We start from the raw sequence: 56638 nt of genomic DNA, 5'->3' as shown, positions 1-56638 counted from the left end.
CGTCGGCGTCATCCTCGACGGGCCCCAGGCGGAGGCAATTCTCGAGGAGGGCCGGGCCGATCTCATCGCCATCGGCCGGGAAGCACTGCTCGACCCCAACTGGGCGACGCACGCAGCGCAGGCGCTCGGCTGCGACCCCAATTTCCAGACCATCAACTTCCGCCACGGCCACTGGCTCGCCAAGCGCGAAAGCCTGATGCGCCAGATTCGCGAAGGCCGTCTCTGACGCGCCGCCAGACTTGCACAGGGATCACGCCATGCAGTTCCGCACTCTCGGCCGTTCCGGCCTCAGCGTCTCGGCCATCGGCCTCGGCTGCAACAATTTCGGTCTCCGGCTCGACCGGGAGGAATCGCGCGCCGTCATCCACGCCGCGCTCGACGCCGGCATCACCCTGTTCGATACGGCCGACGTCTATGGCAACCAGGGCGGCTCCGAGACGCTGATGGGCGAGATTTTCGGCGAACGGCGCAAGGACATCGTGCTCGCCACCAAATTCGGCATGCCCATGGGCGCGGGCGACCGGATGAAGGGCGCGAGCCGCGACTATATCGTCCGCGCCGCCGAGGCGAGCCTGAAGCGGCTGAAGACCGACTGGATCGACCTCTACCAGTTGCACAAGGCCGATCCCGCGACGCCCACCGACGAGACGCTGCGCGCGCTCGAAGACCTCCAGCGCAGCGGCAAGGTGCGCTATATCGGCTCGTCAAACATGACGCCCGCAGAGACGGTCGAGGCTCACTGGTCCGCGCGGACGCTCGGCATCGAGGGCTTCGTGTCGATCCAGGCCGAATATTCGCTGATGACCCGCGGCATCGAGGCGGAGCACCAGCGCTATCTCGAACGCTACGGTGTCGGCCTGTTGCCCTTCTTCCCGCTGGCCAATGGCTTCCTGAGCGGAAAATACAAGCGCGGCATGGACCTGCCGGCCGGCTCGCGGCTCGCAACCCCCAACGCACCGTGGCTGGAGCGGGAATCGAAGCGCCTGCTCAGCGATGACTATTTCGACCGGGTGGAGGCGCTGGAGATCTTTGCCAGGGAGCGCGGCCGCACGATCCTCGAACTCGCCTTCGGCTGGCTGCTGTCGCGCGGTTTCGTGTCCAGCGTCATCGCCGGCGCGTCACGGCCGGAGCAGGTGACGGCCAACGTTGCCGCTGCCGGCTGGAAGCTGACGGCGGAGGACCTCGCGGCGATCGACGCGATCCGCTGATCCGGCCAGTCAGACGAAGACGTGCTGCTCCGCGAACAGGCGGGGCGGCCCGCCGGCGATGAAGTGCCGGGTGTCCTGAGCGATCTCGTCGCGCCCGCGCGCCGAGTCGAAGAAGCCCTCGACCATGTCCTTCGTCGTCGGGAAGTGCAGCTCGGCGACGCCGCCGATGCCCGGCGAGCCCTCGGTCAGAATTTCCTCGACGTACCACTGCGTGTAGCGCGACACGCCGACATGGACCTTGATCGCCAGCGGCGCATGCAGGGTCCATGAACGCTCCCATGCCGAGCGCGGCAGGTCGCCGTGGAAATGGATGCCGCGCATGTAGGTCATGCCGTTTGACGGCCGACCGGGCGTGATGCGTCCCTTGTCGACCATCACCCGCTCGCTGACCCGATAGACGTGCCGCAGATCCGTCCGGGCCGCCATCTCGCCGGCCCAGCACGCGGCGACGGCCTCGTCCGGGCCCTCCAGCGTCAGAGCCGCGTCATAGCCCGGCCACGGCTGGGTATTGCTGCCGTTCAGCCGCATCGACGCCGGCAGGTCGAGGCCCTCCGGTCCGTCGGGCGATGCCGCGCAGACCGTCACGACGGCGCGCGTCAGGCCGGTGGCGGGATCAGCAAGACGCGACCCGAAATCCGATACGATCCAGCGGCGGAAATCAGCGCGGGCTGCTTCGCCCGGCGCGCGCAGGAAAGCGAGTACGGTCATCGGCGGCCCTCCGGAAGCTGCGGCAGACGGACACGTCGCGATCCACCCGGCCCGCATCCAAAAGCGTAACATGATAATTTAATGCCGCCACCAGCTCACTGGGACGCAGGCACGCACCAGCCGCTTGGCCAGATATATTTTAACTTGTTAATCTATCCGAGAAACGGATGGGCTTGCATCATGATCAAGCGGATCACCATCTTCGCGCGCCGGGACGGCCTGGACCGGCGCGCCTTCTCGGCGCACTGGAGCGGCCCGCATCGGGCTATCGCCGCAGGCATGCCGAACATCCTCGGCTATCGGCAAAACCATGCTCTCGACGCCTGGACGATCGCGGGCGAGGGACTTGTCATCGACGGCATGGCCGAGCTCTGGTTCGCCGACGACGTGGCCATGGCGGCGGCACTCGCCTCGCCCGCGGCCGCCGCCCTTCCCGCCGATGAACTCGACTTCATGCGCGCCATCACGCTCTGCCGGATCGCGGAAGGCCTGCGGCCGCCGGCCGGTCAATGCAAACTCATCCTTCTGGCTGGCTCCGGCTCTCGCGGCGCATCCACCGCGCAGCTGGCCGATTGGCTGGGTGCGTGTACCGATCTCGATCCCCGCCGCATCGGCATTGACCGCGTGCTGGCGACCGCGACGCGCGAGGCGCTGCCCGGCGCGGGCAAGCCCGACGTCATTGCCAGTCTCCTCTTCGACGACATGACCGACGCGCAGGACTGCGCCGCCCGCATCATCAAGGCGGCCCGCAGTGCCTCGCCGCCATTCGCCTCAGCCAGCCTGATGCTCGCTGACGTCCTGACCGTCGTGCCGCCACCCTGCTCATGATCGGAACCGCCATGCTGTCCCTGTCGCTGCCCCACATCTGCATGCTGCACCTGACGCCGCCCGAACTGGTCAGCGTCGCTGCAGAAGCCGGGTTCCAGAATGTTGGCGTCCGACTGCAGCCAGCCCTGCCGGGCGAGGAGCGGTTTCCGATGATCGGCGATACGCCGATGATGCGCGAAACGCTGTCGCGGCTTGCCGATACCGGCCTAGGCGTTCTCGACATCGAGGTGTTCCGCCTGCGGTCCGGCACGAGTTTCGCGCCGTTTCGTCCGGTGCTCGAAGCTGCCGCGCGGCTCGGCGCCGAGCATCTCCTGACAACAGGGGACATCGCCGACGAGACGGAAGCCATCGATCTGTTCGGCGCGGCCTGCGACGTGGCCGCCGAATTCGGCCTCGCCATCAACCTCGAATTCCTGCCCATGCTGTCGGTGAACAGCTTCGCCATGGCCGAGCGCATCGTTGCCGGCGCCGGCCGCGCGAACGGCGCGATCATGATCGACACGCTGCACGTTCATCGCGGCGGCGAGACAGTTGAGGCTTTGCGCGCGGCGGACCGCCGCTTCATCCGCTACCTTCAGGTCTGCGATGCCACCGCGCCGCCGCCCGACCATGAGACCATGTTCCACCAGGCCCGCTATGACCGGCGCATGCCGGGCGACGGCGTCATTCCCAATGCGGATTATCTTGCGGCTCTGCCTGAGGGCCTGCCCATTTCTGTCGAGGTGCCGAACAGCCGGCTGCTCGACGAGCTTGGCCCGCTCGCCTTCGCGAAACTGGCGCGGCGCACGACGCTCGACCTGCTGGACGGAATAACGGCACGGACGAAGGGCTAGGATTCGCCGGCGGGCTCGTCGTCCTTGTCTTCCATCGCCATGGCGCGCTCCAGTTCGATCAGCAGCGCCTGCAACTGGGCAAGCCGCTCCGGACCAAAGCGCGCGGTGATCTCCGCATAGATCGACTCGGACTGCGGCGACACCGTCTCGATCAGCTCCATGCCGCGCGGCCCGATGCGAACCAGGCCGACCCGCATGTCGTCGGCATCAAGCCGCCGCACGATCAGCCCGCGCGCGTCGAGGTCCTTCAGGATGCGCGAGAGGCTGGGCGCGAGCAGGTAGGTGGCGCGTGCCAGTTGCGAGACCTCGATCTCGCCGACCGCCGAGAGGGCGCGCAGCACCCGCCACTGTTGCTCGGTCAGGTCGTGGCTGCGCAACGACGTACGGAAATGGCGCATCACCGATTCCCGGGCCCGGAGCAGCATCATCGGCAGCGAGCTTGAGAAACTGCGCAGGCGGACGCGTGTATGCCCCGGCGACCGAGGTGCCGACGCACCTTCCGCCGCTTTGCCCTGTCCATCCGTCGGACGGTCTTCCACGCTATCGTTCCCCTGCTTCTGGCGTCCCCGCTCAGTGGCCGCGTGCCGCCGCCAGGATCATATCGGACGCCTTCTCGGCGATCATAATGGTCGGTGCGTTGGTATTGCCAGTGGTGACGCGTGGCATGACCGAGGCATCGACCACGCGCAAGGCCTCGATCCCGTGCACGCGAAGCTGCGGATCGACCACGCAGGTCTCGTCATGTCCCATCCGGCAGGTACCCACCGGATGCAGGTTGGAATAGGACTTGGCGCGCAGAAAGGTCTCGAAATCGGCGTCGGAGGCGACATCCAGCCCCGGCTGAATCTCCTCCGTGACATAGGGCTTCAGCGCCGGCTGCTGCGAGATCTTCCGTACCAGCCGCATGCCGGCGACCATCGCGTCGATGTCATGGCGCGTCCTGAGGAAGTTGAAGCGGATATCGGGCGCCGCTTTCGGGTCGGCGCTCGTCAGCCGAACCGTTCCGCGCGCATCAGGCTTGAGGTGCACCGGGCTCATCGTGAAGCCGGAGAAGGGATGCGGCACCATGCCCGCCGCCGTGCGCTCGGCCACCGACCAGATATTCATGTTGATTTGCAGATCGGGCCTGTCGAGGCGCGGATCGGTGCGCGCGAAGGCACCTGCATAGATGCCGTTGCCGGCGAGGATTCCCTTGCCCGCGAGGAGGTATTGCGCCCCCGCCCACAGCTTCTTCGGCCAGCTCATCGCGAGGTCGTTGAGCGTGATCGGCTTCGGGCAGCGAAACATGAACTGGATGTAGAAATGATCCTGCAGGTTGGCGCCGACCGCCGGACGGTCGAGGACCGGCGCGATCCCCATCTGCTTCAGATGGTCGGCTGGGCCGATGCCGGACAATTGCAGCAGCTGCGGCGAGCCGAACACGCCGCCGGAGATGATCACCTCGCCGGAAGCACGCGCCACATGCGTTCCCTTGGGCGTGGTGAATTCGATGCCGGTCGCGCGCGTCCCCTCGAGGATCAGCCGGGTCGCATGGGCGCCGGTGACGACGTGCAGGTTCGGCCGGCTGCGGACGGGGTGCAGATAGGCATTCGCCGTGCTCCAGCGCCGCGAACGATGCGTGGTCGTCTGGTAGTAGCCGATGCCTTCCTGCACCGCGCCGTTGAAGTCGTTGTTGGCGGGCAGGCCCGCCTCGACCCCGGCAGCGATGATGGCGTCGGAAATCTCGTCGCGCTTCGGGTGATCGGATACGTGCAGCGGCCCGCCGACGCCGTGATAGGTATCCTCGCCGCGCGCCTGATTCTCCGCCTTGCGGAAATAGGGCAGCACGTCGTCATAGGACCAGCCCTCGCAGCCGGCCTGCCGCCAGTCGTCATAGTCGCGCGAATTACCGCGGATATAGACCATGCCGTTGATCGACGACGTGCCGCCCAGCACCTTGCCGCGCGGCTGGTACATGGTGCGATTGCCGAGTTCAGGTTCCGGCGCGCTCTCGAACATCCAGTTGATCTTGGGGTTCGCGAACAGCATCGGGTAGCCCATCGGCACCCGCATCCAGAACAGATTGTCCTCGCCGCCCGCTTCGAGCAGCAGCACCCTGTGTCGCCCGCTCTCGGTCAGGCGGTTGGCGAGCACGCAGCCCGCCGATCCCGCGCCCGTAATGATGAAATCGTACGTCCCCTCGTCGATCGTCATGATCGCCCGCTTGTCCCGCGCGCCGCCGCCTCACTATTATTTGTCATGTTAATTATATGTCCGGTCCTGTCAAACACGGGACGCGTCGGACCGGTCCCGTTTCCGGTGCATCAGGCATGCGGTGCCTGCCCGGCGGGTGGGCGCTACCGCATGATGGTGCGACTCTGCTCGCGCATGAACTGCGGCAGATACCAGGCACCGAGGCCGCCCTTCGATCCGGTGCCGGACCCCTTCCAGCCGCAGAAGGTCTGGATACCCGGCCAGGCGCCGGTCGTCGCCCCGCTGGCGCGGTTGGCGTAGAGAACGCCCGCTTCCGCCGTATCGAGGAACAGGTCGAGCTCGGCTTCATCCTGCGTGTAGATGCCGGCGGTGAGGCCGTAGGGGACGGCATTGCCACGCCGGATGGCATCGTCCAGCGACGAGAACGTGCGGACAGTCAGGAACGGCAGGAACAGTTCGTCCCGATGCAGCGCATGGTCGTCCGGCAGCCCCGCGACGATGGTCGGCTCGACATAGTCGCCATGATCGTAGAGATCGCCGGACAGAACCCGGCCGCCGGTGATCGCGGAGCCCGCGGCCCTGGCTGCCGCGACCGCCATCTCGAAGCGGCCGCGCGCTGCGCGGTTGATCACCGGACCCATGAACACGTCCCGCCCGGCGGGATCGCCTATGCGGAAGGAGGCGGCCGTCGCCGCGAGGCGCTCAAGGAACTCATCGCGCATGGCTTCGTGGACGAAGACCACGGAGCCCGCCGAGCATTTCTGCCCTTGCAGCCCGAAGGCCGAGCGCGCCATGCCGGCGGCGGCAGTCGCGAGATCCGCCGACGCGGTCACATAGGTCGGGTTCTTGCCGCCCATCTCGGCGAGCACGGGCCTGGCGTGGCGACCGCCGACGCCGAAGCCGCGCATGATCGCCATGCCGACCGCATGCGAACCGGTGAAGGCGATACCGTCAATGCCGGCATGGCCGACCAGCGCCGCGCCGGTTTCCGCGCCGCCGCAGACGAGGTTGAAGACGCCGTCCGGCAGCCCGGCCGCCGTCACGCAGTCCATCAGCATGCGGCCGGTGAGGCCGGCCATCGGACTTGGCTTGAACACGACCGCATTCCCGGCGATCAGCGCGGAGATCGACATGCCGATGGACAGGGCGACGGGGAAATTGAACGGCGCGATGACGGCGAAAACACCGAAGGGGCGAAGGACGTCGCGCGTCTCCTCCTTCGGGTTGGCCCGCAGCAGCGGCTTCTCGTAGCCGCCATTCGCCTCCATCTCGCCGGCATAGAAACGGACGAGGTCGATCGCTTCCTCCACCTCGCCCAGTGCCTCCATGCGCGACTTGCCGACTTCCAGCAGGCATGCCGCCGCCATCTCGAACTTCATGGCCTCCATGGCATCGGCGACCTTGCGCGCGAGGGCGACGCGCCGCTCCCAGCCGAGACGCCGCCAGTCGTCCGCGGCGCGTCGCGCGGCACTCACGGCGGCATCGACGGCTGCCGGCGAGGCCGCGACGAAACGGCCGAGGCTGATGCGCCGGTCGATCGGACAGGGCGCGTCGAAGGCCTCGCCGTCCCGGCTGTCGGCACCGCCTATCCGGTTGGGCCGGTCGAGCCCGAGGAGCCGCGACCGCACGTCGGGGATCACGGTGTCGAGATGGGCGTGAACGCCCGAGAAGTCCTCGCCGATGTTGGAATAGGTCACGCGCGGCAGGGCGCCCGGAGCGATGCTTGTCATGGTCATGTCCTGAACGATCTCAACCCGGCCAGCACTGGCTGCCGCCATCGACGCGCAGCACCTGGCCCGAAACGAAGGCGCCGAGCGGCCCGGCAAAGACCTCCACCACCCGCGCCACCTCGTCAACGGTGGCGATGCGGTCGAGCGTACCGCCCTCGGCAAGCCGCGCCTCGTCCACCGCGCGGGTGCCGAGGTAGCGTCCGGTGCGCGTGTCGCCCGGCGCGATGCAGTTCACGGTGATGTCGTAGGGCCTGAGCTGATCGGCGAGGCAGCGCGTATAGTGGGTGACGCCCGCCTTGGCGACCGCATAGACCGCCCCGTTCGTCCGTCCTTTGAAGGCGGCGACCGAGCCAAGCGTGACGATCCGCCCCTGCCGTCGCTCCATCATGCCTTTCGCAACGGTCTGGCAGGTGAGGATGGTGGACAGGAGATTTCGATCGAGCACGGCGGACACGTCCTCGGCCCGGATGCCGACCGCATCGTTCGGGTCCGGCTTGCCGCCCTTCGCCGCGATATCGCCGCCGGCATTGTGGACGAGGATGTCAATGGGCCCAAGCACGGCCTCCGCCTCGTCCACGACCCGCGCAATGTCCCCGGGATTGGTCAGGTCGCCGAGCAGGCGCACGGTCCGGACGCCAAAGGCCGCCGCGACCTCATCCGCCACGGCGGTCAGCGTGGTCCCTTCGCCATATTCCGCAGGACCGTTCTCGCGCATCCCGTGGATCGCGACAGCCGCGCCGAGCCGCGCCAGCCGCTCGGCGAAGGCACGGCCAAGCCCCCTGCCCGCGCCGGTGACGAGCGCGACCTTGCCGGCGAGCGGACGGGCCGATTGTTGATTGTTCATGCAAGGCCTCCCCGGCCGAAGTGGGAACCGGGTTCTCCATGTTTGGCAAGCGCGGGAAAGGATGGCTGCTCATGACGGTTCCGCCGACCGGCGGTCTCGACGGCACGCGCGCCGCGCCCTATCACTTCACAGCAATTCCATTCTGCAGGAAGCCGGTGCCGTGAAACTGTTCTTTTCTCCCGCCTCTCCCTTCGTCCGCAAGGTCATGGTCTGCGCCATCGAGCGGGGCATCGGCGGCCTGATCGAGAAGCTGCCTTCCGCGGCGCACCCGATCAACCAGGACGCGTCGATCAAGGCGCACAATCCCACCGGCAAGGTGCCGACGCTGATCACCGAGGATGGCAAGCCGGTCTATGACAGCCGCGTCATCTGCGAATATCTCGACGCCATCGGCGCCGCGCCGAAACTGTTCCCGGCCGTCGGCAAGGAGCGCTGGCCGGCTCTCGTGCTGCATTCGGCGGCCGACGAACTGCTCGATGCCGCCCTGCTCGCCCGCTACGAGAGTGTTGCCCGTCCCGAGGCGCTGCGCTGGGAGGACTGGCACAAGGGTCAGCTCACCAAGATCAACACCACGGTCGCGAGCTTCTCCGCGACCTGGATCGAGCATCTCGAGAACAAGGTGGACATCGGCACTATCGCGGTCGGCTGCGCGCTCGGCTACCTCGACTTCCGTTTCCCCGATATCGGCTGGCGCAACGGCAATGACCGCCTCGCCGCCTGGTACGCGAAGTTCTCCGAGCGGCCCTCGATGAAGCAGACCGCTCCCACCGCGTGAGGGAGCGCGCCTCAGGCCTGCTGGTAGTTGAGTAGCAGGCCGGAATTCTCCCAGGGGCAGGAGACCAGCCGCCCGGTCGAGGATAGCGTCAGATAAGCTGTCCTCAGTTCCGGTCCGCCAAAGGCGATATTGGTGACCCAGCGCTCGCCGGGAACCGGAATGTGACGCCATTCGCCCGTATCCGGCGCGATCACCGTGATGCCGCCATTGACCAACGTCGCGACGCAGATGTTGCCGTCGGCATCGACCGCCAGCGAGTCGAAGCGGTTGTAGCCGCCGATGCCGGCGACGATCCGCCCGCCATGCGGCGAGGGAAACGGCTGCCGGCTGAACTCTCCGGGCGCGGTCAGGTCGAAGGCCCAGAGCCGCGCCGTTTCCGTCTCCGCGACATAGAGCACCGATCCGTCCGGCGACAGGCCGATGCCGTTCGGCGTCACCATCGGGTGGATCATTTCCTTGATGAAGCTGCCGTCGGCCTTGGCGTAGTACACGCCGCCGCGATCCATGTCGCGCGGCCGCGCCTTGCCGAGATCGGTGAAATAGAAGCCGCCCTGATCGTCGAAGACAATGTCGTTCGGCCCCTTGAACGGGCATGCCTCGCTGGAAGCGTAGAGAACCTCGACCTGCCCGGTCACAAGGTCCAGCCGCTCGATCCGCCCGCCCGAATAATCGTCCGCCTGTCCGATCGGCAGGAGCCCGCGCTCGCTGCCGGGCGGCGTCCACTTGAAGCCGCCATTGTTGCAGATGTAGAGCCGGCCATCCGGCCCGAGCGCGAGGCCGTTCGGCCCGCCGCCCTGGCTTGACAGGTAGGTGACCGAACCGTCCGGCGCGACCTTCGTCACCGTTCCACGGGCGATCTCCACGAGCAGCACCGATCCATCCGCGAGGATCACAGGCCCCTCCGGAAACCGCAGGCCGGAGGCAAGTTCGGTTAGGGCGAGTTCCATGGCGTTTCCCTGCATCGTTCTTTGTCTTGGCGTCGAGGCTAGAATGGCGCGGTGGCGAAGGGAACAGCATGATGCGGCATCGCCCGCGCGGCAGCTTGCACGGCAGGCTTGCGCGGGCGCCGCACGACGGGCTTCATGCCGGCACGAACGGGAGGCGGATGCGTGGCGCTGGAGATCGAACGCAAATTCCTCGTCGCCCATGACGGCTGGCGCCCCGCGACGCGCGTGCGCAATATCGAGCAGGGCTATCTGTCGGCGAGCGGTCCTGTTTCGATCCGCGTCCGGCTTCAGGACGGCCGCGGCACCCTGACCGTCAAGGGCGAGCGGGGTGGGCTGGCGCGCGACGAGTTCGAATATGCGATACCGGCCGACGAGGCCGCCGGCATGCTGCGCCTCGCCAGCCTGCCGCCCATCGTCAAGAAGCGCCACGAACTGACGGTCGCCGGCAAGCTCTGGCAGATCGACGTTTTCGAGGGCCGCCTCGCCGGCCTCATCCTCGCGGAGATCGAGCTCGCCGACGAGCACGAGGATTTCATGCGGCCTGACTGGCTCGGCCGCGAGGTGACGCATGACCTGCGCTACCGCAACTCCGCGCTGGCCGAGGGGGGCGAGGAGGTTCTGCGCGAACTGTTTCCGGGCCGCGCCGTATCCGTCTAGGCGCGATCAGGCCGCGCACGGCCTCCGTGCGCCGGCGCTTGTGGCTCGCCGCCCGCTGGCCGTGCTAGAGACGACTGGTAACCTGCCCGAGGCTTTTCCCGCATCAGCGATCCCGAAAGAAGGTTCGGATGTCCAACGTCATCACCTGCATCGAAGACCTGCGCGTCCTCGCGGAGCGCCGCGTGCCCCGCATGTTCTACGACTACGCCGATTCCGGCTCCTGGACGGAAAGCACCTACCGGGCCAACACCACCGATTTCGCGAAGATCAAGTTCCGCCAGCGCGTGGCGGTGAACATGGACAACCGCACGCTGGCGACGACCATGATCGGCCAGCCGGTCTCCATGCCCATGGCGATCGCACCCACCGGCATGACCGGCATGCAGCATGCCGACGGCGAAATCCTCGCGGCGCGCGCCGCGGCCAAGGCGGGCATTCCCTTCACGCTCTCGACCATGAGCATCTGCTCGCTGGAGGATGTCGCCGAGCACGCCGGAAGCTCCTTCTGGTTCCAGCTCTACGTGATGCGCGACCGCGAATTCACCGGCAACCTGATCGATCGCGCCAAGAAGGTCGGTTGCTCAGCCCTCGTCCTCACCCTCGACCTGCAGATCCTCGGCCAGCGCCACAAGGACCTGAAGAACGGCTTGTCGGCGCCGCCCAAGCCGACGCTCGCCAACCTCATCAACCTCGCCACCAAGCTGCGCTGGTGCAAGGCGATGCTCGGCACCAAGCGCCGCACCTTCGGCAACATTGTCGGCCACGCCAAGGGCGTCGACGACATGTCCTCGCTGTCCTCGTGGACAGCCGACCAGTTCGATGCCTCGCTGAGCTGGGACGACGTCGCCTGGATCAAGGACCGCTGGGGCGGCAAGCTGATCCTGAAGGGCATCATCGACCCGGTGGACGCGGAGCTTGCCGTCAAGTCTGGCGCCGACGCGCTGATCGTCTCCAACCATGGCGGCCGCCAGCTGGACGGCGCGCTGACCGCGATCGAGGCCCTGCCGCCCATCGTCGAGGCGGTCGGTAGCCGTATCGAGGTCCACATGGACAGTGGCATCCGTTCAGGTCAGGACGTACTGAAGGCCATCGCGCTGGGGGCCAAGGGCACCTATATCGGCCGCGCCTTCCTCTATGGTCTCGGCGCCATGGGCGAGGAGGGTGTCACCGCCGCCATCGAGATCATCCGCAAGGAGCTCGACCTGACCATGGCGTTCTGCGGCCTGCGCGACATCAAGCTGGTCGACGGCAAGATCCTCGCGCGGTGACGCGGCAGCGGCACGTCATCGGCTGCCCCATGCCAGGGTGAGGCGCGCCACCCGCGTCCACCTTGTGCCGTCGAAGGTGCATGTCTCGACCGAGACGCCCTCCCCGCAGACGCCCAGCCGGTTCCAGCTATTGGCCTCGCCACGCAGCCGGTCGGAACAGGCAGTACCCGCATGGACGATCAGCACGTCGCCCGGCCGCGCGGTCATATGGCCGCGCGCCTCGCGCTCGCCGCCCTCGGCGTTCCACAGGCTCGCATGGCTGCGATGACGGTGACCGAGCAGCATGATGCTGCGCGGTTGGCGGGCGAGAACGGCAAGCATCGCCTCGCCACGCGTTACGAGGTCATAGTCGCGGTCGGTATCATTGCCCCAGACGACCGGATGATGGGCGACCACGACCAGCGAGCGCCGGGCCGCCCCGGTCCGGTCTATGGCAGCGATCTGGGCGGGGCTGAACTGCCCCCGCGACCAGTTGAGATAGGGTCCGAAAGGCCGGGCCGAATTGACTCCGCGGATCACCACATTGTCGTCCGACCATTCCGGCTCCAGCCCTTCCGCGACGAAGCGCCGCCAGCGCTCGTAGGGCCGCGTGAAGCGCTCGATCAGCCGATGGCCGACGATGTCGTGGTTGCCGGGCACGATGAGACAGGGTTGCCGCAGCCGGTCGAGAAAGGCCCGCCCGTCCACGAACTCGCGATGCGTGGCGTTCTGGGTGAGGTCGCCGCTGATCGCGATGACATCGGGCGGCTCCATCGTCAGCACGTGCAGCAGCGCCTCCCGGACCACTGGTTTCTGCGCGCCGAAATGGAGGTCGGACAGGTGAGCGATCACCGTCATGCGAAATCACGCCGCCACGGCGACGGCCGGCAACGGGGCGACCACCGTCAACGCGCCCGGCTTCACTTCCAGTCTGAGCGGCGTGGCAAGACGGCGGATCTCGCCGTCGTTGAGCACGGTGATGAACCGCCTCTTCGCATCGAGCGTCAGTTCGGCGCATTCATGATAGGCGATATCGGGATGATGGCGGGCCCGGCCGGCCAGGATCGCCGCTGCCATGCGGAACAGCGTGAAATAGCCGCTCTCGCGCGCCGCATAGACGGCGAGCAGGCCGCCATCGAGCCGCTCGCGCAAGGGCACGCGCGAGACGATCTCCGCCAGGGGATTGACCGAGACGATGACGCCGCGCGTCTCCTCCTGCCAGGTCGCCGATCCCGCACGTATCGACAGTTTCGCCGGCCTGAGCGTCGTCGCCTTGAAGCCCGTCATCACGAACGAGCCGAGCGTCGCCCACAGCCGCCCCCGCGCCTCCTCCCGGTAGCGCTGGAGCTTGGCGAGCGGGCCCGTGACCGCGGTGCAGAGGAAGGCGCGCCCGTTGACCACGCCCACATCGATGGCGCGCAGCGCGCCGGCCGCAAGGGCGCTGACGGCCGCGGCCGGATCGAGCGGAATGCCGAGATCGCGCGCCAGTTGATTGACCGTCCCCCCAGGGATGATGGCGAGCGCCGTCTTCGTGCCGAGGAAGGCCTCCGCCGCCGCTAGGATCGTACCGTCGCCGCCAATGACGAAGAGCAGGTCGGGTTCCTCTCGCCGGCAGGCGGCAATCGCCTCCTCCATATGTCCCGCCGCGGCCATGAAAACGCGCGGATAGATGGCGCGGTGCGACAGCGCTTCCGTCAGGAGTTCGATCACCGGCAGGGACCGCCTCGTCAGGCCTGAGCGCGCATTGACGAGAATGGCCGCGGAACATTCGCGTTTCACGCCGAAAACGTGACCGACGCGGTCCATCGCATGCTGGTCCAAGATTGACCTCTCCTCGGCCGGGGCGCTGGTGACGCCATGTCCTCAAACCGAGCGGGAGGCCGGTCGGTTCCCGCTATTCCGCCGGGGCAGCTCTGGCATCCTGCCGGTCTGCCGGGAAGGCCAGCGCCGCAAGGCCGATGATGAGGCAGAGCAGCCCCAGCACCTGGAAGGTCAGCGCGAAACCGCCCGTGCGGTGCAGCCAGGCGACCAGGCCGACCGCCGCCGCGCCAACGCCGAAGGTGATCGTGTAACGGGCGGCGAAGGCCCGGGCCCGCCACTCGTCGCTGGTATATTTGCCGGTCATGGCGTCGTTGATCGTGACCTGGCTGTACATGGTGACGACAACGCCGGTCGCCGCCACCAGCATCGCCCATTCGCTGGCGACCGAAGCGATGAACAGGAATGGCGCGATGGCGAAACCGATAGGAATGATCAGGCTGCGCAGCGGGTGCCGGTCGATCAGGTTGCCGACGACATATTGCGAGATCGCGCCGCAAACATAGACAAGGAAGCCGATGGTCCCGATCACTGCCGGAGCGGACCCGAACACCGTCACCCGCTCCTCGATCAGCTTCGGCAGGGCGACCGTCACGGCATTGAAGGTCAGGCCCAGGGCGAAGGCGACCACCAGCAGGATCGAGAAGACGCGCATCATGTCAGCCTTGCCGATCCGCGCCTGATTGGACGCCTTGGAGCCGAGCCGCTTCTCGTCCTTCACCTGCGCCAGAAAGGCGAAGCCGATGGCGACGCTGACCAGCCCCGGCACGAAAAACGCCGCCCGCCAGCCGAACAACTGCATCAGGCCACCGGTGACCAGCGCCGAGAAGGCGACGCCGAGATTGCCCCAGACGCCGTTGATGCCGATCTCGCGGCCGAGCCTCTCGGCATGGGACACCAGCATGGCCGTGCCCACGGGATGATAGATCGCACCGAAGGCGCCGATTGCGGTGAGGCCGATGGCCAGTTCCGTCGGGTTGCGGGCAAAGCCGGTCGCGGCCACGGCCAGCCCCCCGCCGATGAAGAAGATCGCGATCATGTTGCGCCGGCTCCAGGCGTCGCCAAGCCAGCCGGCGGGCAGCGACAGCGCGCCGAAAGCGATGAACCCGCCCACCGACAGCGGCAGCAATTCCCCGAAGGGCACGCCGAACTCGGTCGCCATCGTCAGCACTGCCGTTGCGAAGATCAGCATGAACAGGTGATCCAGCGCGTGAGCGATGTTGATGTAGGCGATGACGGTCGAAGCGCGGTTCATGACGGGGCCCGTAGCGGAATCGGGCAGCCACGATAGAATGGCGCATGAGCGACGTAGCGCCAATTGTCATCGACAAAACGCCAGCAGCCGAGTTCCGCGACGGCGTGGGAGTTCTGGCTACCACCTATCCGCGCGGCACCCATCTGCCGTTGCACCGCCACGACACCGCGCAGTTGCTCTTCGCCGCATCCGGCACGATGCAGGTCGCGACACCAACCGGCCGCTGGCTGGTGCCGCAGCATCGCGCGGTATGGCTGCCACCGCGCTTTCCTCACGCTGTCGACATGCTCACCGATGTCGCCATGCGCTCCACCTACATGGAGCCGGATGCCCTGCGGCGCGGCTGGATCGCGCCGCCGCCAGAGGCAGACCGCGTCGTCGGCGTATCGCCGCTGCTGCGCGCCTTGATCCTCGCGCTGTTCGATCCGTCCATTTCATCGAGCCGCAGGCGCGCGCTCGTCGAACTCCTGCTCGACGAGGTCACGGCGAGCCCGCCAGCTCCGACTTTCGTGCCCATGCCGCGCAGCGCCGCCATGACGAGGGTTGCGGAGGTCGCCATCGCCGACATTGCCAGCCGGCGCGATCTGGCGGATCTGGCCAGCGAGGCGGGCACATCGGTGCGCACGGTCTCGCGCCTATTCCCGATGGAGACCTCGCTGACCTTCAAGGCCTGGCGCCAGCGCGTGCGCGTCATGGCCGCGCTGGAGCGGCTCGGCGCCGGCGCCACCGTCAAGGACGTGGCTGCGCGGCTCGGCTTCTCGTCCTCCGCCGCCTTCGCGGTGGCTTTCCGCTCGGTGATGGGCCACGCGCCCGGCAGCGTCCACCGCGCCGAAGACGGGCGTTCGAGCTGACCCGGCGAAAATCGCGCCCTGCCCTTGCCCGCCGGGTCGCCGCCATGCTGCAACAACGGCGCGGGGGCGGGGACGTGGCATGCAGCGGATTTGGATGGCAACGCCCTGGCAGGCATTCCTGCGCGGCATTCCCGCGCTCACCGGGCTGGCGGCTGCCGGACTGGCGGCTGCCCACCTCGATCTCGTCCTGATCTGGATGGTTCCGGCCTGCCTGATCGGGCTGGCGCTCGGGGCCTCGGTCGCCGGGGGCACAGGCACGGCATCACTCGCCAGCGCGCTCCTCTTCGCAGGTTTCGGCATGACCATCGGCCTCGTGCCGACGGCATCGCTCACGGCATCGCAGGTGGTCGGCCCCGTGATCGCCTCGGTGATTCCCGCTCATCCCTCGGCGCTCGGCTACAGGCTGGCGGGCGCGCGGATCATGACCGAGTTCGCGGCGGCGCGCGCCTTTCGCGGCACCCGGAACTATGGCGCGCCGGTGACCTGGCATGCGGCTCCGCTGGTCGATCCCGGCTGGGCGCACGGCGATCCGGTGCCCGTCTGGATCATCGCACAGGAGAATGCCGGCAGCGATCCTGCCTCGCCCGCCGCTCCGCGCCACTGGGGCACACCGCCAGAGACCGTGCTGCGCGTAGGCGCGCCCTCATCCGGTCGCGGCCCGGATGTCGCGGCGCTGGCGGCGGAGCGGCATGGCCTGCGCAGCGCATCCGGTGCGATCTACGTCACTGGTTCAGCCGACCCGGAAAGAGACCGCAGGACCGATATGCGCCTGGTGCTGGCCTTGCTCGGCCTCGCCATCGCAGCCCATGGCGCGATCGTCTCGCGCTTCTGGAAGCGCCTGCGCCGCCGCAAGGCCGGCTAATGAAAAAGGCCGCCTTGTGGGCGGCCTTTTCGATTTTGTTGAGGGCAGTAGGCCTCAGCGGCGTCCGCCACGGGCGGCAGCGCGGGCGCGGGCCTCGGCATAGGCCGCGATCTCGCGGTAAATCTGCTTCGGCCGCGCCTTGGCGCGGGCCTCTTCCTCCTCGAGCCGCTTCAGCTCGGCCTCTTCGGCGGCAATCCGCTCGGCTTCCTTGCGAACTGCTTCCTCGGCGGCGAGGCGCTCCTGCTCAGCCTTGCGGATCGCTTCCTTGGCGGCTTCGCGCTCGGCGCGGGCCTCGGCGATGGCGCGGCGCTCGGCCTGGCGCTTCAGAAATTCCGGATCATCCGCTCCCGGACGCGAACGGAACTTTTCCAGCAGGGCCTGCTTCGCCTTCTGCGAAGCCTCGAGACGGTCAGATAAGCCATTCTGGGACGTGAAAGACAAAGGCGACTGGTCCTTGGTTCTGTCTATCGGAAAGGTGGTTGTTACAACGTCGGCTTACGCGGGTCTGTTCCGGCTCGCGCCGAAAGCCTCGTGGCGACGGGTTTCGCGTACAGAAACCGTCACCGTACGTCAACGTCAAAGCACATGTGGGTGACATTCGGTTGACGCGCAACTGCCATTCGGCAGCGGAGCATCTCAGGCGCTGCGCCCGACAACCCGGATCAGATCGGCCCGAACCGACTCGATATGCCGCGCCAGGAAGCGACAGGCGCGGTCGACCTCACCCGCGCGGCAGAGCCGGATCAACTCGGCGTGTTCCTGCTCGGCGATCCCCATGGCCGAGGTGCCCGAGAGCTGGACGCGCGTATAGCGATCGCTGGTCTGCAGCAGCGCCGCGACGATGACGCGCGTGCGCGGCTGTGAGGCCCGCTCATAGAGCGCCATGTGGAACTCGGCGTTGAGCAGTCCCCACTGACCGACGTCGCGCCGTGCGATCGCCGCCTCGAACTTCGACTGGATGTCGTCAAGCCGCCCAAAATCCTCCGGGGTGAAGCGCGGCGCCGACTGGGCCAGCATGCGCGGTTCCAGCAGACAGCGCAGGTCGAACACGTCGTTGATCTCGTCCAGCGACAGTTCCGAGACGATGGCGCCCTTATGCGGAGCGATTCGGACGAGCCCCTCGGCCTCGAGTTGGAACAGCGCCTCGCGCACCGGGATACGGCTGACGCCGTAGGTATCGGCCAGCGCGTCCTGCCGCAGTTGCGCGCCCGCCGGGTGCGTGCCGTCGAGGATGGATTGCCGCAGTCGGTCGACGATAGCCGCGGACAGGGTTCGATGCTTCAGCGTTGCGGTCATTCTGGCCTGGTTCCCGCCTCGCCGCCTGCCTGAATGGCACGCCTGCGACTCGGCGCTGTCTGCATCATGACCCGCCTGCGACATTTACACGAATAGTCCGTGAAAATGTCGCAGGCGGGCATTGACTCTTAAATTGTATAAAATCTACATTTGAAAAAATCCAGAGCGACAGCACTCAACGAGGTGCGCCCGATGATCGACCAAACGATCACGACAGGTCCGACGATCGCGCCATGGCGGGCGATCATGAAGGCATCAGAGGCCCTGCTCGCGGCCGAGCGTCTGGCCATAACCGGCCTGATGTTCCTGCTCACCGCGCTCATCCTCGTGAACGTCGCGACCCGCTACACCGGCATGCCGATCTACTGGATCGACGAGTCCGCAGTTTATTCCGTGGTCTGGCTGACCTTCGTCGGTGCATCCGCCATGACGCGGCTGAGGCTCGACTTCGCGGTATCGATGCTGACGGAGCGGCTGCCGGAACGCGGCCAGTGGATCGCCAAGATCGCCGCCACCGGGCTTGTCGTCGTCTTCGGCGTCTCGCTGACCGCCATGTGCTGGCTGTGGATGGATCCGGTCGGCATCGCTCGGGCCGGCTTCGACGCGCGGGAATTCGCCGGCCAGACCTTCAACTTCCTCTATACGGAGCGCACCCAGACGCTGAACTGGCCGACCTGGGTGCTCTATCTCATCCTGCCGATCTTCGCCGTGTCGATGACGATCCACGGCCTCGCCAACCTGATCGAGGATATCGGCTTCGTCCCGCGCGCCCGGCTCAAGGGGTTCGTCCTCTCCGACGTCGACGGGGTGAACTGATGATCACCTCCGCCGCCTTCATGGTCATCATGCTGGTCGGCGTGCCGATCGGCCTGTGCCTCTGCCTCGCCGGCATCGTCTACATCATGGCCTCGGGCAATCCTCTGCTGTTCCAGAGCTACCCGCTCCAGCTCTTCGGCGGCGTCGACAGCTACGGCCTCATCGCCATTCCGCTGTTCATCCTGATCGGCGAGATCATGAACGGCGGCGGCATCACCCGGCGCATCGTCGACCTCGCCATGGCCTTCATCGGCTCGGTGCGCGGCGGCCTCGCCTACGTGAACATCCTCGCCAACATGTTCGTCTCCTCCATCCTCGGTTCGGCCACCGCCCAGGTCGCGATCATGGCGCAGATCATGGTCCCGGAAATGGAGAAGCAGGGCTACGACAAGACCTTCGCCGCCGGCCTCACCGCCTATGGCGGCATGCTCGGTCCGATCATCCCGCCCTCCGTCATGTTCGTGGTCTATTCGGTGCTGGCGCAGGTCTCGGTCTCGGACATGCTGATCGCCGGCATCCTGCCGGGCATCCTGCTCACCGGCCTGTTCTTCATCACCATCGCGGCCATGGGCTTCGTCTACAACTACCCGCGCGCCGAGAAGCGGACCCTGCGCCAGCGCACGGCCACGGTGCTGTCGGCGCTGCCAACCCTCGCCATCCCCGTCGTTATCGTCGGCTCGATCCTCGGCGGCCTCGCCAACGCCACCGAGGCGGCGGCCGTGGGCGCGGTCGCGGCGGCCCTAGTCGGGCGCTACTGGACGCAGGAATTCTCCTTCTCCCGCCTGCCCGAGATGATGCTGCGGGCCGGCGTCTACTCGGCCATCGTGCTGTTCCTGGTCGCCGCCGCCGCGGTGTTCTCGTGGGTTCTGATCTACGGGAAAGTGCCGCAGGAGACCGCCGCCTGGATCCAGGGCGTGGCGAAAGACCCGGTCTCCTTCATGCTGCTGGTCAACGTCATCCTGCTGGTCATCGGCACGGTGATCGACGGCATTCCCGGCCTGATCATGACGGTGCCGATCCTGCTGCCCATCGCCACCGAGATCTATGGCATCGATCCCCGCCATTTCGGCGTGGTCGTGGTGATCAACCTCGTGCTCGGCCTGCTCTCGCCGCCAGTCGGCCTCTGCTTCTTCGTCGCCGCCGCCGTCACCGGCGCCAAGCCCGGCAAGATGTTCCTCGTCACCATGCCGTTCTTCGGCGTGTCCTGCATCCTCCTCGTCCTGCTCTCGCTTTATCCGTTCCTGTCCCTCGCCCTGATCAAGTGAATGCCGACCCTCCAACCCGAAGGAGCATGTCCATGACCCTGTCCCGTCGCCATCTCATCGCCGCCGGCGCGACGCTGCCGCTCGCCGCTCCCTCTCTTGCGCTGGCGCAGGCCAAGGAGTTCCGCCTCGGCATCCTCACACCCAACGGCCATCCCTGGAACAAGGCCGCGCTGAAGGTCGGCGAGGATCTGAAGGCCGCCACCAACGGCCGCCTGACGCTGACGGTTTTCCATTCGGGCCAGCTCGGCAACGAAGCCGCCATGCTGCAGCAGATGCAGTCCGGCGCGCTCGACATGGGTTGGATCATGGCAGCCGAGCTCGGCTCGCGCGTGCCGACCATCGCCGCGATCACGGCCCCCTACATCGTCGATTCTACCCCGAAAATCGCCAAGCTCGTGCGCCATCCGGTGGCCGCCAAACTGTTCGAGGTGCTGCCGCGCGAGACCGGCACGATCGGCCTCGCCTGGGGCATCACCGGCATGCGCGCCGTCTTCGCCGCCCGCGACATCTCGAAGGTCGCCGACATCCGCGGCATGAAGCTGCGCATCAACCCGACCCCGGTCTATCGCGATTTCTATCAGGCCCTCGGCGCGGCCCCGACGCCGATCCCGACGCCGGCTGTGTTCGACGCCATGACCAACGGCCAGGTCGACGGTCTCGAGGCCGACCTCGAATTCTCGTGGAACCAGCGCTTCGACAAGGTGTCGAAGTCGATCCTGCAGATGAACGCCGTCTTCATGCCGGTGATCGCCCTCGTCTCGGGCCGCGTCTGGCAGACCGTCTCTGCCGCCGACCGCGAGCTGATCACGAAGACTGTCAAGGCCGCGCTCGACACCCAGATCGACGAACTCGCCGGTAACGAGCCGAAACTGGTCGAGCAGTTCAAGGCCACCGGTATTCCGTTCCGCAACGCCGACCCGAAGGAAGCCGAAGCCGTCGTCGCCGAGTTCGACAAGGTCTGGCTGCCGAAGGCCCCGATCCTCGCCGACCTGCGCAAGGCCGGCGCGACGCTCTGACCTACCTTCACATCTGAACATCCTGATGGGCCGGCACGCGCCGGCCCCGCCCGCCACTTCGGAGAATCCTCAATGGCACCCCGCATTTCCTGGGAAGGCGTCTTCCCGGCCGTGACCACGCAGTTCCGCGAGGACCTGTCCCTCGACATCGACGCCACCGCCAAAGTCATGGACGGCCTGATCCGCGACGGCGTTTCCGGCCTGATCATCTGCGGTTCGGTCGGCGAGAACACCTCGCTGGAACGCTCGGAGAAGATCCAGATCATGGAGGCCGCGAAGTCGGTCGCCGCCGGCCGCGTACCGGTGCTCTGCGGCATCGCCGAATTCACCACGGCCTTCGCGGTCGAGACGGCGAAGGAGGCCGCCCGTGTCGGCCTCGACGGCATCATGGTCATGCCGGCGCTCGTCTATTCGTCCAAGCCGCACGAAACCGCGCAGCATTTCCGCTCGGTCGCGAACGCCACCGACCTGCCGGTGATGCTGTACAACAACCCGCCGATCTACAAGAACGACGTGACCCCCGACATCCTCGTGTCGCTGGCCGATGTCGACACCGTCGTCTGCTTCAAGGACTCATCCGGCGACACCCGTCGCTTCATCGACACCCGCAATATGGTCGGCGACCGTTTCGTGCTGTTCGCCGGCCTCGACGACGTCATCGTCGAGAGCGTCGCCATGGGCGCCGTTGGCTGGGTCTCCGGCATGTCCAACGCCTTTCCGCGCGAGGGCGAGACGCTGTTCCGTCTCGCCAAGGCTGGCCGCTACGCCGAGGCCATGCCGCTCTACGAATGGTTCATGCCGCTGCTGCATCTCGATGCCCGCCCGGACCTCGTCCAGTGCATCAAGCTGTGCGAGCACATCATGGGCCGCGGCACCTGGCGGACCCGTCCGCCGCGCCTCGAACTGCTGCCGCACGAAAAGGCCGAGGTCGAGGCCATGATGGCGAAGGCGCTGAAGGTTCGCCCCAAGCTCCCCGAGGTGGGGCTGAAAGCCGCAGCCTGATCGGCGATCTCCTCGCCCGCGGGCCGTCGATGGCTCGCGGGCGGGTTCCCTATGGAAATGCCGTTACGGCAGCCATTTTGCGCGATTCTCTCGCCGTTAGGCATCGATCGCGCGCCGTTTCACCGATTCACCATCCGTTATTTGTCACTGTGCCACGTCTGCCTCCGAACCAACGGAGACGCGTGAATGCCGCCGGCCGAGGCCGTATACTCACCCCCGACATGGCGGTTGACGCGCTGGCTCGCGGGGGCACCAGCCGGCACGCCCGACGTGATCCGCCATCGCCTGATCGCCGAGATGTTCGGCAGCCTTCCGGTCTTCTTCGGCGGCCTGCTGGCAACCCTGATTTCTCCGGTCGTCGTCGCCTTCTACGACCCGCGCCCTGCCTTCCTCATCTGGCTCGGAATCGAACTGCTGGTCGGCGTCTCGCGTCTCGCGGTTCTGGTTCATTCCATGCGGGCCGCGCCGCGGGGCGAGCCAACCTTCACCAACCTCAACATCATGCTCGCACTCGCCTGGGGCGGCAGTCTCGGCTTCGGCGTGTTCTTCGCCATGACCTCCGGCGACTGGATCGTCGCGACGCTGGTTGCCGTCCCGACCGTCGCCATGGTCGGCGGCATGTGCTTCCGCAATTTCGCCGCTCCCCGCATCGCCACCGCCATGATGATGCTGTCGCTGCTGCCGACCAGCGCGGGCGCCATCCTGTCCGGGGAACCGGTCATGACGCTGATCGCCGTGCTGGTGCCGATGTATCTCCTCAGCATGACCATGGCGGCCTTCAAGCTGAACCGGATGCTGGTCTCCACCATGCTCGCCGAGCACGAGAACCGTCATCGCGCCTCGCACGACGAACTGACCGGCCTCGGCAACCGCGGCCGCCTCGTCACCGGCATGCAGGCACTGCTCGGGCGGCGGCGGCAGACAGGCTTTGCCGTGTTCTACCTCGACCTCGACGGATTCAAGCAGGTCAACGACACGCGCGGCCATGCCGCCGGCGACCGCATCCTGCAGCAGGTTGCCGAGGTCATCGACCGGTCGGTGCGGTCTGGCGACGTCACGGCGCGCATTGGCGGTGACGAATTCGTCGTGCTGGCGGACAGCCTGACGACCGAGGAGGCACTGGCCTTCGGACGCCGGCTTTCGACGCGCATTTCCGGGCTCTACGACCTGGACGGCGGCGCCTGCCGCATCGGGGTGAGCATCGGCATCGCCTGCGCGCCGCAGCACGGCGCCGACATCCCCTCGCTGCTCGCCGCCGCCGACGAGGCGCTCTATGCGGCCAAGGCCGAGGGCCGTTCGGCGGTGCGCATGGCCTCGATGCAGGACGCCGGAGAAGCTGCGCCACTGGTGCCGTCGGATGGCGTCTCCCCTCTCGGCAGCCCCGTCACCGGAGCGACGGCCTGACAGGATGGTTGCGCCGCGTTCCGGCGCGCCCCATACCGACGGGGCCTCGCGCGTCGGATATGATCCCCATGCCCCGATTCACCTTTTCCTGCATTGACGGCCACACCTGCGGCAATCCCGTCCGCGTGGTCATCGGCGGTTCGATCCCGCAGCTTGCCGGCGCCACCATGTTCGAGCGGCGGCAGGATTTCCTTGCGCGCCACGACTGGATCCGCACCAGCTTGATGTTCGAGCCGCGCGGCCACGACATGATGTCAGGCTCGATCCTCTATCCGCCAACCCGCCCCGACTGCGATGTCGGCATCCTGTTCATCGAGACGTCCGGCTGCCTGCCCATGTGCGGGCACGGCACCATCGGCACGGTCACGACCATCATCGAGCATGGCCTCGTCGCGCCGCGCACGCCCGGCATCCTGATGCTCGATACGCCGGCCGGCCTCGTCGAGGCGCGCTACGTCCAGAACGGTCCCTATGTCGAAAGCGTGCGCCTTACCAACGTGCCATCGTTCCTGTTCGGGCGCGGCTACGAGGTGGCGATCGAGGGCCTGGGAACATTGACCGTGGATGTCGCCTACGGCGGCAATTTCTACGCGATCGTGGAGCCGCAGCCGGGCTATGCCGACCTCGACGACCTGCAGCCTTCGGAGGTGATCCGCTTCTCCGGCCTGCTGCGCAGCGCCTTCAATGCCCGCCACCAGATCGTACATCCGGAGAACCCGGCGCTGGATCGTCTGACCCATCTCCTCTGGACCGGCGCGCCACGCCACGGCGGCTCGGCGCGCAACGCGGTCTTTTATGGCGACAAGGCCATCGACCGCTCGCCCTGCGGCACGGGCACCTCGGCCCGCATGGCGCAACTCGCCGCCACCGGCCGGCTGGCCGAGGGCGAGGCCTTCATCCATGAATCCATCATCGGCTCGCAGTTTACTGGCCGGATCGAGGGCCGCGCGACGGTCGGCGGTCTCGATGCGATCATTCCGTCCATCGAGGGCTGGGCGCGGGTGACCGGCCTCAACACGATCTATGTCGATGACCGCGACCCTTACTGGCGGGGCTTTCAGGTCGCGGATCGCTAGATCCGCCGGCCTCGCGCCGCTCAGTTCGGCGTGAGGACCTGATAGGACGTGGCGTAGGGCTCGATGCGCAGGACGCCGGCGGCGAAGACACCGACCTTCGCGACAGGCGCCATCACCAGCACCCCGCCGTCGCCGCGGCGGACGGAGTACTGCCAGACCGTCATCTGACCATCGGTCGCGACCTTCTTGGAGATCGCCTCGGCCGGCGAGCCGCCGCCAAGTGCTTCGAGCTCAGCCGTCAGCAGGCCGATAAAGATCTCGTCGCGCGGACCGACGACCTTGAACAGGGTGACCGGCGGCAGCGGTGTCAGGGCCCTGGCGCTGGCGGAGAACAGCGTCGCTGCGGCGAGAGCGCCGAAAAGAACGCTGCGACGGCGGGCGGTGGTCATGGTTCGGATCCTTGTCGTCGGTCGCGCCGCCATCGGCGCCGCAGGCTTGTGTTTGCTTGCCGCTGATATGACGCCCGCCTGTTTCAGCCGGTCGGTTCCGGGCGCGGCCCGCATTTCTGCGTGGCAATCGGTGTGAAGCATCGCGCTTCCGATCGCCGCTTCCCGCCATGCCGTCATCCAGCATGCTTCCGCCCGGTAGCGCCCGCGATCGCCAGGGACACCAAACGTTGCAAACCCTGATCCGGCGGGATTGCTCCACAACCCATCCCGAGCGTTCCCCGTCCGCCGCTTGACAGAGTACATCGTCGGCGCTCTATGTAATGTTGTAACATTACAAATTCGAGCATCGACGCCATGCGCATCCGGCCCCTCGCCATCTGGTCCTCCGCAAGTCTTGCGGCACTGGCGCTCGCGCCCGCCGCACGCGGCCAGACGGAACTGCCGGAGATCGTCATCGAGGCACGTCGAGTGTCGCCGCCAGCTCCGCTCGCGGGTCTCTCCGAAGGCCAGCTCCGCGTCATCGACCGCGCCTTCGTGCCTGTCACCGTCGTCGGCGAGGGCGAGATCCAGCGCAATGGCGGCCGCACGCTCGGCGACCAGCTTTTCACATTGCCCGGCATGACCGGTTCCGGCTTCGCGCCGAACGCCGCGAGCCGGCCCATCATCCGCGGCCTCGACAATGCGCGCGTGCGCGTTCAGGAGAACGGCGTCGGCGCACAGGATGTCTCGGACCTCTCCGAGGACCATGCCGTGCCGATCGATCCGCTCGCCGCCGAGCGCATCGAGGTCATCCGTGGTCCGGCCGCGCTGCGCTTCGGCTCGCAGGCCATCGGCGGCGTCGTCAACGTCACCAACGAGCGCATCCCGACCCGCCTCGGCCCCGACGGCATCGTCTCCGGCATGGTGCGCGGTGGTGTCTCGTCCGGCGATCGTGGCCTCGACGGCGCGGCGCAGATGCGCGGTTCCTCCGGCAACTGGGCGTGGTCGGCCGACGTCTTCGGCCGCAATGCCGGCGACTACGCGATCCCCCGCGGCCGGCAGGCGAACTCCTTCGCCAATTCGTTCGGCGGCTCGTTCGGCGCCTCCTATTTCTTCGATCAGGGCTATATCGGCGCGGCCATATCTCAATTCCGCTCGCTCTACGGCATTCCTGGCACGGAAGCCGCCGCGCATGGTGTCCGGATCGACATGATCCAGACCCGCCTGCAATCGAAAGGAGAAATCCGCTTCGACGGGTCCGTCGTCGACAATGTCCGCTTCTGGCTCGGCGGCTCGCTCTATCGCCACGACGAGCAGCACCTGCATGGCGGCCTGTTCGAGAATGCCGCGCGCTTCCGCAACCAGGAGGTGGAGGCGCGTGTCGAGACGGCCTTCCGGCCACTGACGACATCCATCGGCACCTGGAACTCGGTCTTCGGGGTCCAGCTCGGCGGGCAGAATCTTGGCACCTCCGGCGAGGCAGGCGGGCTGATTGCGCCGGCGGCGACGCGCAGCGCCGCCGCCTTCCTGTTCAACGAGCTGGCCCTGTCTCCGGCGACGCGCCTTCAGGGTTCGGTGCGCGTCGAACAGGTTCGCGTCGGCGGCACGGGTTCCACTTTCCCCGGCGATTTCGACGGCGGCTCGGGCGCGCCGGTCGAGTTCGCGGCGACCCGCAGCTTCACGCCCTTCAGCGCCAGCCTCGGCATCCTGCAGAACCTGCCGCTCGGCTTCGTGGGCAGCGTCACCGGCTCCTACGTGCAGCGCGCGCCGCGCGCGCAGGAACTGTTCTCGAGAGGTCCGCACGAGGCGTCCGGCACTTTCGAGATCGGCAATCCGAACCTCGCGAAGGAATCGGCGCAAACCATCGAGGTCGGCCTGCGCCGCGCGCAGGGTCCGTTCCGGCTCGACGCCACCGCCTACTACACGCGGTTCTCGGGCTTCATCTACAAGCGCCTGACCGGCCTCACCTGCGACGACGATTTCGCCAGCTGCGGCACGGGCGGCGGCACCGAATTGCGCCAGCTCGTCTTCGCCCAGCAGGACGCCACCTTCTACGGGGCGGAACTGCGCGGCCAGTACGATATCGGCGAGTTCGCCGGCGGCACGTTCGGCGTCGAGGGCCAGTATGATTTCGTGCGCGCCCGCTTCGCCGACGGCTCGAACGTGCCGCGCATCCCGCCGCACCGGCTGGGCGGCGGCCTCTACTGGCGCGACGCCAACTGGTTCGCCCGCGTGACGCTGCTCCATGCTTTCGGCCAGAACGAGACCGCGCCGGAGGAAACACGCACGCCGGGCTACAACCTGCTCAACGCCGAGCTCAGCTACCGCATGGCGATGCGGCCGGGCTCCGGTGCCAAGGACGTGACCTTCGGGCTCGTCGGCAGCAACCTGCTCGACGAGAACATCCGCAACGCCGTCTCGTTCAAGAAGGACGAGGTCCTGATGCCCGGCCGGAGCGTCAGGTTCTTCACGACGGTGCGGTTCTAGGGGAGGGGCGCCGGCCCGCGCTCTGTGCCGTGCACCGCACGTCGCTGATGCGAGGCCAAACTCCCTCTCACACCCCCAGATAGGCCCCCCGCACCTTCGGATCGTCGAGCAGTGCCCGCCCTTCCCCGCTATGCGTGATCGTGCCCGTCTCGATCACATAGCCCCGGTCGGCGATGGCGAGCGCCTGCATGGCGTTCTGCTCGACCAGCAGCACCGTGATGCCTCGCGTCTTCAGGCCCGCGATGGCCTCGAAGATCTGCTCCACCAGAATGGGCGCAAGGCCCATGGACGGCTCGTCGAGAAGGATCAGTTCGGGCTTCGCCATCAACGCGCGGCCGAGCGCCAGCATCTGCTGCTGGCCGCCGGACAGGCCGCCGGCCTGAAGGTCGCGTTTCTCCTTCAGCACCGGGAACTGGCGATAGATGTCCTCGATATCGGCGACGACACCCTCGTCCTTCCGCGACCAGGCGCCGAGCCTCAGATTGTCAGCCACCGAGAGCGGCGCGAAGATCTGCCGGCCCTCCGGCACCTGCGCGATGCCGAGCGCCACGCGCCTGTGCGCATCGATCCGGCTGATCGCTTCGCCCTTGAAGCGGATCGCGCCCGCCGTCACCGGCTGCACGCCCGATATCGCGCGCATCAGCGTCGTCTTGCCGGCGCCATTGCCGCCGACGAGCGTCACGATCTCGCCGCGCCGCACCTCGAGCGACACGCCGTGCAGCGCCTCGATGCGCCCGTAGGATGAGCGCAGGTTCTCCACCGCCAGCAACACGTCAGACACCGGCCGCCTCCCGCGCACCATGGCTGCCGAGATAGGCGCGGATCACGTCCGGATGCGCCCGCACCTCGGCTGGCGTCCCTTCCGCCAGCGGCTTGCCGTGATCGAGAACGAGGATGCGGCTCGAGATCTTCATGACCAGCTTCATGTCGTGCTCGACCAGCACCACGGCGACACCGGATTGCGCGATCTGCTGGATGACCTGGTCGAGCTCCTCGGTCTCGACGGGATTGCAGCCGGCAGCCGGTTCGTCGAGGAGCAGGACTCGCGGCTCCGTGGCCAGCGCCCGCGCAATCTCCAGCCGCTTCAGCGCGCCATAGGGCAGCGATCCCGCCGGTATGTCGGCCTGCTCACGCAGCCCCACGACATCCAGCAGTTCCAGCGCCTTCGCCCGCGTCGCGCGGTTCTGCCGCGCCACCGAAGGCAGGGCCAGCAGATGGGCGAGCACTCCCCGCGCCTCGTGGCGGTGCCGGCCCACCATGACATTCTCGGCAGCCGTCATGCGGAAGAAGATCTGCAGGTTCTGGAAGCTGCGCGAGAGCCCGCGCGCCGCGAGGGCATGCGGCTCCATGCCGGCGACGTCCTCTCCGCCGAGCCTGACGGCACCCGCCTTCGGCAGATAAACGCCCGAGACCATGTTGAACAGCGTCGTCTTGCCGGCGCCATTCGGCCCGATAATGGCGAGAATCCGCCCCGCCTCGGCGCGAAACGAGACGCCGTCCACGGCCTTCACGCCGCCGAAGGAAATGCCGAGGTTCTCCGCCTCCAGAATCACGCTCATCCACGCCTCCTGACGAGGGCGACGAGGCTCGGCACGATGCCGGCACGCAGGAAGATCATGAACAGCATGATGAAGGCGCCGACCATGATGTGCTTGTAGTCGGAGAGGAAGGTCAGCGTCTGCGGCAGGACCACGATGACCAGCGTGCCGATAACCGAGCCGACAACCGAGCCCATGCCGCCGATCACCACCATCGTCACCAGTTCGACGGAGCGGAGGAACCCCGCGGTATCCGGCGTGATATGGCCGTCGAAGAAGGCGAGCAGGCTGCCCGCGATCGATGCATAGACCGCCGAGATGACGAAGGCGGCGAGCTTGTAGCGGGCGACATCGACACCGACGACACGCGCCGCGACCTCGGAATCGTGGATCGCGCGCAGCGCCCTCCCCGTCGGGCTGTCGACGAGGTTCAGCGCCAGCCAGGCGGCGATCAGCATCGCCCCGCCGCCGATCCAGTACCAGGTGTCCGACCCGCGCACCGGCCAGTCGAACAGGACGAGCCGCGGCACGCGCATGCCGTCCGGCCCGCCGGTCAGCCATTGCTCGTTGGTCAGCACCATGGAAATGAGGATGCCGAAGCCGAGCGTGGCGACCGCGAGATAATGGCCGCGCAGGCGCAGGATCGGCCGCCCGGCGACCCAGGCGATGAGCGCGGACAGCGCCGCGCCGATCACCATGGCGACAATGCCGTGAACTCCGTATCGCGACGGCAGCAGCGCGACAGCGTAGGCGCCGATGCCGAGGAACCCGGCGTGGCCGAGGCTGACCTGCCCGGCAAAACCCATCAGGAGATTGAGCCCGATGGTCGCGATGGCGAGGATCCAGACGATGGCGCCGACCCGGTAGTAGAAACCGGAGGGAAAAAAGAGAGGCGGCACGGCCACGAGCAGGGCCAGAACGAGCAGCACGGCCAGCTTGCCCGATGCCAGCCGCGCCAGCAGTCCGGTGGCGGACAGTGCCGCGATGTCGGGGGAATGGCCCGTCATGTCAGACCCGCTCGATGCGTGTGCGGCCGAACAGCCCGTTGGGCATGGCGAAGAGCACGGCAAGAATGACGATGAAGGCCATGGCGTCCTTGTATTGCGAGGAGATGTAGCCGGCGCCGAAGGCTTCCAGCAGCCCGACGACGAGGCCGCCGACCACCGCCCCGACCGGGTGGCCCATGCCGCCGAGCATGGCCGCGGCAAACCCCTTCAGCGCCAGCAGCGTGCCGACATCGAAGCTCGTCAGCGTGATCGGCGTCACCAGAACGCCGGCGACCGCGCCGATGGCCGCGGAAACGGCGAAGGAAAAGCCGACGACAAAGCCGGTATCGATCCCCGAAAGCTTCGCCGCCACGCGGTTGGCGGCGGTGGCGAGCACCGCCTTGCCGAACAGCGTGCGCTCGAAGAAGGCCCAGAGCAGCACCACGACGACCAGCGCGCCCGCCAGCACCACGAGGCTCTGCGGCAGCACGGACGCACCCGCGACCGTCAGCGGCCGGTCGCCGAACCAGTGCGGCAGGGAATGAAAGCGCTTGTCGAAGACGATGGACGCGACGCCGCGCAGAAAGATCGAGGCGCCGATCGTGATGATGATCAAGGTGACGGCCGAGGCGCCGCGCGCGGGGTCGATGGCGAGCTTGTAGAGACCGAGCCCGACCACCGTCGTCGCCGCAACCGCGATGAGCGCGGCGAGCGGCACCGGCACGCCGGCCAGCGACAGGAACACCGTCGCCATGCCGCCCAGCATGACGAACTCGCCCTGCGCGAAATTGATGACGTCCGAGGCGTTGTAGATCAGCGTGAAGCCAAGCGCGACCAGCGCATAGACCGCGCCGACGGTCAGCCCCGAAAAGGCGAACTGGAGGAACTCAGCCATCGATCAGTCTTGGGGCTTCGACATCAGGGGAATTGCGTCCTTCGAGGCTTGCCTCGCTTGCACCTCGGGATGAGCAAGGTGGCGTTTGGCATTGAGCACGGCGGATTTCTGGCCGCCGTGCATCGTCCACCGGAATGCAGTTCGCGGCCCACCTCGCCCTGAGGTGCGAGCCTGACAGGGCGGGCCTCGAAGGACGCACTCGCCCCGTGCAGGCGCTCAGATCCACCGTAGCCGACAGCCGATCCTTGGCGACTGCCGGCTACCCAAACCCGACTGCCCGCCTCAGCTTCCGCCTTCCGGGACGATGGTCCAGTCGCGGTTGCGGATTTCCAGCATCCGGAACGCCGTGAGGTCGAGACCCATATGGTCGGTGGCGCTCATGTTGACGACGCCCGCCGTGCCCATGAAGCCGCGCGTCGCCTCGATGGCGTCGCGGATCTTGCGGGGGTCGGCGCCAGCCTTCTTGATCGCCTCGACGAGGATCATCAGGCCGTCATAGGCATGGCCGCCGAAGGTCGAAACCGGCTGTCCGGTCTTCTGCTCGAAGGTACGGGCATAGTTGACGACGACCGACTTCTGCGGATCGCTGTCGGGCAGCATGCTGGCGACCAGCAGCGCGGAAGCGGGCAGCCTCACGCCGTTCGCCGCATCGCCCGCGAGGTCGATGAACTGCTTGGAGGCGACGCCGTGGCTCTGGTAGAGCGGATGCGGCACCTGAAGCTGCGCATAGTTGCGCGTCACAATGGCCGGCCCCTGCCCGAACCCGGCATTGACCACCGCCTGCACGCCCTGCCGGTTGCGGATGTTGGTGAGCTGCGGCGTCATGTCGGAATCGCGCGGGCCGTAGCGCTCGGTGTGGGCGATGGTCACGCCGTAGCGCGGCGCGACCGCCACGCACTGGTCGTGCATGGAGGCGCCGAAGCCGTCCGTGCCCGAGATCATCGCGATATTGGTCAGCCGCCGGCGCTGCAGATCCTGGAAGATCTTCTCGCAGGCCATGCGGTCCGTGTGCGGCGTCTTGAACGTGTAGGCGCGCACGGGATCGATGATCTGGATGGCGCCGCCGAGCGAGATGAACGGGATGCGGGCTTCCTCGAACAGCGGGATCATCGCCATGGTCGTGCCCGTGGTCGAGCCGCCGACCATCGCGACGATCTTGTCGTCCTCGATCAGACGCGTCGCGAAGGTGCGCGCCTGATTGGCGTCGCCGCCATCGTCATAAATGATCAGCTGGAGGCGCTGGCCGTTGATCCCACCGGCCGCATTGATCTGCTCGACATAGATTTCGAGGGTCTTCTTCGAGGGGTCGCCAAGGAACGAGGCGGGGCCGGTGACCGAGAGCACCGCGCCGATCTTGATTTGCGCCTGTACGGCCGAAGCGCCAAAGGCCATCAGCGCCGCAGCGGCCGCGCCGGCAAATACACGTCGGGTCCAACCCGCCATGGCAGTCCTCCCATTAAACCGTCGTTTCCTGCGCGGGGCGGTTCAGGTGCTCTTGTCGTCCGGCCCTGATTGACACCTCGCGGCTGCCGCGTATTTAATTAACCAACCGCCCGGTCAGTCAAGTGGTCAAACGGCGGACCGAATGAAAAACGATGCGGCCGGCTCCCGCCGGACAATGCATCGGCACGAGGAAATGCTGGAGGCAAGAATGGACGAGACGAGCGTGCTCGTCGAGGTCGCGGATGGCTATCGCGTCCTGACGCTCAACCGGCCGGACAAGCTGAACTCCTTCACCGGCGCAATGCATCGCGCGCTCAGGGCCGCGCTCGAAGCGGCCGAGGCCGACAAATCCTGCAGGGCCGTTCTGATCACCGGCCAGGGCCGCGGCTTCTGCGCGGGACAGGATCTCGCCGATCCGGAGATACAGCCGCAGGCGGGCGACACGCCCGATCTCGGCGACACGCTGGAGAAGAACTACAATCCGCTGATCCGCAAGTTGCGCGCCCTGCCCTTCCCCGTCGTCTGCGCGGTCAACGGCATCGCCGCCGGCGCGGGCGTGTCGCTGGCGCTCGCCGCCGACGTGACGCTGGCCGGTCGCTCCGCGAGCTTCGGACAGGCTTTCGTGAAGATCGGACTTGTCCCGGATTCCGGCGCTACCGCCCTGCTGCCACGTCTGATCGGACCTGCCCGCGCCCGCGCCTGGGCGATGACCGGCGAGACCATCAAGGCCGACGTGGCGGAGAGCTGGGGCCTCGTCTGGAAGGTGGTCGATGACGCCGACCTCCTCACCGAGGCGCGGACGCTCTGCGCCCGCTTCGGGACTTCCTCGGCGACCGGTCTCGACGCCATCAAGCGCGCCTTCGAACACGCCGCCGATGCGAGCCTCGACGCCCAGCTCGACTATGAGCGCGACGAGCAGCGGCGCCTCGGCCGCGGCCGCGACTACGAGGAGGGTGTCTCCGCCTTCATGGAGAAGCGCAAGCCCGTCTTCGGGGACCGGCCATGACGACCGAAGCCATGAACGACGCCTTTGGCAAACCGGTGGACCACCACGCCGTCGCCCGCGCCGCCTCGGCCGCCATGTGGGCGGACGACAATGCCAGCCAGGCCCTCGGCATGACCATCGTCCAGTCCGGCCCGGGCACGGCGGCGTTGACCATGCCCGTGGTGAAGACCATGACCAACGGCCACGGCATGTGCCACGGGGGCTACATCTTCACCCTCGCCGACAGCGCCTTCGCCTTCGCCTGCAACAGCCACAACACCAAGACGGTGGCGCAGCATTGCGCCGTGACCTTCCTCAGCCCCGGCAAGCTCGGCGACGTGCTCACCGCCACCGCGCGCGAGATCAACCGGCAGGGCCGCTCGGGTATCACCGACGTCACCGTCACCAATCAGGCCGGCGAGACCATCGCTGTCTTCCGTGGCCATTCGCGCACGCTCGGCGGCGCGATCGCGCCCGATCACCCCGCCCTCTGACCCCCCGGAGGCAATCATGCTCGACAGGACCCGCTACCAGCCGCTCGTCGACCCGATTGAGGTCGCTTCCCGCGACGAGATCGCCGCACTCCAGACCGAACGCCTGCGCTGGACGCTCCGCCACGCCTACGACAACGTGCCGGCCTATCGGGCAAAGTTCGACGCGGCTGGCGTCCATCCGTCCGATTTCCAGCGTCTCGAAGACCTCGGGAAATTCCCCTTCACGACCAAGGCGGACCTCCGCGACAACTACCCCTTCGGCATGTTCGCCGTGTCGCAGGACAGGGTCGTCCGCGTCCACGCCTCCTCCGGCACCACCGGCAAGCCGACCGTCGTCGGCTACACCCAGAGGGATATCGACACCTGGTCCTCGGTGGTCGCACGCTCGATCCGCGCGGCGGGCGGCCGGCCCGGCATGAAGATCCACATCTCCTACGGCTACGGCCTGTTCACCGGGGGCCTGGGCGCCCATTACGGCGCGGAGCAGCTCGGCTGCATGGTGATCCCGGTCTCCGGCGGCATGACAGAGAGACAGGTCCAGCTCATCCAGGACTTCGAGCCGGACATCATCATGGTGACGCCGAGCTACATGCTGGCCATCCTCGACGAGTTCCGGCGCATCGGCGTCGATCCGCGTTCGACCGCCCTCAAGATCGGCATTTTTGGCGCCGAGCCCTGGACCAATTCGATGCGCGCGGAGATCGAGGACGCCTTCGCCATGGACGCCGTCGACATCTACGGCCTGTCGGAAGTGATCGGCCCCGGCGTCGCCAACGAATGCGTGGAGACCAAGGACGGCCTGCATATCTGGGAGGACCATTTCTTCCCCGAAGTGATAGACCCCGCGACAGGCCGCGTGCTGCCCGATGGCGAGAAGGGCGAACTGGTCTTCACCTCGCTGACCAAGGAAGCCATGCCGATCATCCGCTACCGCACGCGCGACCTGACCCGGCTCTTGCCCGGCACCGCCCGTTCGATGCGGCGGATGGAGAAGGTCACCGGCCGTTCCGACGACATGATGATCGTGCGCGGCGTCAACGTCTTCCCGACCCAGATCGAGGAGAAAATCCTCACCCTGCCCGAGCTCTCGGCGCACTATCTCGTCGTGCTCGCCCGCGAGGGCCGCCTCGACACGATGGACATTCGCGTCGAGGCCCGTCCTGACTGCGCCGAGGGCGAGGCCCGCCGCGCTGGCGACCGCCTCTGCCAGCAGGTCAAGGACACGATCGGCGTCTCCTGCACGGTCAGCGTTCTGGCGGCCGGGGCGCTGGAGCGTTCCGGCGGCAAGGCGCGCCGCGTCGTCGACAACCGGCCGAGGGACTGACGCCGTGGCCCGTCCCCGCGCCGCCGACTATGACGAGAAGCGCCGGCTGCTGCTGCATGCCTGCGCCGATCTCTTCGCGCGGCAGGGCTACGACCGCACCTCGATCAACGACATCGCGGCCGCCTGCAATGTCTCCAAGGCGCTGATCTATCACTATTATCCGAACAAGGAGCAGCTCCTTGTCGATATCATCCGCCGCCACCTCGCCGATCTCCTGGAGACGGTCGAGGCGGCGGTGCGAAAGTCGGATCAGGCCGGCCGCCTGCGCGCCATCGTCCATGCCTTGCTGGAGGCCTACCGGGACGCCGACGCGCTCCACAAGATTCAGGTCAACGAGCTGTCCCGCCTGCCGGAGGAATCGCAGACGGAACTGAAGGCCGTGGAGCGCCAACTCGTCGGCATCTTCTCCGAGGCATTGGTCCATGCCGTGCCGGCGCTCGGCGATTCGCCGTTCCTCAAGCCCGTGACCATGTCGCTCTTCGGCATGCTCAACTGGCACTATATGTGGTTCCGCCCCGGCGGCTCCATGTCGCGCGAAGCCTATGCGGACCTTGCCACGAACCTGATCCTCGCCGGCGCCCGCGACGTGACGCAGGCCGCGCAAAGGGTCGCTGCCGAATAGGCCGCAAGCAGCCGAAATTCACTTTCGAGCCCTTCCAAACGTACAATTCGTGAAGTCCGGCCGCGCCTGCCGTCCTTGACCGACCTCGCCGGGTCGGGCATTCGGTCAGCACCCTATCGCGCCGCAACAGCGCTGGGGCCGATCAGGGACGGGAAGGCATGACGACCATTCCGCAGGCCGTGGAGTTCGACGTCGACCGGGAGGAGACCTTCGTCCCCGCCCTCGGCGAGACGCACTCGACGCGCGCCAAGGCCATCCTCAAGGTCCATCCGGAAATCCGCCAGCTCATCGGCCGCAATCCGTGGACCGCCGCGATCACCGCGGCCTATGTCGGCATCCAGCTCGCCGTCGCCATCGCTTTTGGCTGGGCCGGCCCTTCCTGGTGGTGGCTCGCGCTGATCGTCGCCTATGGTTTCGGCGCCTTCCTCAACCATGCGCTCTACGTCGTCGTCCACGACGCCACCCACAACCTGATCTTCCGCAACCGCTTCGCCAACCGCGTCCTGCTGCTGCTGGCCGACGTGCCGCAGGTGCTGCCCGGCGGCATGGGCTTCCGCGCCTGCCACCTCGCTCACCACTCGCATCTCGGCGAGATGGACGGCGACACCGACATTCCCCACGAATGGGAAGCCCGCCTCGTCGGCCATTCCACCTGGCGCAAGGCGCTGTGGTTCCTGTTCTTCCCGGTCTTTCAGGTGCTGCGCGTGACGCGCGTGCGCGGCGTCGCCACCTTCGATGCCTGGACCGCCGCGAACTATGTCGTGAATTTCGGCGCCGCCGCCCTCATCGGCTGGCTCGCCGGCTGGAACGCGGTGCTCTACCTCTTCGCTTCGTTCTGGTTCGCCATCAGCCTGCATCCGCTCGGCGCGCGCTGGGTGCAGGAGCATTTCACCGGGGACGAGCAGCACGACACGGCCAACTACTATGGTCCGCTCAACGGCATCGCGCTGAACATCGGCTACCACAACGAGCACCACGACTTCCCGTCGATCCCGTGGAACCGCCTGCCGGAGGTCACCCGCCTCGCGCCGGAATTCTACCTGACCCTGCCGAGCCACACCTCGTGGACGAAGCTGCTGGTCGAGTTCATCACCGACCCGAAGCACTCGCTCTGGACGCGCACGGTCAGGCCCGAAGACGGCAAACCGTCTCACGCATAGTCGAAATCGACGCTGACCTTCTCGGTCCCCGCCACCGGCCGCGACTGGCAGGTGAGCACGAAGCCTTGCTCGATCTCCCACGGCTCCAGCGAAAAGTTCTGGTCCATGGCGACATCGCCGGCGGTGAGCTTTGCCCGGCAGGTGCAGCACATGCCGCCCTTGCACGAATAGGGCAGGTCGAGGCCGTGGCGCAGCGCAGCCTCGACCACCGTCTCGGTCGGGTCCATGGCGATGGAATGCAGCGCACCGTCGAGCCGGATCGACAGCGGCAGGCCGTTCGGCAGGTCGGGCTTGCGGGCGGGCGCGGGCCTGCGCGGCGCGCCCTCGGTGGCGAACAGCTCGAAATGGATGCTGTCAGGTGCCATGCCGAGGCGCACGAGCGTCGCCTTCGCCTCCTCGGTCATCGCCTGCGGCCCGCAGAGGAAGGCGTGGTCGGCCAAAGCACCCGCCGCGTTGCGCGGCAGGTGGCGCGTCAGCGTCTCGATCTTCTCGCCGTCGATCCGGCCATGCGACACGGCGAAATCGGAAGCTTCGCGCGAGAGAACGTGATGCACCGACAGCCGCCCCATGAAACTGTCCTTCAGATCCTCCAACTGCGTGCGGAAGATCACCGACGCGGCGTCGCGATTGCCATAGATCAGCGTCACCCGGCTGTTCGGCTCGCGCGCCAGCACCGTGCGGATGATCGACATGACAGGCGTGATGCCGGAGCCGCAGGCAATGGCGAGGTAGGACTTGCGCTCCCCGCCCAGCGGCGCGGTGAAGCGGCCCATCGGCGTCATCACCTCGATGGGGTCGCCGACCTTCAGCAGCGCATTGGCGAAGCGCGAGAAGGCTCCGCCCTCAACCTGCTTCACGGCCACGCGCAGGTCGCCGTCGTCGATGCCGGTGCAGATCGAATAGGAACGCCTGACATCCTCGCCGCCAAGCGTCGCGCGCAGCGTCAGATACTGGCCGTGTTCGAAACGATAGGCGTCCTTCAACGGCTCCGGCACGGCGAAGGCGATGGACACCGTGTCCTGTGTCTCGCGGCGGATGTCGCTGACGGTGAGTGTGTTGAAATGAGGGGTCATAGGGCCTCTCTGCAGTGCCGGCTCAGATGCACTTGAAATAGTCGAAAGGCTCGGCGCAGGCCCGGCAGCGCCAGTGTGCCTTGCAGGCGGTAGAGCCGAATTCCGAGACTTTCTGCGTATCGGCCGAGCCGCAGCGCGGGCAGGCGACGACCTCCTCGCCGAACAGCGCCCGTCGGCCCGCCTTGCCCTTGGGCGGCGCGATGCCGAAGGCGGCGAGCTTCTGCTTGCCTTCCTCGCTCATCCAGTCGGTGGTCCAGGCGGGCGAGAGCACCGTCGTCACCTTGACGTCGGTGAAGCCTGCCTCCTCGAGTGCGACTTCGACGTTCAGCGCTATCAGGTTCATCGCCGGGCAGCCCGAATAGGTCGGGGTGATCACCGCCTCGACCCGGCCGTTCTCGATGCGCACGTCGCGCAGCACGCCGAGATCCGCGATGGTCAGGACCGGCACTTCGGGGTCGCAGACATCCGCTGCGGCCGCCCAGGCTTCGGCGCGCTGGCGTTCGAGATCGAGCGAGACGGCCACGCCCATGGCGTCACCACGCCGCGTTCGGATAGGTGCGCTGCATGTACTGAAGCTGGGCGAGCAGGAAGCCCATATGCTCGGTGTGCCGCCCCGCCCGTCCACCGCTCTGGAACGAGCCGAGCTTCGGGAGCGTCAAGGTCGCCTCGGCCAGCACCTCCGCAAGCGTCGCGTCGAAGGTGGCGCGCAGGCTCTCCGGGTCCGGCACGAAACCCGCCTCGATGGCCGCGCGCATCGGCGCATCGACCTCGAACAGTTCGCCCGCATAAGGCCAGAGCGCATTCAGCGCGTCCTGCGCCCGCCGATGGCTTTCCTCCGTGCCGTCACCGAGCCGGATGACCCACTCGGCGGAATGGCGCACGTGGTAGGCCATTTCCTTCTCGGCCTTGGCGGCGACGCCCGCGAGCGTCGCGTCCTTCGATGCCGCCATGGCCCGATGGAACGGATGCATGAAGGCCGAATAGATCAGCTGCCGCACCATGGTGACGGCGAAGTCGCCGTTCGGCTGTTCGACCAGCAGGGCGTTGCGGTACTCGTTCTCGCGGCGGAGATAGGCGAGCCTGTCCTCGTCGCGACCACGGCCCTCGATTTCGCCGGCATAGGTGTAGAGCGAGCGCGCCTGCCCGATCAGGTCGAGGCCGAGATTGGCGAGCGCCAGCTCCTCCTCCAGAACGGGCGCATGACCGCACCATTCGGAGAGGCGGTGGCCGAGGATCAGCGCATCGTCGGCAAGCCTGAGTGTGACGAGGAAAAGCGGGGTTTCGCTCATCACATATGCCCCACGTCTTCCGGCACCTCGTAGAAGGTCGGATGCCGGTAGATTTTCGATGCCGTCGGCTCGAACAGCATGTCCTTCTCGGCGGGATCGGACGCGGTGATGGCGTTCGACGGCACCACCCAGACGGAAAGGCCCTCGCCACGGCGCGTATAGGTGTCGCGGGCATTGGCCAGCGCCATGGTCGCGTCGACCGCGTGGAGCGAGCCGACATGGCGATGCGCCATGCCGTTGCGCGAGCGGATGAAGACTTCCCAGAGCGGCCAGTTCTTCTCGGTCATGTCAGTCACTCCGCCGCCTGCAACAGCCGCCGCGCCGCGCGCTTCTCGGCATGGGCGAGCGCCGCCTCGCGCACCCAGCTGCCTTCGTCATGGGCCTTGTTGCGCTGGGCGAGGCGCTGGCGATTGCACGGCCCCTCGCCGGCCAGCACGCGCTTGAATTCGCTCCAGTCGATGGCGCCATAATCCCACTGGCCGGTCGCCTCGTTGAACTTGAGGTCCTTGTCGGGGAATTCGAGGCCGATGAAATGCCCCTGCGGCACGGTCGCATCGACGAATTTCTGGCGGAGGTCGTCGTTGGAGAACCGCTTGATCCGCCAGGCCATGTTCTGGTCGGTGTGCAGGCTCTCCGCGTCCGGCGGGCCGAACATCATCAGCGCCGGCCACCACCACCGGTTCAGCGCCTCCTGCGCCATGGCCTTCTGGTCTTCATTGCCGCGCGCCAGCGTCATGACGATCTCGTAGCCCTGCCGCTGGTGGAAACTCTCCTCCTTGCAGATGCGGATCATCGCGCGCGCATAGGGGCCATAGCTCGTCCGGCAAAGCGGGATCTGGTTCATGATCGCCGCGCCGTCGACCAGCCAGCCGACCATGCCGATATCGGCCCAGGACAGCGTCGGATAGTTGAAGATCGAGGAATATTTGGCCTTGCCGGTGAGCAGCTGGTCGTTCAGCTCCTCGCGGCTCGTGCCCAGCGTCTCGGCCGCCGAATAGAGATAGAGCCCGTGGCCGCCCTCGTCCTGCACCTTGGCGAGCAGCGCGGCCTTGCGCTTCAGGCTCGGCGCGCGGGTGATCCAGTTGCCCTCGGGCAGCATCCCGACGATCTCGGAATGGGCGTGCTGGGAAATCTGGCGCACCAGCGTGCGCCGGTACTTCTCCGGCATCCAGTCGTTCGGCTCGATCTTCTCGTCGCGATCGATCCGCGTCTGGAAGGCAGCGTCGCGCTCGGCATCGACGAGGGCCGGACCCTCGTCCTTCACATTCAGCGCCTGCGTATACATGCGCTCCTCCCATCTTGATTGGGAGCAAGTATGTTACAAAAATTCCAGAGAGCAAGATTTTTCGTAACACACAGCCCGCCATTCGTTGCTGCACCGCACAGGGGCGGGCATCAGCCGATGCCGAAGCGGCGCGCCAGGTCGAATGCCGCCGGCGGCAGATTCTCGCCATCGGCATCGGTCACGGCCTCGACATGCCGCTCGGACGGCGCGGCCAGCGCCGCATAGAGCCCTGCCATGGTCCGCCGCGCCGCGATGTCGGGCCGATCGGCCGGCAGCAGATCTTCAGGCAGGGCGGGATCGTGAATCACCGCACGGCGGAAAGCGTGCACCGCCAGTGTCCGGATCACGAAGGCCTCGGTGGGAGATGGCGGCGCGGCCTCGACCATTTGCAGCAGGGATGCCTGCGCATCCGCGAGACGCCGGTAGGCCGCGACCGTCGCGCCCATGCCGAGCGCCTCCGTCGCTATCCGGCGCGCCATGGCGGGATCGGCGACTGCATCGAACAGGAAGGCGTCGGCCGGCACAGGAGGTGGAGCCGCCGAGCCCGGCGCGACGAGAACGCCCGCCGCCAGCGGCCGGAAGCCCGCTGCTTCCAGCGTCGCCATATCAGCGGCTTTCCTCGCCGCCGCCGGCAGCACCAGCAGGCGGAAGCCACGGCCATCCGGCTGCCGCTCGCCGGCATAGACGCGCCTGAACGCCGCCGCGAAGGTGCGCGCGCCTTCCTGCGACAGGCAATAGCGCGGGCGACGGCCGCCATCCCGCCGCTCGAACAGCCCGCCGGCGACGAGCCGCGACATGGCGGTCCGCACCGCTCCCGGCTCGATGCCCAGCGCGCCGGTGAGGTCGATCAGCGCCCGGATCGACAGCGTCCCGCCGCGCGGCACGATGGCGTCACCGAACAGGGTGACGATCAGCGAGGCCGTGCGCACCGGCCGCCGCGCCAGAAAGTCCTGCCGCAACGCCTCGACCGCCCGGCTCAGCCCGTCCGCTCCGTCCTGCATACCCGCTCCGCTAGCCTGCTCCGGTCCCTGGCGCAATCGGCCCCCGCGCCATGGTCTAGGCCATCGGGCCGAATGTCTGTTGTTGCATACAAGGCCTAGGGTGACGCTCGGAAAACCTTATCATCCGGGCGCGCGCAGCGTTTGCGCCGCCCGCAAGGACTGCTCCGATGCTCAGAATCGTCGTCGTCTTCGGCCTGCTCGCCATTGTCGGGGGCATTGCCACCTGGCGGCCGGATCTCGCCGAACAGGCCTATCACAAGGCGCAAGCCGTGGTTTCCGGCAAGAAGCCGGCCGAGCAGGCGGCCCAGCCCCGCCGCCAGGGGCCGCCGCCGGTGTCCGTCACGCTGGCCCGCGCCGAAAAGCGCGTCATGCCCATCGTCGTCGAGGCGGTCGGCACGGTGCAGTCGATCGCCTCGCTGCAGATCAAGGCGCGCGTCGACAGCCAGGTCATGACCGTCCATGTCGCCGAAGGCGCGGCGGTGAAGCAGGGCGACCTGCTGTTCAGCCTCGATGACCGCGTGCTCAAGGCCCAGCTCGCCCAGATCGAGGCGCAGATCCTGCGCACCGAAGCGCAGCTCGAACAGGCCATCCGCGACCGCGACCGCGCCATCGACCTCACGCGCCGCAATGTCGGCACCGAGGTCGCGCGCGACAACGCCATCACCAACGTCAAGGCGGTCGAGGCGCAGCTCGCCGCGGACAAGGCGAACCGCGACAATATCCGCTCGCAGCTTTCCTATACCCAGATCACCGCGCCGATCTCCGGCCGCATCGGCTCGATCGCCGCCAAGCCCGGCGCCTTCGTCCGCTCCGCCGACACCGCGGCGATGACGACCATCAATCAGATCGATCCGATCTACATCGCCTTCGCGGTGCCGCAGGCGACCTTCTACGAGATCCGCAGCCAGGTTTCCGGCGATGTGCGCAGCATCACCGTCGAGGCGACGGCCGGCGGCCAGACGGTCGCCGGCAGCATCGCCTTCGTCGAGAACCAGGTCGACCTCGCCACCGGCACCGTCACCGCCAAGGCGCTGATGAACAACGGCGCCGAGCAGCTCTGGCCCGGCTCCTTCGTGCCGGTGAAAGTCTCGCTCGGCACCCAGGGCGAGGCCGTGGTCATCCCCGCCGCCGCGCTGCAGGTCGGCCAGAACGGGCCCTTCGTCTTCACCGCGACGGACGGCAAGGCCGCCATCGCCAACGTCAAGGTGGCGCGCATGGTCGGCGACCACGCCGTTCTCGAATCCGGCCTGAGCGGTGGCGAGACCGTGATCACCTCGGGCCAGCTTCGCCTCGTCGCCGGTTCGTCGGTGGTCGCCCGCCCGGCGCCCGCCGCGGCCGGCGAGACCGCCGCCCGCGACCGGCAGAGCTGAGGAGACGCCGCCATGCTGTCGGAGCTCTGCATCCGCCGTCCCGTGATGACCATCCTCCTGATGGTCTCCTTCCTCGCGGCCGGCATGTTCGGCTACGGCCAGCTTCCCGTCGCCGCGGTTCCGCGCGTCGACTTCCCGACCATCCAGGTCTCCGCTCAGCTGCCGGGCGCCAGCCCCGAGACCATGGCGTCCTCGGTCGCGCTGGTGCTGGAGAAGCAGTTCTCGACCATTGCCGGCGTCTCGTCGATGACCTCGACCTCGACCTACGGCAACACCTCGATCGTCCTGCAGTTCGACCTCAACAGGAACATCGACGGCGCGGCCCTCGACGTGCAGTCGCAGATTTCTGCCGCCATGCGCCGCCTGCCGGTCGACATGGTCACGCCGCCAAGCTTCAGGAAGGTCAACCCGGCCGATTTCGCGATCATGTTCATCGCGATCTCATCCGACACCGCCCGCCTCTCCGACATCGACCGCTTCGCCAATTCCTCGATCCTGCCGCGCATCTCGACCCTGCCCGGAATCGCGCAGGTCATGGTCTGGGGCTCGCAGAAATTCGCCGTGCGCGTGCGCGCCGATCTCGATCAGCTCGCCGCCCGCGGCCTCACCCTCGCCGACCTGCAGAACGCACTGACCGCCGCCAATTCCAATCGCCCCGTCGGCACCGTCAACGAGGGCGGCCGCAACGCCATCCTCGACGCCACGGGCCCGATCAACCGATCCGCGGACTACCGCGACGTGATCGTCGCCTGGCAGAACGGCGCGCCCGTGCGCGTCTCGGACGTTGCGAGCCCGATCGACGGCGTCGAGAACGACCGCGCGGCATCCTGGCTGGACGGCAAGCGCGCCATCGTTCTCGGCGTGCAGCGCCAGCCGGACGCCAACACGGTCGATGTCGTCGATCGTGTCCGCGCCATGCTGCCGCAGATCCAGCGCGAGGCGCCGGCCGCCTACAACATCCAGGTGATGATGGATCGCTCCAAGACGATCCGGGAATCGATCGAGGACGTTCAGTTCACTCTGGCGCTCGCCGCCGTGCTCGTCATCGTCGTCATCTGGTTCTTCCTGAAGGACTGGCGCGCCACGCTGATCCCCGCCGCCGCCCTGCCGATCTCGATCATCGGCACGTTCGCGGTGATGTACGTGCTCGGCTATTCCATCGACAACATCTCGCTGCTGGCGCTGACGCTGGCGGTCGGCTTCGTCGTCGATGACGCCATCGTCATGCTCGAGAACATCATGCGCTACATTGAGGAGGGGATGGATCCCTTCCAGGCGGCGCTGGTCGGCTCGCGCGAGGTCGGTTTCACCATCATCTCCATGACCATCTCGCTGGTCGCCGTCTTCATCCCCGTCCTGTTCATGGGCGGCGTGGTCGGCCGCATGTTCGCGCAGTTCGGCGTCGTCATCTCCACGGCCATCCTGATCTCCGGCGTGGTGTCGCTGACGCTGACGCCGATGCTCTGCTCGCGCGTGCTGAAGCCCATCGACCACAACAAGAAGCCGTTGTTCCTGCTGCGCTGGTTCGAGGCGTTCTTCTCGGCCGTCACCCGCGGCTACGGCTGGTCGGTGAAGAAGGTGGTCAACATGCCGGTCGTCATGATCGGCATCACCATCGCGACCTTCGTCGTCACCTTCATGCTGTTCCGCGACATACCCAAGGGCTTCTTCCCGCAGGAGGACAACGGCATCGTCCGCGCCGCCACCATCGGCCCCGACGACGTCTCTTTCGCGGCGATGGTCGAGCGCACCCAGCAGCTCGCCGCCGTGGTCCGCCGCGATCCGGACGTCGTGTCGGTCATGGCCAATGTCGGCTCAGGCGGCGGCGCCACGACCCAGAACTCAGGCTCGCTGTTCATCACCCTGCGCGACAAGCCGGCCCGCAAGGACAATGCGGTTCAGGTGATCGACCGCCTGCGCCGCGCCGCCAACGAAGTGCCGGGCATTCAGGCCTTCTTCTCACCGATCCAGTCCATCACGGTCGGCACGGTGCAGAGCCGCAGCCAGTATCAGTACATGCTGCAGTCGCCGGACCTCGATGCCCTGCGCCAGTATGCGCCGATCCTCGAAGCGAAGATGCGCACGCTTCCCGGCATTCTCGACGTCAATTCGGACCTCCAGATGCGCGCGCGCTCGACCATCGTCGATGTCGACCGTGACGCCGCCTCACGGCTCGGTGTCACCGCCGACCAGGTGCGCAACACGCTCTATTCGGCGTTCGGCACGCGCCAGGTGTCGACCATCTACGCTTCGGAGGACACCTATCAGGTGATCCTCGAAGCCGACCCGAAATATTACGACACCTCGCTGATGCTCCGCCGCCTCACGGTGCGCTCGTCCACCGGCGCCGTGGTGCCGCTCGACGCGGTCGCCAGGCTTCGCGAGCAGCCGACGGCGCTGTCGGTCGGCCACCTCGCCCAGCTTCCGGCGGTCACCATCTCGTTCAACCTGCCGCAGGGCGTCGCCCTGTCGCAGGCCGTCGAACGGATCGAGGTCGCCGCCCGCGAGATCGGACTGCCTGCCACCATCGCGTCGTCGTTCCAGGGCACCGCGCAGGTGTTCCAGCAGGCGGTGGCCAACCAGGGGCTTCTGCTCTTCGCGGCGGTGCTGGTGATCTACATCATCCTCGGCATTCTCTACGAGAGCTTCATCCACCCCTTCACCATCCTGTCGGGCCTGCCGTCCGCCGGCATCGGCGCGCTGCTGACACTCCAGCTCTTCCACTTCGACCTGTCGGTCATCGCCATGATCGGCCTCGTCATGCTGATCGGCATCGTCAAGAAGAACGCCATCATGATGGTCGATTTCGCGATCGAGCGCCGACAGAAGGGCGTGCCCGCGAAGGAGGCCATCGTCGAAGCCGCCGTGCTGCGTTTCCGGCCAATCATGATGACCACGCTCTGCGCCATCCTCGGCGCGGTGCCGATCGCCATCGGCCACGGCGCCGGCGCGGAGCTGCGCCAGCCGCTCGGCATCGCGGTGGTCGGCGGTCTGATCCTGTCGCAGCTGCTCACGCTCTACATCACGCCGGTCGTCTATCTGATGTTCGAGGGCCTCTCGAACTGGATCGGGCGTCGCGGCAGCCAGCCCGCCGGCGAGGCCGTTCCGGCTCCGGCAGGCGCGCCGCACGGCCAGCCGGCGGAGTGAAGCGCGGCTCTGGTCGCGCGGCCGTGATGCCGCGCGGCCATCGTTGTCATTGACAGTCCCGCGCGCGCGGCCCTACGCCTTGCGCTCATGTCGCATCCGGCCGATCAGTCCGCCCCCAGATCCCCACGCCGCATCGCCGTCATTGCCGATGACCACGGCATGTACCGCATGGGTCTCGCGCTGACGCTGAAGGACCGCCTCGGCTTCGACGAGGTGGCGGAGGCCGCCTCCCTGGACGAGGCGCTGGAACGCCTCGGCGAGACCGAGGGCGTGGCGCTCGCCCTGTTCGACCTGTCCATGCCCGGCATGCAGAGCGCGGCGAGCCTCGCCGCCGTGCGCGAATGCTATCCCGACCTGCCGATCGCGGTCGTCTCGGGTTCCGAGAGCCGCAGCGACGTGCTCGACGCGCTGGCGGCGGGCGTCAATGGCTTCGTGCCGAAAAGCCTCGTCGACAACGATCTCGTGGCGGCCCTCGGCACCATCGTCTCCGGCGCCATCTTCGTGCCCGCGACTCTCGCGACCGCCACCTCGGCACGCATCCCGGCCGCGCCGTCCGAACCGGCACTCGATCGGCTGACCCCGCGCCAGCGCGACGTGCTCGGCCTGCTCATCGAAGGCCGCTCCAACAAGGAGATCGCCCGCGCGCTCGACCTCGGCCAGGGCACGGTGAAGATCCACCTCGCTGCTCTGTTCCGCCATCTCGGGGTGCGCAACCGGGCGGCCGCCGTCGCCGCCGCCGCGCCACTGCTGGCGAAGGGGTAGAGCCTCACGCCACCAGGCGCGCCACCGTCGCCCTGAGGGTCGGCACGGCCACCGGCTTGGTGAGCCAGGCCACGCCGCTCGCCTGCAGCCGGGCCAGCGTCTTCGGGTCGGTCGCACCGGTCACGATCAGGGCCGGCAGGCGCGCCGCGCGTCCCTCCCGCCAGCGGGTGATGAGGTCGAGCCCGTCGATACCCTTCTCCAGCTGCAGGTCGATCACCGCGAGGTCCACCGGCCGGTCGCTGGCCAGTGCGTCGCTCGCCTCCGCGGCATTGCGCGCGGCGGTCACCGTCGCGCCGTCGTCGCGGAGCGTGCGCGCCAGCGCATCGACGATCATCGGCTCGTCATCGAGCACGAGAATGTGCCGCCCGGCCAGCGACAGGCCCGGCGAAAGCGGCGGTGTCGACGCCGCCTGCTCCGGCCGCACGGCGATCGGCAGTTCCACCCGGAACACCGTGCCCCTGCCCCGGCGGCTGTCGACGCTGACATGATGGCCGAGCAGGTCGCAGAGTCGGCGCACGATGGAGAGGCCGAGCCCGAGGCCGTCATTCTGCCCATGGGCCGCCTGCTTCACCCGCTCGAACTCCTCGAAGATGCGGTCGCGGTCCTCGGCGGGCACGCCCGGTCCGGTATCGTGAACCTCCAGCACGGCGTGGCCGTCCTGCCGGCGCACACCGACCAGCACCTTGCCTGACGCCGTGAATTTCAGCGCATTGCCGACGAGATTGCGCAGGATGGTCTCGACCAGAACCGGATCGCTGGTCACTGGCAGGCGCGAGGAGACGAGGCGGAACTCCAGGCCATGCGCCGCCGCCTGCGCCCGGAAGCCGGCCGCGACCCGCTCCAGCACATCGCCAATGACGAAAGTGCGCGGCTCGGCGACGACGATGCCGGCATCGAGCCTGGACACGTCGAGCAGCGCCGAGAACATGTCCTGCAGCGAGCCGAGCGTGGTCTCCATATTGGCGACGAGGCGGATCGGCTCCTCGCCCTGCACGCGCCGCGACAGCGCATTGGCGAATAGCGACAGAGCATGCAGCGGCTGACGCAGGTCATGGCTCGCCGCCGCGAGGAAGCGCGATTTCGCGGCGGTCGCCGCCACGGCGTCGTCGCGCGCCTGCGACAGCGCCCGGTTGGCGCTTTCAAGCTCCGCCGTGCGGACGGCGACGCGCTGTTCCAGCGTATTGGCCAGATGCTTCAGCGCTTCCTCGTTGTCGGCGAGGCGGTCGATCATGCCCTGCAGCGACGCCGCCAGCGACACGACCTCCTTTGACGAGGATTCCGGCAGATCGATCACCACGCCGTCCAGCGCCTCGGCAAGGCCGACGCGGTCGGCGCGCGCCGCGATCGCCTGGATGGGGCTGGCGATGCGCCCCGCGACCCACCAGCCCGCCGCCAGAACCAGGAAACCGACGAGGCCGCCGGCGGCGATGATCTGCCAGCGCAGCGTGTCCACCGGCGCGAAGGCCACCGCCGCGTTTGACGTGACGACGATCTGCCAGCCGAGCCCCTCGATGCCGCGCCCGCCGGCCGCCCGGCTGGTGCCGATGACCATGGTGCGTCCGTCGGGGAGCGTGTCTATCTCGAATCCGTCGGCGCGTCGCGCCACGACGCGCGCCAGATCCTCGCCCAGATGGGTCGGGTCGCCGATCACCACACGGCCCTCGCCGTCCAGCACCAGCACTTCGAGATCGGACCGGCGATCGCGAGAGCGTTCGATCAGCGAGCGCCTGAGGTGGCCGAGCCAGTCCCAGCTCACCATCATCCCGATGACCCCGACAAGCTCCCCCGAGGCGCTGCGCACGTTGACGCCGATCTCGATGACCCTTTCGCCCGGCCCTGTCTGGACGGTCGGCCGCTGCGCCTCCAGCGTCGAGCCCTGCGCCCGTACGCGGGCGGCGCGGAACCAGCGCCGCTGAGACACATCGGCGCCCTCCTCGATACCCCCTGACGCGACCAGCACCCGCCCGTCGCGGTCGGCAAGCCCGACCCAGACGATCTCCTCGGCATTGGCCTTCACCCGGTCCATCACCACACGGCGTGACTCGTAGGAGCGGTCGGGGTCGACGAAGGCCGGAATGGTCGCGATGGTGCGCATGGAGCGCCAGCGCTCGTAGACGTCGCTCTCCAGCGCCTCGCGCATGAAGGCGGCGAGATCGCCGAGCGAGCGGCCGATGGAGCGCTGCGCCTCGCGCGTCGCGGTCCAGACCACCACCGCCGTCACCGACAGGATCAGCGCGGCGATCAGCACGGCCAGCGTGCCGGTCAGGATGCCGCGCAGGCCGGGCCGTGTCAGGGACGTCGCATGGGTCGCCATATCCGGATTTTCGCGCGTCGCGCGTCCCGCGTCAAAGCGCTCCGCATCACCTCAGCGACAGGACCAGCCCGGTATCCGGCGCGACCAGCCCCTCCAGCGTCTGCCGGTAGGCATCCGCCACGGCCGCCTCGCCCTTGGCGCGCCTGACGGTCATCCAGCACCGCGCCGAGGCGAGGATATCCTCCCACGCGCCTGCGAAGCGCTCCTCGAGACCGCCTGGACCCCAGTCGCCGTGGCGTTTGGCGATCTGGTCCGGCGCGAAGAAGAATTTCGGTCGCGCCCCGGGCAGGTCGAGCCGTCCGGCAAGGTCCTGCCAGTGCGTGCCGCCGACCCGGCAGGCATGGACGATCCGGTCGCCGAAATGGCCGTGCATCGCGGTGATCAGCTCCGCGCTGCCAGCCATGTCGACATAGGCCGTCGGCACCTCGGCATCGAGGCTCGCAATAGCGTCATAGGTCACGACGCGGTCGTAGAGGCCGGTCGCCTCGACGAAGGCGCGGTTACCCTTCGAGGTAAGCCCGATCACCGACAGACCCGGCTTGGCCAGCCGCCTCAGGCACAGCGCAAGGCCGAGCGAGGTCTTGGACGAGGCGCTCACCACCAGCACCTGCCGCGCGCCGAAGAACGCATTGTCATCAAGGAAATCGGCGATCAGGAACGAGGTCAGCACCAGCGGCTTCAAGATCATCTGGTCCGCCTCGCGCTCGCTGCGATAGCCGGGATCGGTCGCAACGCGCTCGTAGGAATTGTAGACCGCCGGCAGGCCCTTGCGGTACTCGGCGCCATCCACGAAGCGGCGCGCCGATACGCGGACTGGCTCCACCAGCACATGAGAAGCCATGGGGAAGTAGCCGTAGATGCGCTCGCCCACCGGCAGATCCTCGACGCCCGAGGCGACGACGTCGGCGAAACCCCAGACCGGAATGCGGCCATGGCCCTCGCCGGCCGGGAAGAAGTTCCAGTAGGCCATCTGCTCGCCGAAGGCCGCATAGGTGATGTTGTTGGCGGTCAGCGCGAAATGGTCGATGGCGAGCAGGGCCTTGCCGGCCGCCGCCACGGCTTGCGGATCGATGGCCTCGCGCACGAAGCGCGTGGCGCGCAAGTCGTCGCGGCGGACCTCGAAGCTGACGGCCTCCACCAGATCGGCTGCATCGGCCATCGGTTTCTCCTCTCGTGAACGGGCGCAATATGCCCGAGGCTCGGCATCGCCCGTGTCAGCATCGTGTCACTGCACGATAGCCATTCGGGACAGGCGCGATCAGGCCGCCACCCGTCCGACGATCGCGTCCACGTCCGCGCCCTTCGGCAGCACGCCGAAGCTGCGTCCGCCCTCCGCGCCGAGCCGTGTCGCCACAAAGGCGTCGGAAACCGCCGCCGGCGAATGCCGCACCAGAAGCGAAGCCTGCAGCACCAGCGCCATGCGCTCGGCGATCCGCCGGGCATCGGCCTCCGCCGGCACGCTCTTCAGCCGCGCCGCGACATCTTCCATGGCCGCGTCGAGCAGCGGATGGGCGCCGCGCGCCGCCATCGCCTCCGCCGCGAAGGCCTCGCGCGCCAGCGGCTCGCGCCCGAGCGTACGCAGGATGTCGAGCGCGATGACATTGCCCGAGCCCTCCCAGATGGCGTTGAGCGGCGATTCCCGGAACAGGCGCGGCAGCGGGCTCTCCTCCACGTAGCCGGCGCCGCCGTGGCATTCCATGCACTCGTAGACGAAGTTCGGGTTGCGCTTGGTCAGCCAGTATTTCGCCGCCGCCACGGCGAGCCGCGCGAAGGCTTTCTCGCCCTCGCCGGTGCCGGAAAACGCCCGCGCCACCCGCATCGTCAGCGCCGCCGCCGCTTCGTATTCGAGCGCGAGATCGGCCACCACGGCGCGCATCGCCGGCTGGTCGATCAGCGTTTTCTGGAAGGCGCGGCGGCCGGCCACATGATGATGCGCCTGCGCCAGCGCCATGCGCATGATGCCGACGGTCCCCGAAATCGTGTCGAGGCGGGTGTGGTGCACCATCTCGATGATGGTCGAGACGCCCCGGCCCTCCTCGCCCAGCAGCACGGCGTAAGTGTCGTGATACTCGATCTCCGAGGATGCGTTCGACTTGTTGCCGAGCTTGTCCTTGAGCCGCATGACATGCAGCGAGTTGCGCTCGCCGTCCGGCTTGATGCGCGGCACGAGGAAGCAGGAGAGTCCGGCTTCCGTCTGGGCCAGCGTCAGGAAGCCGTCGCACATCGGCGCCGAGCAGAACCATTTGTGGCCGACGAGCCGCCAGGCGTCGCCGTCGCGATAGGCCCGCGTCGTGTTGGCGCGCACGTCGCTGCCGCCCTGTTTCTCGGTCATCGCCATGCCGACCGTGACGCCGCGCTTCTCAGCCAGCGGCTTCAGCGGCGCGTCATAGGAGCCGCCGACGATCTTCGGCACCCATTCGGCCGCGACCTCCGGCTGGTGGCGCAGCGCCGGCACGCTCGCATAGGTCATCGAGATCGGGCACATCGTGCCCTGCTCGGCCTCGGTGAACAGCGCCAGCATGGCGGCATGGGCGACATGATTGCCGGCCCTGTCCTCGGCCCAGGCGATGGAATGGATGCGGTGGCGCATCGCCAGCTCCATCAGCCGGTGATAGCTCGGATGGAACCGCACCTCGTCGATGCGCCGGCCATAGCGGTCGAACACCGTCAATTCCGGGGGAAAGCGGTTCGCCTCCTCGCCCCATTGCAGCACTTCCTCCGAGCCGACATCGGCGCCGAGCGCCGTCAGCGGCTGATCGACCCATTCGCCGCCCTCGCGCAGCGCCCAGTCCCGCAGGATCGGATCGGAGGTGAACAGGTTGCGGCCGGCGAATTCCGGCGGCTGGTTGGTCACCTCATGGGTGATCAGATGGGTCGCGGGCGCGTGGCGGGGCATGCTGTCTCTCCGCTTCTCTCGGCGTTCCTCGGGGGTGCCCGAACCTGCCATGCCGTGCCGGGCGAGACCATCCGCCGATGGAGCAGTAGTGGCCGCCGCGCCGCGCAACGCCACATTGCATTGACCTGACCGTCATGCTCAATTCCGCGCGCTGTCAGGATCTCCCCCGTGCCAACCTGGTCCACCGACGCCCTACCCGTCCACGAACGCTTCGATTGCTGGCGCGAGGTGCGCGCCCGCCATCTGTTTGGCGTCACGGCGGAGCTGCCGGTCTATCAGCGGGCTGGCTTTGGCGCGCGCATGACCACCCGCGCCGTGGGTGCGGCGACGCTGGTCGAGATGCAGGCCTCGCCCTACAGCGTCGAGCGATCCGCCCGTGACATCCAGCGCGCCCCGGGCGGCAGCCTCTGCCTCTATCAGCAGGTCGGCGGCGGAGCCTGGTTCGGCACGGGTGCCACGGATTTCGTCCTTGGCCCAGGCGCGCTCGCCACCAGCCACACCGACCTGGCCTATGCCACCCGCCCGACCGGCGCGGAGGGTTTCAACCTGCGCATCCTCAAGCTGCCGGCCGACGTGGTGGCAGACACCACCCTTCCGCTGCACGACCTCGCGCCGCGCCCGCTCGAGGCTGACGAGCGCCTCTCCCTGTGCCTCGGCGCATCCCTGTCGGCGCTGGCCGCAACCTCTTCCGCCGAAGCCGGACCCGAGGACCACGACCGGGTCGGCGCCATCGCCCAGCTGATCCTGCTGGCCCGGCGCGCCGTGCCGGCGGGCTCGGCCGAAAGCCGCCGCGCCCTGCGCAGCGCCCTGCTCGACGCCGCCCGGCAGGTGCTGGACGCGCGGTTCCGCCAGCGTGCGCTCGCGCCGGAACCGGTGGCGGCACAGCTCGGCATATCGGTGCGCCAGCTCCACATGCTGTTCGAGCCGACCTGCAGCACGTTCCACCGCACCCTGAACGGACTGCGCGTCGCCGAGGCCCGGCGCCGGCTCGTCGGCGAGCCCGATCGTGCCATCGCCGAGATCGCCTTCGCCGCTGGCTTCGACAGCCTGCCGACCTTCTACCGCGTGTTCCGCGCCCTGGACGGCCACACGCCCGGCGACTACCGCCGCTGATGCCGGGATCGCTGCGTGCGACGCCGGTAACCTCGTCTTCACGCATGGTGAATGAAATATTGCAGCGCGCCGCCTTGCATGGTCCATTCCGGCGCCCGTTGCCCGCCACCTTCGCGAACCTCGGCCGCGCCCCCCGTGCTGACCTGGTCCACCGACGCCCTGCCCGCCCATGAGCGCTTCGCCTACTGGCGGGAGGAGCGCGGCAAGCAGCTGTTCGGCGTCTCCATCGAGCTGCCGGCGGAGCGCCGCCACCTGTTCCACGGCCGCCTTTCGGCGCAGGCGGTCGGCGGTGCGACGCTCGCCTCGCTGAACGCCTCTGCCTACGAGGTCAGCCGGACCGAGGCCGACATCGCCCGCCTGTCCACCGACAGCCTGATGATCGGCCTGCAGGTCGCCGGACCCGGCTGGTGCGACACGCCGGCCGGGCAAACCTTCATCGATGCCGGAGCCGTGGCCATCGGCCACGCCGACCTGCCCTCCCAGGGCATGCCGACGACGACCGGCGATTTCCACATCCACATGCTGACGATCCCGTTGGGTCGCGTCGCTCGCGGACAAGAAGCCGCGCGTCGTCTCCACCTCGCTCCGGTCCAGCAGGAGCGGCATGCACGGCTCGTCGATGCCGCGCTCTGCGCGCTGATCGAGGATGCGCCCGGCATCGCGCCCGATGCCGCCGATGCGGCCATCGCCGATATCGCCAACCTCGCGCTGATGACGCGCGGCGTGCTGACGCCCGGCCTGCCGGAAGTGCGGAAGGCGCTGCGCTCGGCCCACCGCCACGCCGCCATCCGCATCATGCGGCGCAGCCTGCATCGGGGCAGCCTGCCGCCCGAGACCGTCGCCGACGCGCTCGGCATCTCGCTTCGCCAGCTTCATCTGGTTTTCGAGCCGACCGGGCGCAGCTATCACCGCACGCTCACCGCGATCCGGGTCGAGATGGCCTGCCGCCGGCTCGGGGCCCAGCCGGACCAGTCGGTCGCCGCGATCGCCTTCGCCTGCGGCTTCGACAGCCTCGCCACCTTCTACCGGGCCTTCCGCGAATGGACGGGCTTCTCGCCGGGCGAATACCGGCAAAGCCTCATCGAACGCTGAGACTGGCCAGTCTGCGCGTTTGCACGGAATGAGACGACAGGCGCCAAACGGCGGGCTAGCGTCCCGCCGGGTTCAGGATGGCGGCCACGGCTTCGGAAATGATCGCAAGACGCAAGCAGACTCTGGACCCGGACGGCCGGGGCGTGCATCGCGCGCTCGCTGCGGCCCTGCTGGCGACCACGGCGCTCATCGCCGTGCCAGCCGTGGCCCAGGACGCCACCTGGTCGGCCAGTCCCGTTTCGAACAGTTTCGAGGACGCCGCGAACTGGGTCGGCGGATCGGTGCCCACCGGTACCGCCACTTTCGGCGCGTCGTCAGTGATAAGCCTCTCGATGAACGCCTCGACAACGATGTCGGGCTGGACCTTCACCGCCGACCACCCCGGCTACGGCATCAACGCCTATGGCAACCTGACCTTCACCGGCACCGGCCTTAGCAATGCCGGGCCTGGTGTGGGTCTCAATGCCTTCGGCACGCTGACTTTCAGGAATTCCAGCACGACAAACGGGGTCAACATCAACGGCTTCGGCGGCATTGACTTTTTCGACACGAGCCGCGCCGGCGGCGGCCACATCAACAATTTCGTCAGCCTCAACTTTCGCGATTCCACCAGCGCCGGCACGGCCAGCATTTCGAATTTTGGCACCCTCAATTTTTCTGGCAACAGCAGCGCCGGCACCGCGTCGATCGGCAGTCTCAGCGGAACCACGACAACCTTCAGCGACAACAGCACCGCCGGTGCCGCCACGATCTCCAACGCCTTCGCGAGCACGACGACGTTCAACAACAACGCCACAGCCGGCAGCGCCGAGATCACCAATGTCTGGTCCGGCGTGCTGAACTTCAACGATTCCAGCACGGCTGGCACCGCCACGATCATCAACTTTGACAGCGGCATCACCACGTTCAACGGCAGCAGCTCGGCAGGCGGCGCGAGAATCGTCAACCACCTGAACGCCAGCCTCTCGTTCAACGATTCCAGCACGGCGGGCACAGCCCGCATCTCCAGCACAGGCACCGCGCAGTTCTCGGGGACCAGCACGGCCGGTTCGTCGACGATCACCAACTACAACAGCCTGACCTTCCTGAACAACGCGACCGCGGGCGCTGCAACGATCAGCAATACAACGATCGACGCTACGCTTGTCGCCAACCTGATCTTCAAGGACAGCAGCACCGCCGGCGCCGCCGCCATCACGAACGAGCGGAACAGCAACCTGATCTTTCAGGACAGCAGCACCACCGCCTCCGCCAGCATCACCAACATCGGCGCGATGGTGTTCCGGAACAGCGCAAATGCCGGCTCGGCCACCATCGGCAACAGCATGTTCCTCCAGTTCTCCGACAGCAGCAGCGCCGGCTCGGCGAACATCACCAGCTCCAACGTCGCCAGCTTCTTCAACAACAGCACCGCCGCGACGGCCACGATCATCAATACCGGCATCCTGAATTTCTGGGACAGCAGCACGGCCGCCTCCGCCAGCATCGCCAACACAGGCAGCGGGTCGCTGACGTTTCTCGGTACCAGCACCGCCGGAAGCGCCGCCATCGCCAACAGTGGCACGACCGTCTTTCGCGACGGCAGCAGCGCCGGCACGTCGACCATCACGAACAGTTCCAGCCTGTCCTTCAACGACAGCAGCACGGCCGGCGCCGCAATCATCACGAATATTTCCAGCCTCGTCTTCAGCAGCCACAGCACCGCCGGCACGGCCACTATCATCAATAGCGGCTCACTCGCGTTCCTGGACGCCAGCTCCACCGGCAACGCCACCATCAACATCGCCAGCGCTGGCCTGCTCCGGCTGGCGACCAGCAACCTCACCGGCGCGGCAGGCGTGACCGTCCAATCCAATGGCGCCTTGACCGGTTACGGCAGTGTCGGCTCCACCTCGATCGAAACCGGCGGCATGATCATGGCCTCCGGTGGCACGCTGCGCATCAACGGCAACCTGACGCTTGCGACCGGCAGCCTCTACGGCTTCTGCACTTGCGCGCAGGTCGCGGCGACCGGAACAGCGACGCTTGGCGGCGCGACCCTGATCGTGCCGCAGGCAACATTCCAGGCACAGAGCTATACCGTGCTCACCGCAGCCGGCGGCGTCAGCGGTACCTTCGCCTTCGACATCGGCACGACGCCCTTCGCCAGCCTCATCTACGGCGCCAACGACGTCACCCTGACGATTGCGGCCTATCGCGCCGGCGCGGCGCTGTTGGGCCAGGGCGGCGTCAATCCGCGCAATGTCGCGGCCGGCATCGATGCGGCCCTGAACGGCGGCGCGACCCCGCCCGCCGCCTTCAACCCGATCCTCGGTCTCTACGGCGCGCCGCTTGCCGCCTCGCTGAACCGCCTCTCCGGCGAG

Annotated in this window: 53 protein-coding genes (1 of these 53 cut by a window edge); 27 read left to right on the top strand and 26 right to left on the bottom strand. The window is 67.7% G+C overall.

Features of this window, described 5'->3' with window-relative positions; translation table 11 throughout:
- Together JNK84_RS00900 and JNK84_RS00895 are read left to right on the top strand one after the other, a co-directional pair.
- A protein-coding gene (locus tag JNK84_RS00900) for an NADH:flavin oxidoreductase/NADH oxidase (RefSeq protein ID WP_293419359.1) crosses the window boundary here: on the top strand, positions 1-226 show its final stretch. Its footprint begins 926 nt before the window's first position; 226 of the gene's 1152 nt are visible here — the last part of the coding sequence; its start codon lies off the left edge, out of view; its stop codon occupies positions 224-226.
- A gap of 31 nt (positions 227-257) precedes the next feature.
- The gene (locus JNK84_RS00895; protein ID WP_293419356.1) at positions 258-1208 is read left to right on the top strand and encodes an aldo/keto reductase; all 951 of its coding nucleotides are present in this window, start codon (positions 258-260) and stop codon (positions 1206-1208) included.
- Positions 1209-1217: 9 nt separating this feature from the next.
- Here JNK84_RS00895 and JNK84_RS00890 read toward each other — a convergent pair whose 3' ends face one another.
- A complete protein-coding gene (locus tag JNK84_RS00890; RefSeq protein ID WP_293419353.1) occupies positions 1218-1916 on the bottom strand; it encodes a hypothetical protein in 699 nt (232 codons plus the stop codon).
- A gap of 180 nt (positions 1917-2096) precedes the next feature.
- Between JNK84_RS00890 and JNK84_RS00885 the strand changes: the two genes are divergently transcribed.
- A complete protein-coding gene (locus tag JNK84_RS00885) occupies positions 2097-2744 on the top strand; it encodes an EthD family reductase (protein ID WP_293419350.1) in 648 nt (215 codons plus the stop codon).
- A gap of 11 nt (positions 2745-2755) precedes the next feature.
- Entirely contained in the window at positions 2756-3577 is an 822-nt protein-coding gene (locus JNK84_RS00880) for a sugar phosphate isomerase/epimerase family protein (RefSeq protein ID WP_293419347.1), read from the top strand.
- On the opposite strand, the gene hpaR is transcribed toward JNK84_RS00880, so the two are convergent.
- The 4 genes from hpaR to JNK84_RS00860 all read right to left on the bottom strand — a co-directional run bounded on the left by hpaR (position 3574) and on the right by JNK84_RS00860 (position 8344).
- Entirely contained in the window at positions 3574-4005 is a 432-nt protein-coding gene (gene hpaR, locus JNK84_RS00875) for a homoprotocatechuate degradation operon regulator HpaR (protein ID WP_293420337.1), read from the bottom strand. The genes JNK84_RS00880 and hpaR overlap by 4 nt on opposite strands.
- 142 nt (positions 4006-4147) lie before the next feature.
- The gene (locus JNK84_RS00870; protein ID WP_293419344.1) at positions 4148-5770 is read right to left on the bottom strand and encodes a GMC family oxidoreductase; all 1623 of its coding nucleotides are present in this window, start codon (positions 5768-5770) and stop codon (positions 4148-4150) included.
- Positions 5771-5913: 143 nt separating this feature from the next.
- On the bottom strand, positions 5914-7500 hold the full coding sequence (locus tag JNK84_RS00865) for an aldehyde dehydrogenase family protein (protein WP_293419340.1): 1587 nt from the start codon (positions 7498-7500) through the stop codon (positions 5914-5916).
- 19 nt (positions 7501-7519) lie between these two features.
- Positions 7520-8344 (bottom strand): SDR family NAD(P)-dependent oxidoreductase, encoded by an 825-nt coding sequence (locus JNK84_RS00860; protein WP_293419337.1) that lies wholly within the window; start codon positions 8342-8344, stop codon positions 7520-7522.
- Positions 8345-8504: 160 nt separating this feature from the next.
- On the opposite strand from JNK84_RS00860, the gene JNK84_RS00855 reads away from it, so the two are divergent.
- On the top strand, positions 8505-9119 hold the full coding sequence (locus tag JNK84_RS00855; protein WP_293419334.1) for a glutathione S-transferase: 615 nt from the start codon (positions 8505-8507) through the stop codon (positions 9117-9119).
- Between the two features lie 11 nt (positions 9120-9130).
- On the opposite strand, the gene JNK84_RS00850 is transcribed toward JNK84_RS00855, so the two are convergent.
- The gene (locus JNK84_RS00850) at positions 9131-10066 is read right to left on the bottom strand and encodes an SMP-30/gluconolactonase/LRE family protein (protein WP_293419331.1); all 936 of its coding nucleotides are present in this window, start codon (positions 10064-10066) and stop codon (positions 9131-9133) included.
- 162 nt (positions 10067-10228) lie between these two features.
- Here JNK84_RS00850 and JNK84_RS00845 point away from each other — a divergent pair, with 162 nt between their 5' ends.
- Positions 10229-10723: a CYTH domain-containing protein gene (locus JNK84_RS00845; protein WP_293419328.1), complete on the top strand. Its 495-nt coding sequence runs from the start codon at positions 10229-10231 to the stop codon at positions 10721-10723.
- A 128-nt stretch (positions 10724-10851) separates the two neighbouring features.
- The gene (locus JNK84_RS00840) at positions 10852-11991 is read left to right on the top strand and encodes an alpha-hydroxy acid oxidase (RefSeq protein ID WP_293419325.1); all 1140 of its coding nucleotides are present in this window, start codon (positions 10852-10854) and stop codon (positions 11989-11991) included.
- Positions 11992-12006: 15 nt separating this feature from the next.
- Here the strand turns inward: JNK84_RS00840 and JNK84_RS00835 are convergent, their stop codons facing one another.
- The 3 genes from JNK84_RS00835 to JNK84_RS00825 form a co-directional block, all read right to left on the bottom strand.
- On the bottom strand, positions 12007-12828 hold the full coding sequence (locus JNK84_RS00835) for a metallophosphoesterase family protein (protein WP_293419322.1): 822 nt from the start codon (positions 12826-12828) through the stop codon (positions 12007-12009).
- Between the two features lie 6 nt (positions 12829-12834).
- Positions 12835-13791, bottom strand: coding sequence for a diacylglycerol/lipid kinase family protein (locus JNK84_RS00830; protein ID WP_293419319.1), 957 nt, complete (start codon positions 13789-13791; stop codon positions 12835-12837).
- Between the two features lie 73 nt (positions 13792-13864).
- The gene (locus JNK84_RS00825) at positions 13865-15043 is read right to left on the bottom strand and encodes an MFS transporter (RefSeq protein ID WP_293419316.1); all 1179 of its coding nucleotides are present in this window, start codon (positions 15041-15043) and stop codon (positions 13865-13867) included.
- Positions 15044-15087: 44 nt separating this feature from the next.
- On the opposite strand from JNK84_RS00825, the gene JNK84_RS00820 reads away from it, so the two are divergent.
- On the top strand, positions 15088-15894 hold the full coding sequence (locus tag JNK84_RS00820) for an AraC family transcriptional regulator (RefSeq protein WP_293419313.1): 807 nt from the start codon (positions 15088-15090) through the stop codon (positions 15892-15894).
- A gap of 79 nt (positions 15895-15973) precedes the next feature.
- The gene (locus tag JNK84_RS00815) at positions 15974-16756 is read left to right on the top strand and encodes a hypothetical protein (protein ID WP_293419310.1); all 783 of its coding nucleotides are present in this window, start codon (positions 15974-15976) and stop codon (positions 16754-16756) included.
- 54 nt (positions 16757-16810) lie between these two features.
- Here JNK84_RS00815 and JNK84_RS00810 read toward each other — a convergent pair whose 3' ends face one another.
- Both JNK84_RS00810 and JNK84_RS00805 read right to left on the bottom strand, forming a co-directional pair.
- Entirely contained in the window at positions 16811-17197 is a 387-nt protein-coding gene (locus JNK84_RS00810; protein ID WP_293419307.1) for a DUF6481 family protein, read from the bottom strand.
- Between the two features lie 195 nt (positions 17198-17392).
- Positions 17393-18052, bottom strand: a complete 660-nt coding sequence (locus tag JNK84_RS00805) for a GntR family transcriptional regulator (protein WP_293419304.1) — start codon at positions 18050-18052, stop codon at positions 17393-17395.
- Between the two features lie 192 nt (positions 18053-18244).
- Here JNK84_RS00805 and JNK84_RS00800 point away from each other — a divergent pair, with 192 nt between their 5' ends.
- From JNK84_RS00800 to JNK84_RS00775, 6 genes are all read left to right on the top strand, one after another.
- On the top strand, positions 18245-18868 hold the full coding sequence (locus JNK84_RS00800) for a TRAP transporter small permease (protein WP_293419301.1): 624 nt from the start codon (positions 18245-18247) through the stop codon (positions 18866-18868).
- A complete protein-coding gene (locus tag JNK84_RS00795) occupies positions 18868-20133 on the top strand; it encodes a TRAP transporter large permease (protein ID WP_293419298.1) in 1266 nt (421 codons plus the stop codon). The genes JNK84_RS00800 and JNK84_RS00795 overlap by 1 nt, the downstream gene beginning before the upstream one ends.
- A gap of 32 nt (positions 20134-20165) precedes the next feature.
- Positions 20166-21149: a TRAP transporter substrate-binding protein gene (locus JNK84_RS00790; protein WP_293419295.1), complete on the top strand. Its 984-nt coding sequence runs from the start codon at positions 20166-20168 to the stop codon at positions 21147-21149.
- A 72-nt stretch (positions 21150-21221) separates the two neighbouring features.
- Positions 21222-22151: a dihydrodipicolinate synthase family protein gene (locus tag JNK84_RS00785; protein WP_293419293.1), complete on the top strand. Its 930-nt coding sequence runs from the start codon at positions 21222-21224 to the stop codon at positions 22149-22151.
- A gap of 228 nt (positions 22152-22379) precedes the next feature.
- Positions 22380-23555, top strand: a complete 1176-nt coding sequence (locus JNK84_RS00780) for a sensor domain-containing diguanylate cyclase (protein ID WP_293419289.1) — start codon at positions 22380-22382, stop codon at positions 23553-23555.
- Between the two features lie 68 nt (positions 23556-23623).
- Positions 23624-24631 (top strand): 4-hydroxyproline epimerase, encoded by a 1008-nt coding sequence (locus JNK84_RS00775; RefSeq protein WP_293419286.1) that lies wholly within the window; start codon positions 23624-23626, stop codon positions 24629-24631.
- 20 nt (positions 24632-24651) lie between these two features.
- Here JNK84_RS00775 and JNK84_RS00770 read toward each other — a convergent pair whose 3' ends face one another.
- Positions 24652-25020 carry a hypothetical protein gene (locus JNK84_RS00770; RefSeq protein WP_293419282.1) on the bottom strand — a complete coding sequence of 123 codons (369 nt, stop codon included), beginning with the start codon at positions 25018-25020 and terminating at the stop codon, positions 24652-24654.
- A 354-nt stretch (positions 25021-25374) separates the two neighbouring features.
- Here JNK84_RS00770 and JNK84_RS00765 point away from each other — a divergent pair, with 354 nt between their 5' ends.
- Positions 25375-27486 carry a TonB-dependent receptor gene (locus tag JNK84_RS00765; RefSeq protein ID WP_293419279.1) on the top strand — a complete coding sequence of 704 codons (2112 nt, stop codon included), beginning with the start codon at positions 25375-25377 and terminating at the stop codon, positions 27484-27486.
- 67 nt (positions 27487-27553) lie between these two features.
- Here the strand turns inward: JNK84_RS00765 and JNK84_RS00760 are convergent, their stop codons facing one another.
- The 5 genes from JNK84_RS00760 to JNK84_RS00740 form a co-directional block, all read right to left on the bottom strand.
- Positions 27554-28255, bottom strand: a complete 702-nt coding sequence (locus JNK84_RS00760) for an ABC transporter ATP-binding protein (RefSeq protein ID WP_293420335.1) — start codon at positions 28253-28255, stop codon at positions 27554-27556.
- Positions 28256-28259: 4 nt separating this feature from the next.
- On the bottom strand, positions 28260-29045 hold the full coding sequence (locus JNK84_RS00755) for an ABC transporter ATP-binding protein (RefSeq protein WP_293419276.1): 786 nt from the start codon (positions 29043-29045) through the stop codon (positions 28260-28262).
- Positions 29042-30031: a branched-chain amino acid ABC transporter permease gene (locus JNK84_RS00750; RefSeq protein ID WP_293419273.1), complete on the bottom strand. Its 990-nt coding sequence runs from the start codon at positions 30029-30031 to the stop codon at positions 29042-29044. Before JNK84_RS00750 ends, JNK84_RS00755 begins: the two co-directional genes overlap by 4 nt.
- Position 30032: 1 nt before the next feature.
- On the bottom strand, positions 30033-30905 hold the full coding sequence (locus JNK84_RS00745; RefSeq protein ID WP_293419270.1) for a branched-chain amino acid ABC transporter permease: 873 nt from the start codon (positions 30903-30905) through the stop codon (positions 30033-30035).
- 282 nt (positions 30906-31187) lie between these two features.
- Complete coding sequence (locus JNK84_RS00740; RefSeq protein WP_293419267.1) at positions 31188-32348, bottom strand: ABC transporter substrate-binding protein; 1161 nt, start codon at positions 32346-32348, stop codon at positions 31188-31190.
- Positions 32349-32556: 208 nt separating this feature from the next.
- Between JNK84_RS00740 and paaG the strand changes: the two genes are divergently transcribed.
- The 5 genes from paaG to JNK84_RS00715 all read left to right on the top strand — a co-directional run bounded on the left by paaG (position 32557) and on the right by JNK84_RS00715 (position 36933).
- Positions 32557-33354 carry a 2-(1,2-epoxy-1,2-dihydrophenyl)acetyl-CoA isomerase PaaG gene (gene paaG, locus JNK84_RS00735; protein ID WP_293419264.1) on the top strand — a complete coding sequence of 266 codons (798 nt, stop codon included), beginning with the start codon at positions 32557-32559 and terminating at the stop codon, positions 33352-33354.
- Positions 33351-33827, top strand: coding sequence for a hydroxyphenylacetyl-CoA thioesterase PaaI (gene paaI / locus JNK84_RS00730; protein ID WP_293419261.1), 477 nt, complete (start codon positions 33351-33353; stop codon positions 33825-33827). The genes paaG and paaI overlap by 4 nt, the downstream gene beginning before the upstream one ends.
- Before the next feature lie 16 nt (positions 33828-33843).
- Positions 33844-35151, top strand: a complete 1308-nt coding sequence (gene paaK / locus JNK84_RS00725) for a phenylacetate--CoA ligase PaaK (RefSeq protein WP_293419258.1) — start codon at positions 33844-33846, stop codon at positions 35149-35151.
- A 4-nt stretch (positions 35152-35155) separates the two neighbouring features.
- Complete coding sequence (locus JNK84_RS00720) at positions 35156-35773, top strand: TetR/AcrR family transcriptional regulator (RefSeq protein WP_293419255.1); 618 nt, start codon at positions 35156-35158, stop codon at positions 35771-35773.
- Positions 35774-35931: 158 nt separating this feature from the next.
- Positions 35932-36933 carry a fatty acid desaturase gene (locus tag JNK84_RS00715; protein WP_293419252.1) on the top strand — a complete coding sequence of 334 codons (1002 nt, stop codon included), beginning with the start codon at positions 35932-35934 and terminating at the stop codon, positions 36931-36933.
- Here JNK84_RS00715 and paaE read toward each other — a convergent pair.
- The 6 genes from paaE to JNK84_RS00685 all read right to left on the bottom strand — a co-directional run bounded on the left by paaE (position 36924) and on the right by JNK84_RS00685 (position 41581).
- Complete coding sequence (paaE, locus tag JNK84_RS00710) at positions 36924-38006, bottom strand: 1,2-phenylacetyl-CoA epoxidase subunit PaaE (RefSeq protein ID WP_293419249.1); 1083 nt, start codon at positions 38004-38006, stop codon at positions 36924-36926. The genes JNK84_RS00715 and paaE overlap by 10 nt on opposite strands.
- A 22-nt stretch (positions 38007-38028) precedes the next feature.
- Positions 38029-38535, bottom strand: a complete 507-nt coding sequence (gene paaD / locus JNK84_RS00705) for a 1,2-phenylacetyl-CoA epoxidase subunit PaaD (RefSeq protein ID WP_293419246.1) — start codon at positions 38533-38535, stop codon at positions 38029-38031.
- A gap of 4 nt (positions 38536-38539) precedes the next feature.
- A complete protein-coding gene (gene paaC, locus JNK84_RS00700; protein WP_293419243.1) occupies positions 38540-39295 on the bottom strand; it encodes a 1,2-phenylacetyl-CoA epoxidase subunit PaaC in 756 nt (251 codons plus the stop codon).
- Positions 39295-39582 carry a 1,2-phenylacetyl-CoA epoxidase subunit PaaB gene (gene paaB / locus JNK84_RS00695; RefSeq protein ID WP_293419240.1) on the bottom strand — a complete coding sequence of 96 codons (288 nt, stop codon included), beginning with the start codon at positions 39580-39582 and terminating at the stop codon, positions 39295-39297. Before paaB ends, paaC begins: the two co-directional genes overlap by 1 nt.
- 5 nt (positions 39583-39587) lie before the next feature.
- On the bottom strand, positions 39588-40580 hold the full coding sequence (paaA, locus tag JNK84_RS00690) for a 1,2-phenylacetyl-CoA epoxidase subunit PaaA (protein WP_293419237.1): 993 nt from the start codon (positions 40578-40580) through the stop codon (positions 39588-39590).
- A 110-nt stretch (positions 40581-40690) separates the two neighbouring features.
- The gene (locus tag JNK84_RS00685; protein WP_293419234.1) at positions 40691-41581 is read right to left on the bottom strand and encodes a PaaX family transcriptional regulator; all 891 of its coding nucleotides are present in this window, start codon (positions 41579-41581) and stop codon (positions 40691-40693) included.
- Between the two features lie 167 nt (positions 41582-41748).
- On the opposite strand from JNK84_RS00685, the gene JNK84_RS00680 reads away from it, so the two are divergent.
- From JNK84_RS00680 to JNK84_RS00670, 3 genes are all read left to right on the top strand, one after another.
- Positions 41749-42951 carry an efflux RND transporter periplasmic adaptor subunit gene (locus JNK84_RS00680; protein ID WP_293419231.1) on the top strand — a complete coding sequence of 401 codons (1203 nt, stop codon included), beginning with the start codon at positions 41749-41751 and terminating at the stop codon, positions 42949-42951.
- A 12-nt stretch (positions 42952-42963) separates the two neighbouring features.
- A complete protein-coding gene (locus tag JNK84_RS00675; RefSeq protein WP_293419228.1) occupies positions 42964-46098 on the top strand; it encodes an efflux RND transporter permease subunit in 3135 nt (1044 codons plus the stop codon).
- Between the two features lie 87 nt (positions 46099-46185).
- Positions 46186-46860: a response regulator gene (locus JNK84_RS00670; protein WP_293419225.1), complete on the top strand. Its 675-nt coding sequence runs from the start codon at positions 46186-46188 to the stop codon at positions 46858-46860.
- 4 nt (positions 46861-46864) lie between these two features.
- Here the strand turns inward: JNK84_RS00670 and JNK84_RS00665 are convergent, their stop codons facing one another.
- The 3 genes from JNK84_RS00665 to JNK84_RS00655 all read right to left on the bottom strand — a co-directional run bounded on the left by JNK84_RS00665 (position 46865) and on the right by JNK84_RS00655 (position 52070).
- Entirely contained in the window at positions 46865-49174 is a 2310-nt protein-coding gene (locus JNK84_RS00665) for a hybrid sensor histidine kinase/response regulator (protein ID WP_293419222.1), read from the bottom strand.
- Positions 49175-49220: 46 nt separating this feature from the next.
- Positions 49221-50333, bottom strand: coding sequence for a DUF2855 family protein (locus JNK84_RS00660; RefSeq protein ID WP_293419219.1), 1113 nt, complete (start codon positions 50331-50333; stop codon positions 49221-49223).
- Between the two features lie 99 nt (positions 50334-50432).
- The gene (locus tag JNK84_RS00655) at positions 50433-52070 is read right to left on the bottom strand and encodes an acyl-CoA dehydrogenase family protein (RefSeq protein ID WP_293419216.1); all 1638 of its coding nucleotides are present in this window, start codon (positions 52068-52070) and stop codon (positions 50433-50435) included.
- Between the two features lie 168 nt (positions 52071-52238).
- On the opposite strand from JNK84_RS00655, the gene JNK84_RS00650 reads away from it, so the two are divergent.
- From JNK84_RS00650 to JNK84_RS00640, 3 genes are all read left to right on the top strand, one after another.
- Positions 52239-53183: an AraC family transcriptional regulator gene (locus JNK84_RS00650; protein ID WP_293419213.1), complete on the top strand. Its 945-nt coding sequence runs from the start codon at positions 52239-52241 to the stop codon at positions 53181-53183.
- A gap of 135 nt (positions 53184-53318) precedes the next feature.
- Positions 53319-54275, top strand: coding sequence for a helix-turn-helix transcriptional regulator (locus JNK84_RS00645; protein ID WP_293419210.1), 957 nt, complete (start codon positions 53319-53321; stop codon positions 54273-54275).
- A gap of 98 nt (positions 54276-54373) precedes the next feature.
- Positions 54374-56638 (top strand): beta strand repeat-containing protein (locus JNK84_RS00640; RefSeq protein WP_367272179.1); only part of this gene is annotated, 2265 nt, incomplete at its 3' end.

It is taken from the genome of Phreatobacter sp. (genome assembly GCF_016793595.1).
In the GTDB taxonomy this organism is placed as follows: Bacteria; Pseudomonadota; Alphaproteobacteria; order Rhizobiales; family Phreatobacteraceae; genus Phreatobacter.
Note: the sequence above shows the minus strand (reverse complement) of the source record. Positions and strands in the feature narration are given on the sequence as shown.

What these genes read in the sequence shown, in the direction of transcription:
- JNK84_RS00895 (WP_293419356.1), top strand. Translation starts at nt 258, where the DNA reads ATGCAGTTCCGCACTCTCGGCCGTTCCGGCCTCAGCGTCTCGGCCATC.
- JNK84_RS00890 (WP_293419353.1), bottom strand. Translation starts at nt 1,916, where the DNA reads ATGACCGTACTCGCTTTCCTGCGCGCGCCGGGCGAAGCAGCCCGCGCT.
- JNK84_RS00885 (WP_293419350.1), top strand. Translation starts at nt 2,097, where the DNA reads ATGATCAAGCGGATCACCATCTTCGCGCGCCGGGACGGCCTGGACCGG.
- JNK84_RS00880 (WP_293419347.1), top strand. Translation starts at nt 2,756, where the DNA reads ATGCTGTCCCTGTCGCTGCCCCACATCTGCATGCTGCACCTGACGCCG.
- hpaR (WP_293420337.1), bottom strand. Translation starts at nt 4,005, where the DNA reads ATGATGCTGCTCCGGGCCCGGGAATCGGTGATGCGCCATTTCCGTACG.
- JNK84_RS00870 (WP_293419344.1), bottom strand. Translation starts at nt 5,770, where the DNA reads ATGACGATCGACGAGGGGACGTACGATTTCATCATTACGGGCGCGGGA.
- JNK84_RS00865 (WP_293419340.1), bottom strand. Translation starts at nt 7,500, where the DNA reads ATGACAAGCATCGCTCCGGGCGCCCTGCCGCGCGTGACCTATTCCAAC.
- JNK84_RS00860 (WP_293419337.1), bottom strand. Translation starts at nt 8,344, where the DNA reads ATGAACAATCAACAATCGGCCCGTCCGCTCGCCGGCAAGGTCGCGCTC.
- JNK84_RS00850 (WP_293419331.1), bottom strand. Translation starts at nt 10,066, where the DNA reads ATGGAACTCGCCCTAACCGAACTTGCCTCCGGCCTGCGGTTTCCGGAG.
- JNK84_RS00840 (WP_293419325.1), top strand. Translation starts at nt 10,852, where the DNA reads ATGTCCAACGTCATCACCTGCATCGAAGACCTGCGCGTCCTCGCGGAG.
- JNK84_RS00835 (WP_293419322.1), bottom strand. Translation starts at nt 12,828, where the DNA reads ATGACGGTGATCGCTCACCTGTCCGACCTCCATTTCGGCGCGCAGAAA.
- JNK84_RS00825 (WP_293419316.1), bottom strand. Translation starts at nt 15,043, where the DNA reads ATGAACCGCGCTTCGACCGTCATCGCCTACATCAACATCGCTCACGCG.
- JNK84_RS00820 (WP_293419313.1), top strand. Translation starts at nt 15,088, where the DNA reads ATGAGCGACGTAGCGCCAATTGTCATCGACAAAACGCCAGCAGCCGAG.
- JNK84_RS00815 (WP_293419310.1), top strand. Translation starts at nt 15,974, where the DNA reads ATGCAGCGGATTTGGATGGCAACGCCCTGGCAGGCATTCCTGCGCGGC.
- JNK84_RS00805 (WP_293419304.1), bottom strand. Translation starts at nt 18,052, where the DNA reads ATGACCGCAACGCTGAAGCATCGAACCCTGTCCGCGGCTATCGTCGAC.
- JNK84_RS00800 (WP_293419301.1), top strand. Translation starts at nt 18,245, where the DNA reads ATGATCGACCAAACGATCACGACAGGTCCGACGATCGCGCCATGGCGG.
- JNK84_RS00795 (WP_293419298.1), top strand. Translation starts at nt 18,868, where the DNA reads ATGATCACCTCCGCCGCCTTCATGGTCATCATGCTGGTCGGCGTGCCG.
- JNK84_RS00790 (WP_293419295.1), top strand. Translation starts at nt 20,166, where the DNA reads ATGACCCTGTCCCGTCGCCATCTCATCGCCGCCGGCGCGACGCTGCCG.
- JNK84_RS00785 (WP_293419293.1), top strand. Translation starts at nt 21,222, where the DNA reads ATGGCACCCCGCATTTCCTGGGAAGGCGTCTTCCCGGCCGTGACCACG.
- JNK84_RS00775 (WP_293419286.1), top strand. Translation starts at nt 23,624, where the DNA reads ATGCCCCGATTCACCTTTTCCTGCATTGACGGCCACACCTGCGGCAAT.
- JNK84_RS00770 (WP_293419282.1), bottom strand. Translation starts at nt 25,020, where the DNA reads ATGACCACCGCCCGCCGTCGCAGCGTTCTTTTCGGCGCTCTCGCCGCA.
- JNK84_RS00765 (WP_293419279.1), top strand. Translation starts at nt 25,375, where the DNA reads ATGCGCATCCGGCCCCTCGCCATCTGGTCCTCCGCAAGTCTTGCGGCA.
- JNK84_RS00755 (WP_293419276.1), bottom strand. Translation starts at nt 29,045, where the DNA reads ATGAGCGTGATTCTGGAGGCGGAGAACCTCGGCATTTCCTTCGGCGGC.
- JNK84_RS00750 (WP_293419273.1), bottom strand. Translation starts at nt 30,031, where the DNA reads ATGACGGGCCATTCCCCCGACATCGCGGCACTGTCCGCCACCGGACTG.
- JNK84_RS00745 (WP_293419270.1), bottom strand. Translation starts at nt 30,905, where the DNA reads ATGGCTGAGTTCCTCCAGTTCGCCTTTTCGGGGCTGACCGTCGGCGCG.
- JNK84_RS00740 (WP_293419267.1), bottom strand. Translation starts at nt 32,348, where the DNA reads ATGGCGGGTTGGACCCGACGTGTATTTGCCGGCGCGGCCGCTGCGGCG.
- paaG (WP_293419264.1), top strand. Translation starts at nt 32,557, where the DNA reads ATGGACGAGACGAGCGTGCTCGTCGAGGTCGCGGATGGCTATCGCGTC.
- paaI (WP_293419261.1), top strand. Translation starts at nt 33,351, where the DNA reads ATGACGACCGAAGCCATGAACGACGCCTTTGGCAAACCGGTGGACCAC.
- paaK (WP_293419258.1), top strand. Translation starts at nt 33,844, where the DNA reads ATGCTCGACAGGACCCGCTACCAGCCGCTCGTCGACCCGATTGAGGTC.
- JNK84_RS00715 (WP_293419252.1), top strand. Translation starts at nt 35,932, where the DNA reads ATGACGACCATTCCGCAGGCCGTGGAGTTCGACGTCGACCGGGAGGAG.
- paaE (WP_293419249.1), bottom strand. Translation starts at nt 38,006, where the DNA reads ATGACCCCTCATTTCAACACACTCACCGTCAGCGACATCCGCCGCGAG.
- paaD (WP_293419246.1), bottom strand. Translation starts at nt 38,535, where the DNA reads ATGGGCGTGGCCGTCTCGCTCGATCTCGAACGCCAGCGCGCCGAAGCC.
- paaC (WP_293419243.1), bottom strand. Translation starts at nt 39,295, where the DNA reads ATGAGCGAAACCCCGCTTTTCCTCGTCACACTCAGGCTTGCCGACGAT.
- paaB (WP_293419240.1), bottom strand. Translation starts at nt 39,582, where the DNA reads ATGACCGAGAAGAACTGGCCGCTCTGGGAAGTCTTCATCCGCTCGCGC.
- paaA (WP_293419237.1), bottom strand. Translation starts at nt 40,580, where the DNA reads ATGTATACGCAGGCGCTGAATGTGAAGGACGAGGGTCCGGCCCTCGTC.
- JNK84_RS00685 (WP_293419234.1), bottom strand. Translation starts at nt 41,581, where the DNA reads ATGCAGGACGGAGCGGACGGGCTGAGCCGGGCGGTCGAGGCGTTGCGG.
- JNK84_RS00680 (WP_293419231.1), top strand. Translation starts at nt 41,749, where the DNA reads ATGCTCAGAATCGTCGTCGTCTTCGGCCTGCTCGCCATTGTCGGGGGC.
- JNK84_RS00675 (WP_293419228.1), top strand. Translation starts at nt 42,964, where the DNA reads ATGCTGTCGGAGCTCTGCATCCGCCGTCCCGTGATGACCATCCTCCTG.
- JNK84_RS00670 (WP_293419225.1), top strand. Translation starts at nt 46,186, where the DNA reads ATGTCGCATCCGGCCGATCAGTCCGCCCCCAGATCCCCACGCCGCATC.
- JNK84_RS00665 (WP_293419222.1), bottom strand. Translation starts at nt 49,174, where the DNA reads ATGGCGACCCATGCGACGTCCCTGACACGGCCCGGCCTGCGCGGCATC.
- JNK84_RS00660 (WP_293419219.1), bottom strand. Translation starts at nt 50,333, where the DNA reads ATGGCCGATGCAGCCGATCTGGTGGAGGCCGTCAGCTTCGAGGTCCGC.
- JNK84_RS00655 (WP_293419216.1), bottom strand. Translation starts at nt 52,070, where the DNA reads ATGCCCCGCCACGCGCCCGCGACCCATCTGATCACCCATGAGGTGACC.